Annotated in this window: 50 protein-coding genes and 4 tRNA genes (1 of these 54 cut by a window edge); 42 read left to right on the plus strand and 12 right to left on the minus strand. The window is 70.9% G+C overall.

The annotated features are described in order from the left end of the window. Nucleotides 1–588 precede the first annotated feature (588 nt). The 3 genes from ACFC96_RS20890 to ACFC96_RS20900 all read right to left on the minus strand — a co-directional run bounded on the left by ACFC96_RS20890 (nt 589) and on the right by ACFC96_RS20900 (nt 4,083). On the minus strand, nt 589–1,248 hold the full coding sequence (locus ACFC96_RS20890) for a response regulator transcription factor (protein WP_323186999.1): 660 nt from the start codon (nt 1,246–1,248) through the stop codon (nt 589–591). Between the two features lie 175 nt (nt 1,249–1,423). After that, entirely contained in the window at nt 1,424–2,773 is a 1,350-nt protein-coding gene (locus ACFC96_RS20895; protein WP_376613550.1) for a sensor histidine kinase, read from the minus strand. A 131-nt stretch (nt 2,774–2,904) separates the two neighbouring features. Further along, nucleotides 2,905–4,083 (minus strand): sensor histidine kinase, encoded by a 1,179-nt coding sequence (locus tag ACFC96_RS20900; RefSeq protein ID WP_376260243.1) that lies wholly within the window; start codon nt 4,081–4,083, stop codon nt 2,905–2,907. Nucleotides 4,084–4,263: 180 nt separating this feature from the next. On the opposite strand from ACFC96_RS20900, the gene ACFC96_RS20905 reads away from it, so the two are divergent. The 19 genes from ACFC96_RS20905 (at nt 4,264) to ACFC96_RS20995 (ending at nt 29,347) form a co-directional block, all read left to right on the plus strand. Next, entirely contained in the window at nt 4,264–4,641 is a 378-nt protein-coding gene (locus ACFC96_RS20905) for an NADH-quinone oxidoreductase subunit A (protein WP_376260288.1), read from the plus strand. Further along, nucleotides 4,632–5,261, plus strand: a complete 630-nt coding sequence (locus tag ACFC96_RS20910) for an NADH-quinone oxidoreductase subunit B (RefSeq protein WP_376260242.1) — start codon at nt 4,632–4,634, stop codon at nt 5,259–5,261. Before ACFC96_RS20905 ends, ACFC96_RS20910 begins: the two co-directional genes overlap by 10 nt. Then, on the plus strand, nt 5,258–6,604 hold the full coding sequence (locus ACFC96_RS20915; RefSeq protein ID WP_376613552.1) for an NADH-quinone oxidoreductase subunit C: 1,347 nt from the start codon (nt 5,258–5,260) through the stop codon (nt 6,602–6,604). The genes ACFC96_RS20910 and ACFC96_RS20915 overlap by 4 nt, the downstream gene beginning before the upstream one ends. Then, the gene (locus ACFC96_RS20920) at nt 6,601–7,572 is read left to right on the plus strand and encodes an NADH-quinone oxidoreductase subunit H (protein ID WP_376613554.1); all 972 of its coding nucleotides are present in this window, start codon (nt 6,601–6,603) and stop codon (nt 7,570–7,572) included. Before ACFC96_RS20915 ends, ACFC96_RS20920 begins: the two co-directional genes overlap by 4 nt. Further along, nucleotides 7,569–8,168, plus strand: coding sequence for a NuoI/complex I 23 kDa subunit family protein (locus ACFC96_RS20925; protein ID WP_376613556.1), 600 nt, complete (start codon nt 7,569–7,571; stop codon nt 8,166–8,168). The genes ACFC96_RS20920 and ACFC96_RS20925 overlap by 4 nt, the downstream gene beginning before the upstream one ends. Continuing rightward, nucleotides 8,165–8,806 (plus strand): NADH-quinone oxidoreductase subunit J, encoded by a 642-nt coding sequence (locus ACFC96_RS20930; protein WP_376613558.1) that lies wholly within the window; start codon nt 8,165–8,167, stop codon nt 8,804–8,806. Before ACFC96_RS20925 ends, ACFC96_RS20930 begins: the two co-directional genes overlap by 4 nt. Then, nucleotides 8,806–9,222, plus strand: a complete 417-nt coding sequence (gene nuoK / locus ACFC96_RS20935; RefSeq protein ID WP_376613560.1) for an NADH-quinone oxidoreductase subunit NuoK — start codon at nt 8,806–8,808, stop codon at nt 9,220–9,222. Before ACFC96_RS20930 ends, nuoK begins: the two co-directional genes overlap by 1 nt. Next, nucleotides 9,219–11,213 carry an NADH-quinone oxidoreductase subunit L gene (locus ACFC96_RS20940; RefSeq protein WP_376260233.1) on the plus strand — a complete coding sequence of 665 codons (1,995 nt, stop codon included), beginning with the start codon at nt 9,219–9,221 and terminating at the stop codon, nt 11,211–11,213. The genes nuoK and ACFC96_RS20940 overlap by 4 nt, the downstream gene beginning before the upstream one ends. Nucleotides 11,214–11,219: 6 nt before the next feature. Continuing rightward, a complete protein-coding gene (locus ACFC96_RS20945; RefSeq protein ID WP_376613562.1) occupies nt 11,220–12,836 on the plus strand; it encodes a NuoM family protein in 1,617 nt (538 codons plus the stop codon). Next, a complete protein-coding gene (locus ACFC96_RS20950) occupies nt 12,833–14,374 on the plus strand; it encodes an NADH-quinone oxidoreductase subunit N (protein ID WP_376260229.1) in 1,542 nt (513 codons plus the stop codon). The genes ACFC96_RS20945 and ACFC96_RS20950 overlap by 4 nt, the downstream gene beginning before the upstream one ends. Nucleotides 14,375–14,420: 46 nt before the next feature. Beyond that, complete coding sequence (locus tag ACFC96_RS20955; RefSeq protein ID WP_376260227.1) at nt 14,421–14,876, plus strand: MscL family protein; 456 nt, start codon at nt 14,421–14,423, stop codon at nt 14,874–14,876. A 174-nt stretch (nt 14,877–15,050) separates the two neighbouring features. Further along, entirely contained in the window at nt 15,051–15,914 is an 864-nt protein-coding gene (gene htpX, locus ACFC96_RS20960; RefSeq protein ID WP_266561267.1) for a zinc metalloprotease HtpX, read from the plus strand. After that, nucleotides 15,911–16,303: a YccF domain-containing protein gene (locus ACFC96_RS20965; RefSeq protein WP_376260225.1), complete on the plus strand. Its 393-nt coding sequence runs from the start codon at nt 15,911–15,913 to the stop codon at nt 16,301–16,303. Before htpX ends, ACFC96_RS20965 begins: the two co-directional genes overlap by 4 nt. A 282-nt stretch (nt 16,304–16,585) precedes the next feature. Then, complete coding sequence (locus tag ACFC96_RS20970; RefSeq protein ID WP_376613564.1) at nt 16,586–19,543, plus strand: AAA family ATPase; 2,958 nt, start codon at nt 16,586–16,588, stop codon at nt 19,541–19,543. Next, complete coding sequence (locus tag ACFC96_RS20975) at nt 19,521–20,807, plus strand: serine/threonine-protein kinase (RefSeq protein WP_376260221.1); 1,287 nt, start codon at nt 19,521–19,523, stop codon at nt 20,805–20,807. Before ACFC96_RS20970 ends, ACFC96_RS20975 begins: the two co-directional genes overlap by 23 nt. A 3-nt stretch (nt 20,808–20,810) precedes the next feature. After that, complete coding sequence (locus tag ACFC96_RS20980; RefSeq protein WP_376613566.1) at nt 20,811–25,574, plus strand: hypothetical protein; 4,764 nt, start codon at nt 20,811–20,813, stop codon at nt 25,572–25,574. Next, on the plus strand, nt 25,571–26,032 hold the full coding sequence (locus ACFC96_RS20985; RefSeq protein WP_376613567.1) for a hypothetical protein: 462 nt from the start codon (nt 25,571–25,573) through the stop codon (nt 26,030–26,032). The genes ACFC96_RS20980 and ACFC96_RS20985 overlap by 4 nt, the downstream gene beginning before the upstream one ends. Continuing rightward, complete coding sequence (locus ACFC96_RS20990; protein ID WP_376613569.1) at nt 26,016–26,684, plus strand: hypothetical protein; 669 nt, start codon at nt 26,016–26,018, stop codon at nt 26,682–26,684. Before ACFC96_RS20985 ends, ACFC96_RS20990 begins: the two co-directional genes overlap by 17 nt. 32 nt (nt 26,685–26,716) lie before the next feature. After that, nucleotides 26,717–29,347, plus strand: coding sequence for an Hsp70 family protein (locus ACFC96_RS20995; protein ID WP_376260214.1), 2,631 nt, complete (start codon nt 26,717–26,719; stop codon nt 29,345–29,347). A 366-nt stretch (nt 29,348–29,713) separates the two neighbouring features. Here ACFC96_RS20995 and ACFC96_RS21000 read toward each other — a convergent pair whose 3' ends face one another. From ACFC96_RS21000 to ACFC96_RS21010, 3 genes are all read right to left on the minus strand, one after another. Next, the gene (locus ACFC96_RS21000; RefSeq protein ID WP_376613571.1) at nt 29,714–31,828 is read right to left on the minus strand and encodes a CHAT domain-containing protein; all 2,115 of its coding nucleotides are present in this window, start codon (nt 31,826–31,828) and stop codon (nt 29,714–29,716) included. Then, nucleotides 31,825–32,250, minus strand: a complete 426-nt coding sequence (locus tag ACFC96_RS21005) for a hypothetical protein (RefSeq protein WP_376260210.1) — start codon at nt 32,248–32,250, stop codon at nt 31,825–31,827. Before ACFC96_RS21005 ends, ACFC96_RS21000 begins: the two co-directional genes overlap by 4 nt. A gap of 127 nt (nt 32,251–32,377) precedes the next feature. Further along, on the minus strand, nt 32,378–32,866 hold the full coding sequence (locus ACFC96_RS21010) for a YajQ family cyclic di-GMP-binding protein (RefSeq protein WP_116511131.1): 489 nt from the start codon (nt 32,864–32,866) through the stop codon (nt 32,378–32,380). A gap of 216 nt (nt 32,867–33,082) precedes the next feature. Between ACFC96_RS21010 and ACFC96_RS21015 the strand changes: the two genes are divergently transcribed. Beyond that, a tRNA-Tyr gene (locus ACFC96_RS21015) sits at nt 33,083–33,164 on the plus strand. Nucleotides 33,165–33,294: 130 nt separating this feature from the next. Here ACFC96_RS21015 and nadE read toward each other — a convergent pair. Beyond that, the gene (gene nadE / locus ACFC96_RS21020; protein ID WP_376260208.1) at nt 33,295–34,125 is read right to left on the minus strand and encodes an ammonia-dependent NAD(+) synthetase; all 831 of its coding nucleotides are present in this window, start codon (nt 34,123–34,125) and stop codon (nt 33,295–33,297) included. A gap of 126 nt (nt 34,126–34,251) precedes the next feature. Here nadE and ACFC96_RS21025 point away from each other — a divergent pair, with 126 nt between their 5' ends. Continuing rightward, a complete protein-coding gene (locus ACFC96_RS21025) occupies nt 34,252–34,476 on the plus strand; it encodes a hypothetical protein (RefSeq protein WP_116511124.1) in 225 nt (74 codons plus the stop codon). A 7-nt stretch (nt 34,477–34,483) separates the two neighbouring features. Here ACFC96_RS21025 and ACFC96_RS21030 read toward each other — a convergent pair whose 3' ends face one another. Next, on the minus strand, nt 34,484–35,140 hold the full coding sequence (locus ACFC96_RS21030; RefSeq protein WP_376260206.1) for an SDR family oxidoreductase: 657 nt from the start codon (nt 35,138–35,140) through the stop codon (nt 34,484–34,486). A gap of 76 nt (nt 35,141–35,216) precedes the next feature. On the opposite strand from ACFC96_RS21030, the gene ACFC96_RS21035 reads away from it, so the two are divergent. Next, nucleotides 35,217–36,299 (plus strand): hypothetical protein, encoded by a 1,083-nt coding sequence (locus tag ACFC96_RS21035; protein WP_376613573.1) that lies wholly within the window; start codon nt 35,217–35,219, stop codon nt 36,297–36,299. Between the two features lie 113 nt (nt 36,300–36,412). On the opposite strand, the gene ACFC96_RS21040 is transcribed toward ACFC96_RS21035, so the two are convergent. Beyond that, nucleotides 36,413–37,672 (minus strand): amidohydrolase family protein, encoded by a 1,260-nt coding sequence (locus ACFC96_RS21040; protein WP_376260202.1) that lies wholly within the window; start codon nt 37,670–37,672, stop codon nt 36,413–36,415. A gap of 284 nt (nt 37,673–37,956) precedes the next feature. Between ACFC96_RS21040 and ACFC96_RS21045 the strand changes: the two genes are divergently transcribed. The 9 genes from ACFC96_RS21045 to ACFC96_RS21085 all read left to right on the plus strand — a co-directional run bounded on the left by ACFC96_RS21045 (nt 37,957) and on the right by ACFC96_RS21085 (nt 43,335). Continuing rightward, nucleotides 37,957–38,029 (plus strand) — tRNA-Thr (locus ACFC96_RS21045). A gap of 45 nt (nt 38,030–38,074) precedes the next feature. Beyond that, a tRNA-Met gene (locus ACFC96_RS21050) sits at nt 38,075–38,147 on the plus strand. Nucleotides 38,148–38,234: 87 nt separating this feature from the next. Next, on the plus strand, nt 38,235–38,399 hold the full coding sequence (gene rpmG / locus ACFC96_RS21055) for a 50S ribosomal protein L33 (RefSeq protein WP_100594914.1): 165 nt from the start codon (nt 38,235–38,237) through the stop codon (nt 38,397–38,399). A gap of 127 nt (nt 38,400–38,526) precedes the next feature. Next, on the plus strand, nt 38,527–38,979 hold the full coding sequence (locus ACFC96_RS21060; RefSeq protein ID WP_376260200.1) for a MaoC family dehydratase N-terminal domain-containing protein: 453 nt from the start codon (nt 38,527–38,529) through the stop codon (nt 38,977–38,979). A 2-nt stretch (nt 38,980–38,981) separates the two neighbouring features. After that, nucleotides 38,982–39,410, plus strand: coding sequence for a MaoC family dehydratase (locus ACFC96_RS21065; RefSeq protein ID WP_376613575.1), 429 nt, complete (start codon nt 38,982–38,984; stop codon nt 39,408–39,410). Between the two features lie 171 nt (nt 39,411–39,581). After that, nucleotides 39,582–40,151, plus strand: a complete 570-nt coding sequence (locus ACFC96_RS21070) for a TetR/AcrR family transcriptional regulator (protein WP_376228307.1) — start codon at nt 39,582–39,584, stop codon at nt 40,149–40,151. A gap of 161 nt (nt 40,152–40,312) precedes the next feature. Next, nucleotides 40,313–41,758, plus strand: coding sequence for a DHA2 family efflux MFS transporter permease subunit (locus ACFC96_RS21075; protein ID WP_376613576.1), 1,446 nt, complete (start codon nt 40,313–40,315; stop codon nt 41,756–41,758). Between the two features lie 42 nt (nt 41,759–41,800). Then, the gene (locus ACFC96_RS21080; protein ID WP_376260196.1) at nt 41,801–42,181 is read left to right on the plus strand and encodes a DUF3291 domain-containing protein; all 381 of its coding nucleotides are present in this window, start codon (nt 41,801–41,803) and stop codon (nt 42,179–42,181) included. Nucleotides 42,182–42,279: 98 nt separating this feature from the next. Then, a complete protein-coding gene (locus ACFC96_RS21085) occupies nt 42,280–43,335 on the plus strand; it encodes a UDP-N-acetylmuramate dehydrogenase (RefSeq protein ID WP_376260194.1) in 1,056 nt (351 codons plus the stop codon). Nucleotides 43,336–43,361: 26 nt separating this feature from the next. Here ACFC96_RS21085 and ACFC96_RS21090 read toward each other — a convergent pair whose 3' ends face one another. Further along, a complete protein-coding gene (locus ACFC96_RS21090) occupies nt 43,362–43,994 on the minus strand; it encodes an NAD(P)-dependent oxidoreductase (protein WP_376613578.1) in 633 nt (210 codons plus the stop codon). A gap of 88 nt (nt 43,995–44,082) precedes the next feature. Between ACFC96_RS21090 and ACFC96_RS21095 the strand changes: the two genes are divergently transcribed. Both ACFC96_RS21095 and ACFC96_RS21100 read left to right on the plus strand, forming a co-directional pair. Continuing rightward, nucleotides 44,083–44,679 carry a TetR/AcrR family transcriptional regulator gene (locus ACFC96_RS21095; protein ID WP_376260190.1) on the plus strand — a complete coding sequence of 199 codons (597 nt, stop codon included), beginning with the start codon at nt 44,083–44,085 and terminating at the stop codon, nt 44,677–44,679. Between the two features lie 31 nt (nt 44,680–44,710). Continuing rightward, nucleotides 44,711–45,436 (plus strand): DsbA family protein, encoded by a 726-nt coding sequence (locus ACFC96_RS21100; protein WP_376613580.1) that lies wholly within the window; start codon nt 44,711–44,713, stop codon nt 45,434–45,436. 18 nt (nt 45,437–45,454) lie between these two features. On the opposite strand, the gene ACFC96_RS21105 is transcribed toward ACFC96_RS21100, so the two are convergent. Continuing rightward, complete coding sequence (locus ACFC96_RS21105; protein ID WP_116511102.1) at nt 45,455–46,483, minus strand: adenosine deaminase; 1,029 nt, start codon at nt 46,481–46,483, stop codon at nt 45,455–45,457. A 150-nt stretch (nt 46,484–46,633) separates the two neighbouring features. Further along, a complete protein-coding gene (locus tag ACFC96_RS21110; RefSeq protein ID WP_376260185.1) occupies nt 46,634–47,872 on the minus strand; it encodes a pyridoxal phosphate-dependent aminotransferase in 1,239 nt (412 codons plus the stop codon). Nucleotides 47,873–48,062: 190 nt separating this feature from the next. On the opposite strand from ACFC96_RS21110, the gene ACFC96_RS21115 reads away from it, so the two are divergent. The 9 genes from ACFC96_RS21115 to rpoB all read left to right on the plus strand — a co-directional run. Beyond that, nucleotides 48,063–48,135, plus strand: a tRNA-Trp gene (locus ACFC96_RS21115). Nucleotides 48,136–48,244: 109 nt separating this feature from the next. Beyond that, nucleotides 48,245–48,532 (plus strand): preprotein translocase subunit SecE, encoded by a 288-nt coding sequence (gene secE / locus ACFC96_RS21120; RefSeq protein ID WP_100594904.1) that lies wholly within the window; start codon nt 48,245–48,247, stop codon nt 48,530–48,532. A 77-nt stretch (nt 48,533–48,609) separates the two neighbouring features. Next, the gene (nusG, locus tag ACFC96_RS21125; protein WP_376260184.1) at nt 48,610–49,518 is read left to right on the plus strand and encodes a transcription termination/antitermination protein NusG; all 909 of its coding nucleotides are present in this window, start codon (nt 48,610–48,612) and stop codon (nt 49,516–49,518) included. 177 nt (nt 49,519–49,695) lie between these two features. Beyond that, nucleotides 49,696–50,130, plus strand: coding sequence for a 50S ribosomal protein L11 (gene rplK / locus ACFC96_RS21130; RefSeq protein ID WP_100594902.1), 435 nt, complete (start codon nt 49,696–49,698; stop codon nt 50,128–50,130). Nucleotides 50,131–50,212: 82 nt separating this feature from the next. Continuing rightward, complete coding sequence (gene rplA, locus ACFC96_RS21135) at nt 50,213–50,941, plus strand: 50S ribosomal protein L1 (protein WP_376260182.1); 729 nt, start codon at nt 50,213–50,215, stop codon at nt 50,939–50,941. Nucleotides 50,942–51,082: 141 nt separating this feature from the next. Then, nucleotides 51,083–51,802, plus strand: coding sequence for a hypothetical protein (locus tag ACFC96_RS21140; protein ID WP_376260180.1), 720 nt, complete (start codon nt 51,083–51,085; stop codon nt 51,800–51,802). A gap of 326 nt (nt 51,803–52,128) precedes the next feature. Beyond that, on the plus strand, nt 52,129–52,659 hold the full coding sequence (rplJ, locus tag ACFC96_RS21145; RefSeq protein WP_100594899.1) for a 50S ribosomal protein L10: 531 nt from the start codon (nt 52,129–52,131) through the stop codon (nt 52,657–52,659). Nucleotides 52,660–52,770: 111 nt separating this feature from the next. After that, nucleotides 52,771–53,154, plus strand: coding sequence for a 50S ribosomal protein L7/L12 (gene rplL / locus ACFC96_RS21150; RefSeq protein ID WP_116511090.1), 384 nt, complete (start codon nt 52,771–52,773; stop codon nt 53,152–53,154). Nucleotides 53,155–53,828: 674 nt separating this feature from the next. Continuing rightward, nucleotides 53,829–57,280 carry the 5' portion of a DNA-directed RNA polymerase subunit beta gene (gene rpoB, locus ACFC96_RS21155; protein WP_376260178.1) on the plus strand. 34 nt of this gene lie beyond the right edge of the window, so the window shows 3,452 of its 3,486 coding nt (coding positions 1–3,452); its start codon is at nt 53,829–53,831; the stop codon falls past the right edge of the window.

A 57,280-nucleotide genomic window follows, 5' to 3' on the forward strand; every position in this document is an offset into this window, starting at 1 on the left:
GTCTCCGAAGTGAACCGGTCACCCGTCAGCTGCATACCGTCGCCCGAGTCACCCGCAAACCGGATGATCACCCGCTCCAGACGCCGTACGTCCTTGTCGTTCGCGTGTCTGCGCTGCTCTGAGACCACTGCGTCATCGGCCTGCTCGGCCGGGCTACTGACCTGGCTGGTCACTGAACTGGACCTCCCTCGAGGCGGCTCTGCGGGAGTGGCCGGCCGACCGGCCTCTCCATGGCCCACCCTACGTCGGTAAGGGTCGCCTTCCCTGGATGGTTCGCATGGTGGACGCGACAATGAGACACCTCAATGACCTTGTTTGCCATGATTTACCCACCCCCATGACCCCATGTTCGAAGACGCGCCCACTCATCCTTTGGTGCTAGGACCGGTTCAGAGTCGACCCCGGAGCCGACCCCGGAGCCGACCCCGGAGCCGACCCCGGAGCCGACCCCGGAGCCGACCCCTGAGTCGACCTCGGGGTCGAGTCGGGGTCGCTCTGCAATCGACCCTGCGGCCGGCCCTGAAGTCGGCCGGAGTGTCCTGGAGTCCACCGACCGATTCCCGCCATATCTGACAGGGTGTCAGGTCGTTACGAGTTCAGGTAGGTGAGCACCGCAAGAACACGCCGGTGATCCCCGTCACTCGGGGACAGTCCCAGCTTCAGGAAGATGTTGCTGACGTGCTTCTCCACCGCGCCGTCGCTCACGACCAGTTGACGCGCGATCGCCGAGTTCGTCCGCCCCTCGGCCATCAGGCCGAGCACCTCGCGCTCACGCGGGGTCAGCCCCGCCAGCACGTCCTGCTTGCGGCTGCGCCCCAGGAGCTGGGCCACCACCTCGGGGTCGAGCGCCGTACCGCCCTGCGCCACTCGCACGACCGCGTCCACGAACTCGCGCACCTCGGCCACCCGGTCCTTGAGCAGATAGCCCACACCGCGGCTGGAACCGGCGAGCAGTTCGGTCGCGTACCGCTCCTCCACGTACTGCGAAAGGACCAGCACCCCGAGCCCCGGGTGCTGCTTGCGCAGCAGGACCGCGGCGCGCACGCCCTCGTCCGTGTGGGTCGGCGGCATCCGCACGTCGGCGACCACGACGTCCGGCAGCGCGTCCTGCGCGGCCAGGTCGGTGATGGTCTTGACCAGGGCGTCCCCGTCGCCCACGCCCGCCACCACGTCGTGCCCACGGTCGGTCAGCAACCGGGTCAGGCCCTCCCTGAGCAGCACTGAATCCTCGGCGATGACCACGCGCACTCTGTCCTCCACGTTTCTCGGCCCCCCACAGCCCGTCCCACCCGTTCGACAGTCATCAGCATCCCAGCATCCGGACGCTCCTGGGCCGTGGCGCCGGGATTGGCCGGGAAGAGGGAGGACGCGCGTGTGCGGTGCACCCCGCGAAGGGGTGCACCGCACACGCGGGAGCCGGTCCTCAGGCGCGCCGCCACGGCAGTTCCGCCGTGATCCGGGTCGGGCCCGCCGTCGGCGAGTCCACCAGGAGGATCCCGTCGACGGCGTCGAGCCGCTCGGCGAGCCCGGCGAGGCCGGAGCCGGTGGAGGCGTCGGCGCCGCCCACGCCGTTGTCCGTCACCTGGAGCATCAGCCGGTTCTCGACCCGCCACACGTCGACCGTGGCGCGGGTCGCCCGGCTGTGCTTGCTGACGTTCTGCAGGAGCTCGCCGACCGTGAAGTAGGCGATGCCCTCGATGGCCGGCGCGGGCCGCGCGGGCAGGTCGACCTCGACCTGCACCGGGACCGTGCAGCGGGAGGCCACGGAGGACAGGGCCGCGTCCAGGCCGCGGTCGGTCAGGATGGCCGGGTGGATGCCGCGGGCCAGATCGCGCAGCTCCTGGAGTGCCGTCTTCACCTCGCCGTGCGCCTCTTCCACCATGCGCGCCGCCTCCTGCGGGTCCTGCGTCAGCTTCTCCTTGGCGAGCCCCAGGTCCATCGCGAGGTTGACCAGGCGGGCCTGTGCGCCGTCGTGCAGGTCGCGCTCGATGCGCCGCAGGTCGGCGGCGGCCGTGTCGACGACGACGCCGCGGTCCGACTCCAGTTCCACGACGCGCGTGGCGAGCCGTGACGGGCTGAGCAGCCCGCTCACCAGCGCCCGGTCCACGGAGGCCAGCGCCCTGATGATCCACGGCGTCGCGAGCGTGATCAGCAGGCCGACCGCCGCGGTGACGGTGATCTCGAAGGGGTTGTCGAGGTAGACGTTGTGCGCGCCGTCGCCGTAGAGCTGGATCCCGCCCTGGCCGGCGTACATGGGCAGGACCCACTGCCACAGCGGATACGTGAGCAGGGACCAGCCCACCGTCCAGAAGACCAGCGCGACGTTGAAGGCGAAGACCGCCCACGGGAAGTGCACGACCGTGTACAGCAGGTTGCGCCAGGACTCGCCGCTCTTGAGGAGGGCGCCCACCCACGCCATCGGGCCGTGGGTGCGGGGACGCAGGGGGCCCGGCGTGCCGACGTCGACACCGAGGAGCGCGCGCGCCCTGCCCCGCTCCATCGCGGCGAACCCGCGCGCCCCGGCGAGGCCGGCGGCCAGCACCGGGATGCCGAGGAACGTGATCAGCAGGCCGGCGCCGAGCGACACCATCGTCACCGCGTACACGAACGTGATGACGCTGAGCGGGAGGCTCAGGAGCAGATAGCCGAGCTCGCGGAACGTACGGGCCTCGAACGGCGCGCGCAGCCCGGCCGGGAGACGGTGGCGCCGTTCCCCGGCCACCGCGTCGTCGCGGTAGCCGTATCCGTGTCCGTGCTGCGTGGGCGTGGTCATCGGTGGGGTCCGTCCGTTCTGCTCGTCCGCCTGGTACGTCCAGACTCCTCGCGGCGACGCCTCGCGGCCATGGAGCGGGTCGGCGTCTTGGACCGGGGGTTTTCCCTACCCCGCCGGCCGCAGCCGTGCGCTCACGCGGGTGTGCGGTCGCGCCAGGGCAGCTCCGCGGTCACCGTCGTCGGACCGCCCTCGGGCGAGTCCACGACGAACAGGCCGTCCACCGCGCCGAGCCGGTCCGCGAGGCCCGACATGCCCGTGCCCTTGTCGAGGCTCGCGCCGCCGCGCCCGTCGTCCCGCACCTGGATCAGCAACCGGTCCGCGGAGCGCCACACGTCCACCGACGCCGACCGCGCCCCGCTGTGCTTGCTGACGTTCTGCAGCAGCTCGGACACCGTGAAGTACGCGATGCCCTCGATCGCCGCGGCGGGCCGCTGAGGCAGGTCCGCCGTGACCTTCACCGGGACCGTGCAGCGCGAGGCCACGGAGGACAGGGCCGCGTCCAGGCCCCGGTCGGTCAGGACCGCCGGATGGATGCCACGGGCCAGATCGCGCAGCTCCTGAAGCGCCAGCTTCACCTCGCCGTGCGCCTCGTCGACCATGGCGGCAGCGGCGTCCGGGTCCTCGAGGAGTTTCTCCTTCGCGAGGCCGAGCCCCATCGCGAGGTTGACCAGGCGGGCCTGTGCGCCGTCGTGCAGGTCGCGCTCGATGCGCCGCAGGTCGGCGGCGGCCGTGTCGACGACGACGCCGCGGTCCGACTCCAGCTCGGCGATCCGCCGCTCCAGCTCGTCCGACGGTGACAGGAGTGCCCGCGCCATCGCCCGGTCCGCGTTGGCCAGGCCCCGCACGATGAACGGGAGGACCGGCCACAGCACGAAGAGCCCGGTCAGCGTGATGGCGAACGTGAGCACACCCCACGGCAGCCGTATGAACTCGTAGAGCACCGTCCGCCAGCCCACCGGGTCCTTCAGGCCGGACCACAGCCGGCCGAAGAAGCCCTCGTCGCGCCCGCGCGGCAGCGGGCTCGGCTCCTCGATGCGCAGCCCGAGCAGCGCGCGGGCCCGCCCCCGCTCCGCCTTCCCGAGCTGACGTGCGCCGAGCAGGCCGGCCGCGAGCACGGGCAGACCGATCACCGTCACGGCCAGGCCGACGCCGGTGGCCAGCATCGTCACGACATAGACGAAGCCGAGCACGGCGACCGGCAGATTGCTGAGGAGAAACGCGATCTCCTTCCAGGTGTGCCGGTCGAAGGCGAAGCGCGGGGCCGGCGGACGGTCCACGTCCGGCTCTGTGGTGACGATGCGAGCGGTCATACGCGACAGCGTGCCCGGCCGCGCGCCGGGGCGCCATGAGGCGGGCTGCCGGACCCGACGGGGGATAACCCCACCTCAACCCTGGACGCCTGCTTACCGTCTCTTTAACAGGCCCTAGACTCCCGTGCGTACAGATCGTCGAACACCACGGAGCGAGGGGCGGACGTGCCGGAACCGACCATGGTCGCCGCGGGCTACTTCCAGACGTACTCCGTCGTCGGCGTGCTCGCCGCCGTGGGCGTCCTGTTCGTGGCCGTCGCCTTCGGCGCGGGACGGCTGCTGCGGCCGGTCGTGCCGACCCCCGAGAAACTCCTGACGTACGAGTGCGGTGTCGACCCCGTCGGCGAAGGCTGGGCCCACACCCAGGTCCGCTACTACGTCTACGCGTTCCTCTACGTCATCTTCGCCGTCGACTCGATCTTCCTGTTCCCGTGGGCGACCGTCTTCGCCGATCCGCAGTTCGGCGCGGCGACGCTCGTGGAGATGTTCATCTTCCTCGGCTTCCTCGCCGTGGGCCTGCTGTACGCATACAAGAAGGGCGTCCTCACATGGACGTGACCCCCTCGGAGCCCGTGCTCCTGCCGGAGCCCGTCAGCCCGAAGAAGCTGGGTGTGCTGTCCCGCCTGGCCCCCGAGCCGATGAAGGTGGTCCTCAACTGGGGCCGCCGCTACTCGCTCTGGGTCTTCAACTTCGGCCTGGCCTGCTGCGCCATCGAGTTCATCGCGGCGTCCATGGCGCGGCACGACTTCATCCGCCTCGGCGTCATCCCCTTCGCGCCGGGCCCGCGCCAGGCCGACCTGATGGTCGTCTCCGGCACGGTCACGGACAAGATGGCCCCGGCCGTGAAGCGCCTGTACGAGCAGATGCCCGAGCCCAAGTACGTCATCTCGTTCGGCGCCTGCTCCAACTGCGGCGGCCCGTACTGGGACTCGTACTCGGTCACCAAGGGCGTGGACCAGATCATTCCGGTCGATGTGTACGTGCCCGGGTGCCCGCCCCGGCCGGAGGCGCTGCTCCAGGGCATCCTCAAGCTTCAGGAGAAGATCGCGCGCGAGTCGCTCGGCGAGCGCTACGGCGCCGACGCGGCGGCGGGACGGCCGTCGGCGGCCGCGCTCAGCAGCGGCCTCGTGAAGCCGCCGGTCCCGAAGGGCGACGACTCCGGGGAGGGCGAGCGGTGACCGGCTGGCTGCCCCGACCCGTCGAGGAGCTCTTCGGCCCGGAGGCCACGGCCGAGGAGTCGTACGAGGTCCTCACCGTCGACGTTTCCGCGGCCACGTGGATCGCCGCCCTCGAAACGGCCCGCACCACGCTGGGCTGCACCTACTTCGACTGGCTGAGCGCGGTCGACGAGCCCGACACCGGTTTCCGCGTCTGCGCGCACGTCGTGGCCCTGTCTCCCGTACGCCGGCTGCTCCTGCGCACCACCGTGCCGCACGACGCCCCCGTCCTGGCCACCGCGGTCGACGTGTACGCGGGCGCGGCCTGGCACGAGCGCGAGACGCACGAGATGTTCGGGGTCCGCTTCGAGGGCCACCCGCATCTGGTGCCGCTCCTCCTCCCCGAGGGCTTCGAGGGCCACCCCCTGCGCAAGGACTTCGTGCTCGCGGCTCGGGTCGTGAAGGCGTGGCCGGGGGCCAAGGAGCCGGGGGAGTCCGCGGCGGGTGCGGGGCACGGCGGGCCGAAGCGGCGTCAGATGCTGCCGCCGGGCGTTCCGGACCCGAACGAGTGGGGCCCGCTGAAGGGCCAGCTCCCGCCCGCCCCGGCCCGCCCGGCCCGTGGCGCGGGCCGCGCGGCGGGCGACCGTCCGGTGCGGCGCACGCGCACGGCGGGGGAAGGGTCGGCGAGTCAGGCCGCCCCGGCCGGCACGGATGCGGCGGCCGCCGCACCGCCGAGGCGCTCGCGCAGCGCGTCGCAGGGGTCGGCTTCGCAGACACCGGCGACTCCTGAGGCCCCGGCAACCGCGGAGAGTCCTGCGGCGCCTGAGAGTCCTGCGGCGCCTGGGAGTCCTGCGGCACCTCGGACTCCCGCGGCGCCGAAGCCGGACGCCGCGGGCAAGTCCGGTGCCACCGGCGACGCGCCCTGGCACCACGCCCGCCCGGCCTTCGACGAGCCGACGCCGGCCGCGCCGGAGCAGCCCACGCCGAAGCCGGCCGCGCCGGAGCAGCCCACGCCGAAGCCGGCCGCGTCGGAGCAGCCCACGCCTGAAACACCGCAAGCCCCGGACGCTTCCGAGGCCTCGGCCACTTCCGGGACGCCGGGTGCCCCGGCCGCTCCGGGTACCTCCGAAGCTCCGGGTGCCTCCGATGCCTCGGACGCGCCGGACACTTCGGGAGCCCCGGATGCCCCGGGCACTTCGGGAGCCTCGGACGCGCCGGATGCCTCCGAAGCCCCGGGTACCCCGGGCACTTCGGGAGCCCCGGATGCCCCCGGAGCCCCGGGCACTTCCGGAACCCCGGACGCCGCCGAAGGTCCGGACGCCACCCCCGAAGCCCCCGACACCCCCTCAGGAGGAACGGAGTGAACGACGTTCTCGACGTCGCTCTGCGGCTCATCGTCGTCTTCGTCGCCTTCCTCGTCCTGCCCCTGGTCGTCGGCCAGACCGAGCACAAGGTGATGGCGCACATGCAGGGCCGCCTCGGCCCCATGTACGCGGGCGGCTTCCACGGGTGGGCCCAGCTCGTCGCCGACGGCGTGAAGTTCGCGCAGAAGGAAGACGTCGTCCCCGCCGACGCGGACCGCCGCGTCTTCCAGCTCGCGCCCGCCGTCGCGCTCCTGCCGTACCTGCTCGTCCTGCTCGCCATCCCCATCGGCCCGAGCGAGGGCGCGGTCGGCCAGGTCGTCGACGCCGGCATCTTTTTCGTCCTCGCCGTCATGGGCGTCGGAGTGCTCGGCTCGCTCATGGCGGGCTGGGCGTCGGCCAACAAGTTCTCCCTCCTGGGCGGCCTGCGCACCGCCGCGCAGCTCCTCGCCTACGAACTGCCGATGCTGCTCGCCGCCGCCTCGGTCGCGATGGCCGCCGGCACCGTCTCGCTGCCCGGCATCATCGACGCGTTCGCGTGGTGGTGGGTGCCGTGGCAGATCGTCGGCGCCCTCGTCTTCTTCGTGGCGGGCCTCGCCGAACTCCAGCGCCCGCCCTTCGACATGCCGGTCGCCGACTCCGAGATCATCTTCGGCGCGTACACCGAGTACACGGGCCTGCGCTTCGCCCTGTTCCTGCTCGCCGAGTACGCCGGGATCGTCGTCCTGTGCGGCCTCACCACCGTCCTGTTCCTGGGCGGCTGGCACGGGCCGTGGGGCGCCGACGGCCTCGGCTGGGTCTGGACGCTGCTGAAGACCGCCGTCCTCGCGTTCATCGTGATCTGGCTGCGCGTCACCTACCCCCGTCTTCGTGAGGACCAGCTCCAGAAGCTCTCCTGGACCCTCCTCGTCCCGCTCGCACTCGCGCAGATCGCGCTCACCGGAATCGTGAAGGTGGCGATCAACCAGTGACCGAGTCACTCCCGCCCGCCCGGCCCCGCATCCCCGGCGCAGGGCTCGCCAAGGGCCTTGCCGTCACCCTCCGCACGATGACGCGTAAGACCGTCACCGCGCAGTACCCGGACGTCCAGCCCGAACTGCCGCCGCGCACCCGTGGCGTCATCGGACTGTTCGAGGAGAACTGCACGGTCTGCATGCTGTGCGCCCGCGAGTGCCCCGACTGGTGCATCTACATCGACTCCCACAAGGAGACGGTGCCGGCCGCCGTCGAGGGCGGCCGCGAGCGCAGCCGCAACGTCCTCGACCGCTTCGCCATCGACTTCGCCCTGTGCATGTACTGCGGTATCTGCATCGAGGTGTGTCCTTTCGACGCGCTTTTCTGGTCCCCGGAGTTCGAGTACGCGGAGACGGACATCCACGAACTCACCCACGAGCGCGACCGGCTCCGCGAGTGGATGTGGACGGTCCCGGCCCCTCCCGCGCTCGACCCGGCGGCCGAGGAACCCAAGGAACTCGCCGCCGCCCGCAAGGCCGCCGACAAGCTGGCCGCCGCCGCGGAGGAAGCCACCCCCGGCGAACCCGCACCCGGAGAGGAGGGACCCGCATGACCCCCGTCGCAGCGGCCGTCGACGCGGTCACACAGACCCACGGATTCCTCTCGCCGACCGGCGTCGAGATCGCGTTCCTCCTCGTCGGCCTGGTCACCTTCGGCGCCGCGGTCGTCACCGTCACCACCAGGCAGCTGGTGCACGCGGCCCTGTGGCTGGTCGTCGCCCTCGGCGGCCTCGCCGTCGAGTACCTGCTGCTCACCGCCGAGTTCATCGCCTGGGTGCAGGTCCTCATCTACGTGGGCTCCGTCGTCGTCCTCCTCCTGTTCGGACTGATGCTCACGAGGGCGCCCATCGGCCGCTCCCCGGACGCCGACTCGGGCAACCGGTGGGCCGCGCTGACGGTCGCCGTCGCCGCGGCCGCCGCCCTCGTCTGGGTCGTCGTGGACGCCTTCCGCGCCACCTGGGTCGACCTCGACGGCGCGCCCCAGGGCACCACCGCGGTGACCGGATCGATCCTCTTCCAGCACTGGGTGCTGCCCTTCGAGGCCCTCTCGGTGCTGCTGCTCGCGGCTCTCGTCGGCGCGATCGTCCTGTCCCGCAGGGCCACCGGGGCACAGGACACGGACACCGGGGCACAGGACACGGACACCGGGGCACAGGGCACGAACACCAAGGTCCGGGAGGGGAACCGCTGATGCACCTCGCCTACCCCGCCGTCCTTTCCTCGCTGCTCTTCTGCACGGGCCTGTACGGAGTGCTGGCCCGCCGCAACGCGATCCTGGTCCTGATGTCCGTCGAGCTGATGCTCAACGCCGTCAACCTCAACCTCGTCGCCTTCGACGTCTGGCTCAGCAAGGCGGCCCGCGACACGCTCCACTCCGGCCAGGCGCTGACCCTGTTCACCATCGCCATCGCCGCGGCCGAGATCGGCATCGGGCTCGCGATCGTGCTCGCCGTGTACCGCGGTCGCGGCACCTCCGACATCGACAAGCTCCGTGACACCGCCGAGTCCCCGGACGACGGCGGACCCGACGGCTCCACCCCCGACGGCTCCGCACCGGACGCCGGCGCCGAGGCCGTCCCGGACGAGAAGGCCGAGGCCACCGCGTGACCACCACGACCCTCGCCGTACTTGTCCCCCTTCTGCCGTTCCTCGCCGCCGCGGCGGGACTGCTCCTGGGCCGCACCGCGCCCGGCTTCGTACGGCCCCTCGCCGTGCTGCCGACCCTCGCGGCGCTCGCCCTCACCGTCCTCGTCGCCGTGCGCCAGGGCGGCGGCGGGAGCATCGACGCGGCCACCGAACTCACCCCGACGGGCTCGGTCCCCATCGAGCTCGCCCTGTACATCGACGGTTTCGCCGCGCTCGTCGCCGTCCTGGTCTGCGTCGTCGCGTCGTGCGTGCAGATCTACTCGACGGCCTACCTGCGCGACGACCCCCGCTACCCGTCGTACGCCGCGCTCGTCTCCCTCTTCACCTCCGCGATGCTTCTCGTCGTCTACTCGGGCGACCTGATGGTGCTGCTCGTCGGCTGGGAAGTCATGGGCATCTGCTCGTACTTCCTCGTCGGCCACTACTGGGAGACACCGCAGGCGCGCGCCGCGTCCCTCAAGGCGTTCCTGGTCACGAAGCTCGGCGACGTCCCCTTCCTGATCGGCCTGTTCGCGCTCGCCGTGGACGCCGGGTCCTTCCGCATCACGACGGTCCTCGGCGCCGTCGCGAGCGGCGGCCTCGACCACCCCACGCTGATCGCGCTGCTGCTCCTCGCGGGAGTGGCGGGCAAGTCCGCACAGTTCCCGCTGCACACCTGGCTGCCCGACGCGATGGCCGGCCCCACGCCGGTCTCCGCGCTGATCCACGCCGCGACGATGGTCGCCGCCGGTGTCTACTTCGTCGCCCGGCTCCTCCCCGTCTTCGCCGCCTCCGGCGCCGCCCTGGTCGTCCTCGCCGTCATGGCCGCCGTCACGATGACCGGCTCGGCGCTCGCCGCCCTCGCGCAGGACGACATCAAGCGTGTCCTCGCGTACTCGACGATCGGACAGCTCGGCTACATGACCGGTGCCCTCGCCGTCGGCGACCGCGGCGCCGCCGTCTTCCACCTCCTGTCGCACGGTGCCTTCAAGGCGCTGCTGTTCCTCGGGGCGGGTGTGGTCATCCACGCCGCCGGCACCAACTCGCTCGCCGCCATGTCCCGTATGAAGGGCCTGCGCGACCGCGTCCCCGACGCCTACTGGACGATGACCGTGGCGCTCCTCGCGCTCGCCGCGATCCCCCCGTTCAGCGGCTTCTTCTCCAAGGAGGCCGTCCTCGGCTCCGCCGAGCACGCGGCCACCGGCCACGCCGAGGCGATCCCGTCCTCGGCGGGCTGGATCGTCCTCGTGTCCGGCCTTCTCACCGCCCTGCTCACCGCCGCGTACGCCACGCGCCTTTGGCTCCTGGCCTTCCGGGGCCACGGCGCCGAGGCCCCCGACCACGGCAAGCAGCCCGTGGTGATGAACGCCGTCCTGTGGGTCCTGGCGATCCCCTCGCTCGCCTTCGGTCTCACCGTCGGCGTCGTACCCGACTGGTTCGACGGCCGTTCGCTGGCCCCGACCCTCACGACCTCCGTCCTCGGCACGGGCGTCGCCCTCGTCGGCGGGCTCGTCACCTACGCGGCCTGGCGCCACACCACGGCCCTCGCCGCGGGCGCCCCGCTCGGCGCCGTGGCCGCCCACCCCGAAGCGGACGGCGGCGTCGTGGAGGCCGAGGCCATCGCGACCCACGCGGCCGCGTACGGGGACGTCGCCTACGCCCCCGATCCGGCGGACCCGGGCCGTCTCCTGCTGGGCCCGCTGCACCGCCACGCGGCCACCGGCTTCCACCTGGACGCCGTCTACGCGGTCCTGTTCGTCCGCCCGGTCACGGCCGCGGCCTCACTGGTCCGCTTCCTCGACCGCGAGGTCGTCGAGACCTATGTGCGCGGCGCCGCCGCCGTACCCGACTGGCTGGGCCGGGCCGTCCGCCGTGCCCAGACCGGCAACGTGCAGACCTATCTCAGCGCCCTGCTCGCAGGGACCGTCGTCCTGGCGATCGCCGTCGTCCTCGTCGCCACCGCCGGAGCGTGAGCAGCCGTGATCGATATCAGCGAATCCGTGATGCAGTTCCTTCTCGCACTGATCGTCGTCGGCCCGCTCGTCGGCGCCGCCGCCGCTCTTCTCCCGGCCCCGCCCGGGCTGAAGGGGAAGTCCCCGGACCAGGCCGTGCTCCGCCACGGCGTGACCGTGACCGGCGTGATCCTCGTCGCCGCGATCGTCCTCGCGCTCGGCTTCGACCATGACCACCCGTCGAAGATGCAGGCCACGACCGACATCAGCTGGATCCCGGCACTCGACGTGCGCATCCACCTCGGCATCGACGGCATCTCGCTCCCCCTCCTGGTCCTGACCGCGCTGCTGACCTTCCTGTGCGCGCTGTACAGCTACTTCAAAATGCCGAAGGGCCCGTCCCCCAAGGCGTTCGTCGCGCTGATCCTCCTGCTCGAGTCCGGCACCCTCGCGACCTTCGCCGTGCTCGATCTGCTGCTCTTCTTCCTCGCCTTCGAGATGGTCCTCATCCCGATGTACTTCCTCATCGCCCGCTGGGGCGGTGAGCAACGGGCCGCGGCCGCCTGGAAGTTCATCCTCTTCACGCTCCTCGGCTCCGTCGTGATGCTGCTCGGCATCCTCCTCATCGGACTCAAGTCCGGCACCTTCGACATGGTGGCACTCGCCTCTGACAACGGCCGGGGCCTGAGCACGTCCGTGCAGGTCACCGCGGTTCTGGCGATCGGGATCGGGCTCGCGGTCAAGACGCCGATGTGGCCGCTCCACAGCTGGCTGCCCGACGCCCACACCGCCGCGCCCACCGTCGGCTCGGTCCTCCTCGCCGGCGTGCTGCTCAAGATGGGCACGTACGGATTCGTCCGGATCCTGCTGCCGATCACGCCCGACGGCATGCACACCTTCGCGCCGTACCTCGCCGCGTTCGCCGTCGTCGGGATCATCTACGGGTCCCTGGCCTGCCTCGCCCTCGCGCGGCCCGGCGCCAAGGGCGACCTCAAGCGCCTCATCGCGTACTCGTCCGTCGGGCACATGGGCTTCGTCCTGCTCGGCATCTCGACGATGTCGCCGACCGGCGTCAACGGCGCGCTCTTCGCGAACATCGCCCACGGCCTGATCACCGGCCTGCTGTTCTTCCTCGTCGGCGCCCTCAAGGACCGCACGGGCAGCACGGACCTCGACACGCTGTCGTCGCCCGACCGCCACCTGCCCAGGACCGGCTCCGCCGCGCCCCTCGGCGACGGCATGGCGCTCTACGGCAAGGCGCCCCGCCTCGGCGGGCTCCTCGCCTTCGCCGCCGTCGCCTCCCTCGGGCTGCCGGGCCTCGCCGGGTTCTGGGGCGAGATGCTCGCCCTGTTCGGCGCGTTCAAGCCGGCCGCGGACCTGAGCCGCCCCGCGTTCCTCACGTTCATGTCGATCGCCGCGTTCGGCACGCTGCTCACCGCCGCGTACATGCTCGCCGTCGTCCGCCGGGTCTGCATGGGCCCGCACGAGGCCGAGGCGCCGAAGCTCGCCGACGTCCGGGGCTACGAGTTCGCCGCCTGGACCCCGCTCGTCGCCCTCACCGTCGTCGGCGGGCTCTGGCCCGCGGCCCTGATCGGCCTCACCGACCCGGCCGTGCAGAAGCTCCTCGCAGGAGGCATCCAGTGACCGCCGCCGCCGCGCCGTCCGTGGCGTCCCTCGTCCAGTCCGTCGACTGGCTCGCGATCGCGCCGCCCACCATCACGGCGGTCGTCGCCCTCGTGGTGCTCGTCGCGGACCTGTTCCTCGGCGAGCGCGGGAAGGCGCTGCTGGGCTGGGTCTCCGTCGCGGGCCTGGCGGCCGCCGCGCTCGCGCTGCTGCCCCTTCTGGACGGCGACCGCTCGACCTTCTGCCTCAAGACGCTCAAGGGCGAGCAGGCCGCGTGCAGCTACACGGCCGACCACTTCACGCTCGTCATCCAGTTCCTCGTGCTGGCCGGCGCCCTGCTGACCGCGCTGCTGTCCATCACCGGCATCAAGGACGCGAAGAGCACAACCAAAGCGCTCCCCGAGGGAGAGTTCTGGTTCCTGCTCCTGTCCTCCGCCGCGGGAGCCGCGCTGCTGCCCGCGTCGCGCGACCTGGCCACCCTGGTCGTCGCCCTGGAAGTGGCGTCCCTGCCGGCGTTCGCCCTCGTCGGCATCAAGCGCGACGACCGGCGCTCCTCGGAAGCGGCCCTGAAGTTCTTCCTGTCCTCGGTCACGGCGACCGCGGTCACCCTTCTGGGCGTGAGCTTCGTCTACGCGACGACAGGCACCCTGCACCTCACGCGGATCGCCACCGCCCTGACGCACGTCGACGGGCAGTTCCACACCCTGGCCCAGGCGGGCGTCGCCCTCACCCTGGTCGGTTTCGCCTTCAAGACCGCCGCGGCCCCCTTCCACTTCTGGGTGCCCGACACCTACGTAGGGGCCCCGCTGCCGATCGCCGCCTACTTGTCGGTGATCGGCAAGGCGGTCGGCTTCTCCGGGATCATCCTCGTCACCGTCGTCGCCTTCCCGTCCTACGCCGACGTGTGGGGCCCGGCGCTGGCCGCGCTCGCCGCGCTCACCATGACCGTGGGCAACGTGGCGGCCCTGCGCCAGCAGGCCACGCGCGCGTACAGCGCGGTACGGCTGCTCGCCTGGTCCTCGGTGGGCCAGGCCGGCTACCTCCTCGTCCCGATCGCCGCGGCCGCCTACTCCAAGGACGCCGACAAGGCCATCGGCTCCACCGTCGCGTACGCCCTCATGTACGCCGCCGTGAACCTCGGCGCCTTCGCCGTGGCCGCCCTCGTGGCCCGTACGAAGCCCCTGAACCGCATCAGCGACTACCGAGGCCTGTACCGGTCCCGGCCCCTGGCCGCCCTGGTCCTCGGCTTCTTCCTGCTCTGCCTCGCGGGCCTGCCGCCGGGCATCATCGGCCTCTTCGCGAAGGTCACCGTCTTCTCGGCGGCCGTCGACGCGGGCCTCGGCTGGCTCGCCGTCGTCATGGCCGTCAACGTCGTGATCGCCCTCTACTACTACCTTCAGTGGACGGCGACCCTGTTCCGCTCCGCCGAGGGCGAGCGGGCGGTACAGCGGATTCCGGCGCCGCTCACCGCGGCGATCGGCCTCACCGCCGTCATCGGGGTCGTCCTGTCGGGTGCACCTCAAATGGTTCTCCGTTTTGCATCGACGGGCCTCTTCTAGGCACCCTCGTAGCGACCTCGACGTCGTAGACCAGGGAGACACAGCCGTGCTGAGCGGGTTCAAGGACTTCATCCTTCGCGGGAACATCGTGACCATGGCGATCGGCCTCGCCGTGGGTTCCGCCTTCACCGCGGTCGTCACGGGCTTCAGCACGGCGTTCATCGCCCCGCTCATCGGCCTCGCCACGCGCTCGACCGGTGACTTCAGCGAGGCGCACTTCAAGGTCGACGGCACGGACTTCCCGTACGGCAAGTTCGTCGCCGCGGCGATCGCCTTCGTGATCACGGCGGCGGTGCTCTACTTCCTCGTCGTCGTCCCGATGATGAAGTTCCAGGCCCGCCTCGACCGCGGCAAGCCGGTCGACATCAAGGCCGCCCTGCGCGACTGCCCGCGCTGTTTCAGCCAGATTCCCGCGATCGCCACCCGCTGCTCCCACTGCACCAGCGAGCTCAAGGCCGACCCCGAGGCCCTCGCGCTCGCCGGGCTCCCCGAGCAGCGCTGACCGCCCGGCCGGCGGGCGGCTCTCCACCCGTACGGCCCAGGGGTGTCCGTGCGCACAAGGGAACTCGTCCTCCTCGTCTGGCGTTGACCAGTGCAGGAGGGTCCACTGGATCGTGGAAGCACCCAGCACCAGTGAGCAGAGGGTTCCCCTGCCGCACCACATGGAGGGCGTACCGTGCACCGCCGGCACAACGGGCTGAAGACCGCCGTACTCCTCGGTGGGCTGTCGGCCCTCATCATCGTCATCGGCAGCTTCTTCGGTCGTACGGGGCTGATCGTGGGCCTCGGCATCGCCCTCGCGACGAACGCGTACGCGTACTGGAACAGCGACAAGCTGGCCCTGCGCGCGATGCGCGCGCGGCCCGTGAGTGAGTTCGAGGCCCCCGCGCTCTACCGGATGGTCCGCGAGCTGTCGACGCAGGCCCGCCAGCCCATGCCCCGCCTGTACATCTCGCCGACGGAAGCGCCCAACGCGTTCGCGACGGGCCGCAATCCGCGCAACGCCGCGGTGTGCTGCACCGAGGGCATCCTCCGGATCCTCGACGAGCGTGAGCTGCGCGGCGTCATCGGGCACGAGCTGAGCCATGTCTACAACCGCGACATCCTGATCTCGTCGGTCGCCGGCGCCCTCGCCTCGGTGATCATGTTCCTGGTCAACTTCGCCTGGCTGATCCCCGTCGGCCGTTCGAACGACGACGACGGCCCCGGTCTGCTCGGCATGCTGATGATCATGATCCTGGGCCCCATCGCGGCCACGGTCATCCAGCTCGCCATCAGCCGGTCCAGGGAGTACGAGGCGGACGCGTCGGGTGCCCAGCTCACCGGCGACCCGCTGGCCCTGGCGAGCGCCCTGCGCAAACTCGACGCGGGGACCAAGCAGTTGCCGCTCCCCCCGGAGCCGCGGATCGAGACCGCAAGCCACATGATGATTGCGAACCCTTTCCGTCCCGGGCAGGGCATGTCCAAGATGTTCTCCACGCATCCGCCGATGGCGGAGCGCATCGCCCGGCTAGAGCAGATGGCAGGTCGTCACCCGTGAAGACAATCCTCAACATCATTTGGCTAGTGCTGAGCGGCTTCTGGCTGTTCCTCGGCTACCTGCTCGCGGGTCTGATCCTGTGCATCACGATCATCGGAATCCCGTTCGGCATCGCGGCGTTCAGGATCGGCGTGTACGCGCTGTGGCCGTTCGGCTATACGACGATCGAGCGCCAGGACGCGGGCGCCCCGTCTTGCGTCGGGAACGTGCTGTGGCTGGTCCTGGCCGGCTGGTGGCTCGCTCTCGCCCACATCGTGACGGGCGTCGCGCAGTGCATCACGATCATCGGCATCCCCCTGGGCATCGCCAACTTCAAGCTGATCCCGGTCTCCCTGATGCCGCTCGGTCGCGAGATCGTCCGCACGGACCAGCCGTTCGTATCGCGGTAGACGCCGGCCCGGCGTCGTAGCGGGAGGGGATCAACTCGGCTTTACGGCCGAAGAGTTGTCCCCTCTTTTGCGTAGCCAGGGACCCCGCGTACTCCGTGTGGAAGCATGGCCGGTGCACGGGGGAGGTGGGCAGGCAGGCCCGAAACGTCGTGAAGCCGTGGCCTGCGCGCGAAGATGCAGCACGATTCCGCAAAGAGTCCGGGCAGTCCCGAGAGCGGCCCCGAAGACGGTCCCGAAGGTGACTCCGACGAGCATCCCTTAGGCGGCCCCGAAGGCCGCCCCGTGCGCCTCTTCACGGGCGGCTTCCTCGATCCGGACGCCCTCGGGGACGAGCGCACCGCCACCGTCCTGCTGTCCGCCGCGGAGCGCGCCACCGAGCGCTTGCGCCCCGGCGACGTCCTGTACGCGGCGCTCGACGCCCGCGACCCCGCGGTGCTCCCCGCGTTCGAGGGCGCGCTCGCCGAGGGTGCGGCCCCGCATCACCTCCTGGAGACGGTCGCCGTCTACGCCCCACCCGGGAACGGCTACGCGTTCGACGGCGCGCGCGACCACGTGAGCCCCGAGCTGGCCGCGGCCTTCGAGGAGTTCGAGTCCCGGTGCGCACGGGACGCGGTGGGCGCCGAGGTCCGCCTGGAGCTGCTGCTGGCCTGTCTGCTCGACGCCCCCTCCGCCGACGAGCGGGACTTTCTGACCCCGCTCCTCGATCTGCCCGTGGCAGCCGAGGCGCTGCGCAGGCAGGTCGGGGTCCACGCCGACGAGCCGCCCGAGCTGTACGACGACGCGTCGGGCCGGCTGCGCTCCGAGGAGTTCACGAACGACGCCTGGGCCGTCCTGGAGCTGGCCGCCCAGCGGGCCGCCGAGCTCGGCTACGACCGGCTGCTGCCGCCGCACTGTCTGATGGCTCTCCTGGCGGAGACGGAAGGGCCCGCCGAGCGCCTCTTCCGGCTGCAACTGCCGCTCCAGGTCGGTCTGGTGAAGGCCGTGGAGATCATCACCCAGGCGTTCCGGATCACCGAGCGGGGGAGCCGGACCGCCCCGCGCCTCGACCGCGAGGGGATCGGCGAGTCCCTGCGGGACCTGCTGCACGCGGCGCGCACGACGGCCGCCCGCTGGGACGCGGAGCAGATCGACACCCCGCACCTGCTCGCGGCCCTCCTGGACAGCCCGCCGCAGCGCCTCGCCTCCGTGCTGGCCGCCGAACCGCTGCGGCTCGACATCGAGCGGCTGCGCGAGAGCGTGCGCGACGTGCTCGGCGAGACCCGTTCGACGGCGCCCCGCGAGGTGCCTTTCCGGCTGCCCGCGTTCCTGCCGCCCTCCGAAGACCTCACCTGGCTCGCGCGGACCGGGGCCATCGGGCCGGCCGCCCACCTCGAGGGCTACTTCGAGCCGCTGTGCCGGGCCCTGCACCGTACGGAGAACAACCACGTACTGATCACGGGCCTGCCCGGGATCGGCACCACCACGCTGCTGCGCGAGCTCGCCCGGCGGGCCGCCACGGGCGAGATCCCGTTTCTGCGCCGCAAGCGGTTCCTGCGTGTCGACTGCAAGGACGTCGCGGCGGAAAGCAGCGGCGAACAGCTGACGGCCCTGATCGGCCAGGTCGCGGGCCGCACCGACCTGGTCGTCTGCGTCGACGGGCTGGGTCCCCTGCTGCGCGGCCGGCACGGCGCCGACCACCTGCTGGAGCTGCGCCGCGCGCTCAAGGAGCGCAGCATCCATCTCATCGGGGTGCTCGCCGAGCACGACTACGAGGATCTGGTCGCCGCCGACCACGTCCTCCAGGAGCTGACCTGCCGTATCGACATGGTGGAGCCGGAGCGGGAGGCGGCGCGGGCCATGGTGCGCCTCGCGGCGGACGCGCTGGAGACGGAGTTCAGCGGCATCCGGATCGAGCGCCACGCGGTGGCGAGGGCCGTGGTCCTCGCGGGTGACTTCGTCCGGCACCAGCGGCTGCCGCTGTCCGCCGTCAAGGTCCTGCGCCGCGCCTGCGAGGACCTCGACTACGCGCGCAGGCAGCACGGCGACGCACGCAGCGCCGTGACGCTCGACGAAGTGGCCGACGTGGTGTCCGAGCTGTCCGGGATGCCGCGCGAGCAGATCGCCGGCACGGGCGGTGAGCGGATCGACTACGCGACGGCGCTCGGCGCGGAGGTCGTCGGGCAGGACCAGGCGGTCCGGGTGGTCGCGGACGAGCTGCGGCGCATCAAGGCGGGTTTGGCCGCGGTCGGTTCGGGGCCGGCGTCGGTGCTGCTCTTCGCGGGCCTGACGGGCGTCGGCAAGACCGAGCTGGCCAAGCGGGTCGCCGGTCTCTACTCGGCGTCCAAGCGGCTGCAGACATATCCGATGGAGAACTTCACGGAGCCGCACAGCGTGTCCGGCATCCTCGGCTCGCCGCCGGGCTACGTGGGGCACGAGCGCGGCGGGCGGCTCATCAACGAGCTCAACAGCGACCCGTACTGCGTGTTCCTCCTCGACGAGGCGGAGAAGGCGCACCCCGAGGTGCTGCGGCCCTTCCTCAACCTCTTCGACGAGGGCTGGATCACCGACCAGCGGGGCGTCAAGGCGCACGGCGACCGCGCCATCTTCATTCTCACCACGAACGCCGGGCACGAGATCATCTCGCGCCTCGGCGAAGGCAGTTCGGACGAGGAGATCTCCGCAGCCGTACGCGCCAAGCTCGCGTCCGAGCGCAGCCGGGACGGCACGCCCGTCTTCACCCCCGAGTTCCTGGCCCGCGTCCGCCGCGTCATCGTCTTCCGCCCGCTCGGCGGTGACGCGATGACCGCCATCGGCCGCAAGGTGCTGGAGCGGCAGGCGGCCTTCTGGCGCGAGAAGCGGGAGAAGGAGCTGACCGTCCCCGAGGAGCTGGTGCAGTACGCGGGCGCGCTCGGCCACCGCCTCAACTCCGAGGCGGGCGGGCGCGAGGGCGGCCGCATCATGGCCAAGGTGCTCTCCGACCTGGTCGAGAACCCCGTTCTCGCGGCGGCCGAGGAGCGGGTGGAGGAGTTCCAGGCCTGCGACCGGATCGTCGTCGACTTCGTGCCTCCACCGCCGCCGGGCGTGCGTGACGCCCTGTTCTCCGGCCGGGACGACACCGGAAGCGGTTCCCGTACGCGGGTGCGCTTCCTGTCGCCGGAACCGGCGGGCGGGGTGGAACTGTCCTCTGTGGAGGGCGGGTTGACCAAGTCCGGCGGGAGCGGAGAGGGGGAAGCCCACGATGAACCAGGCCGCACCGGATGAGTCCGACCTGCGCGGGCTCGAGGGCCGGGTGGTCGACGGCCGCTACGCACTGAGCGGCTGGATCGGAGGCGGCGGCTTCGGGGCGGTCTTCCGCGCCGACCAGTACATCCTCGGCCATCCGGTGCGCAGTGTGGCCCTCAAGCTCTCCCGGCGCTCGGGCCTGACCGAGGAGAACGCCGCGGAGCTGTTCCAGGACGTCCTGCTGCTCGCCGAGGCGATGGACACCATGGCGGACGCCGAGGCCCGCCGCCACCTCGTGCACGTGTACGACGGCGGCCTCGCCCAGGGACTCGGTGGCCGCGCCTTCCTCGCCATGGAGTACGTGCCCGGGGCCACCCTCGCCGGCCAGTTCGCCGAGATGGGGCGTGTCCCGGCGCCCCTGCTGGTCAAGTGGGCGCGGCAGATCTGCGTGGCCCTGCGCGGACTGCACCGGCTGGACCCGCCGCTGCTGCACCGCGACCTCAAGCCCGACAACGTCCTTCTGGGCAGCGACAACTGGGTCCGCCTCATCGACTTCGGCCTGGCCGCCCGGATGCTGGAGCTCGGCCACGTCCCGGGCACGGTCGGCACCCTCCAGTACATGGCGCCGGAGACCGCGGCCGGCTCCAGCGTCCCCGAGTCCGACCTGTACTCGCTCGGGCTCCTGATGTACGAGGGCCTGACCGGCCGCCACGCCTACGCGCATCTGACACCGCCGCCCGCGCTGCCCGAGTCGGCGCACGGCGACTGGCTCCAGGAGCAGAAGCGGGGCGCGACGCCCGTACGCCCCTCGGTCCACAACAACCTCGTCCCGCCCGCCCTGGACGCTCTCGTGATGCGCCTGCTCGAACTGCGGCCCGCGCAGCGTTTCCGCAGCGCGGAGGAGGTGATCGCCGCCCTGGACGTGGTCCTGGAGAAGCCGGTCGTGCGGCAGCCGGGCGAGGCCGAGCTGGCGGAAGGGCGGCGGCTGAGGACGTCCGGGCAGGGCCCGGCCGCCGCGACCGTCCTGCGCAGGGGCCTCGAACGCCACCACGTCCCCGACCCGTTACGCCTGGGCCTGCTCACCGAACTGGGGCAGGTCCACGAGTCCGCGGGCGATCACCTGGCCGCCGCCCACTCCTGGGCCGACGCCTGTGAACTCGTCCGCGGGCGCGCCCTGATGCCGTCCGGCGCCGACCGCGCCAGGCTCGCCCGCCGCGCGGAGGAGGCGTTCCGCAAGGCCGGCAACCGTTTCCAGGCGGAGCGGTTCGGGCGTCTCGCCCGCGCCGAGCGGGACCGGGGGTGACGCGTGGAGCCCCAGCGGTCCCTGAGGAACGGTCTGTCCCGGCGCGGCCGACTGGAGAACGCCTGGGCGAGCGCGGTCGACGACGACGATCCGCGCGCCGGCCTCGTGAGCCTGCGCGCGGTCCTCGCGGGCATCGAGGAGTACCAGGACCGCGCCGCCGACCTGTGGCCCTCCTTCCAGCAGTCCTTCCTCGGCCCCCGCTTCCTGCCCCTCGTCGAGGCCGCCGACCTGGACCGGCTCGCCCAGGTCGGCGAGCGCTTGGCGGCACAGGGGCGCATCGGGCTCCACCAGAGCTGGGTCCCGCTCGCCGACGCCGCCGTGGCCCGGTCCGGACCGGGTGACCGGGACTTCGCGGTGTCCCTGTACACACGGCTCTACCGCAGCGCGTTCGTCCACGAGGAGTCCCGTTCCATCGCCGCCACCGCCCTGGCCAGGCTCGGCGCCGACCAGGACGACCAACTGGCCGTCTACGTGGACATCTTCCGGCGGTACGCGACCGTGCCGCCGGAAGTGCACCAGATGGCGGGGAGCCTCCTCGGAGCCGGATTCGCCGACGAGACGGGCCGCGTGGAGCGGGCCTTCGCGTTCGCCGCACAACTGTCCGCGGCGGGCCTGCGCCTCGCCGGCCTCGACCGCACGCTCGGCCTCGGCGCCCTGCTGCTGCACCGCGAAACGGCGGACGCGGCCGACCACTTCACCCGCGCCTGCGGCGCCGACCCCACCGACGGCGAGGCCCTGCGCGGTCTCATCGCCGCCCGCCTGCACAGCGGCGCGTACGCCGAGGCCCTCGCCGCCGTGCGCGGACGGGAAGCCGTCCTCACCCCGCGTGGCGCCGAACTGACCGACCTGTGCCGCATGCTGGAGTGGCTCGAACTGGACCCCGCCCGCGACGGCCCCCCGGGCCCCGCCACCCCGGCCCCGCTGACGGCCGTACGGCTCGCCTCGATCGGCGACGGCGGCGACAGTCGGCCCTGGAGCCGCTACGCCCAGGGCCGCGCCCAGCTCCTCGAAGGCAACGCCGACCTGGCCGCCAAGAACCTCGTCGTGGTCGCCGACGCGTTCCCGGACCGGTCCGACCTCGGCTATCACGCGGCCTGGGCCCAGCTGCTGTGCGGTGAACACGAGGCGGCGGGACGGCGCTGCCGCGCGCTGCTCGCCGACGGCGACGCGCGCGCCTGGCCGCTCGGCTGCCTCCTGGCGGACGCCGATCCCGGCCACCGCGCCACCGACGAGGAACGTACGGTCATGAAGGGCGCGGCACACGCCTTCACGGCGGTCGTCACGGCCCGGCTGAGACTCGCCGAGGGGCAGGAGCCCGGCGTCGACCTGGCCTGGGACCCGCTCGGCGCCGAGGGCGCCACGGTCCCGGAACTCCTGGAGGCCCTGCGCACGCTCCTCGGCGTCGAGGTCGCCGGCGGCCACCGGAACGCGGTCGGCCACCTCACCGAGCTCTCGCTCTTCGGCCGTCTGCCTCTGCCCGAACAGCTGTTGTGGCGCGCCCTGTCGGCCCTCCCGGAAGATCGCGACCGGGCCCACTCCCTGCTCGAACAGGCCCGCGACCAGGGCCACGACCGCGCCACCCTCGTCCTCGCCGTGACCGCACTGAACGCCGGACACCCCGACCGGGCGGCGGATCTGCTCGACGGCGTACGCGGCCCCAAGGCCGAACTCGTCCGTGCCCGCGCCGAACTGGCCCTCGGCCGCACGGCCGACGCCGGGCGGCGCCTCGACCGCCTGCCGACGCCCCGGGCCCGCTACGAAAGCGGTGTACTGGCGCTGCGCGAGGCCACGGCGCTGTGGGCCGGCGGGGAGGCCGACCGGGCCGTGCAGCGTGCCGGGTGGGCGGCGGCGCGGCTCATCGACGCGCGCGTCACGGGGCCAGGCGCCCTCCCGCCCGTCCCCGCCGACGCCGGACGCCTCGCCCGCGCGGCCCGCCTCCTCGCCGAACGCGCGGCACGGCCCGCCGACGGCACGGGCGCCGCACCATGGCGCGTCGTCCGCCATCACCCCCGCACGGCCTGGCTGCTCGGCCTTGGCCAGCTGCTGGTGGCGCCGCGCGGGGCGGAGCCCGTACTGGTGGAGGCGCTGGTGGGGTGGGCGGGGGAGGCCGATGGGCCGACCGCCGCCGACGCGGGCGACGCCCGTGCCGTGGAGGTGCTCGCCATGGCTCTGGGACGGGCCTGTCTGCTGGGCGAAGACCAGGCTGTGCAGGGCGAGTTGACCGAGGCGCTCGCCGCTCTCGCGGAGGCCTGGCCGCTGCCGGTGGTGGCGCGCGAGGCCCGTCGCGCCGCCTCGCCGGCCGGGCCGCACGCCGAGACGGCCAAGGACGCGGATACGGAGGCCGCGGCCGAGGTCAGGGACGACCCGCTGCTGGCCCTGCCCCTCGCGGCGGCCGCGCTCCAGGCCGGCGACAAGGCTCGTGCGGTACGGCTGCTACGGGCCGTGGGCGACGTACAGGACGAGGGTGCCGAAGGCCCGGAGGGCGACGTAAAGAACGGTGGCGCCGAGGGCTCGGAGGACGATGTGGAGGATGGTGGCGCGGAAGGCACCGACGGTGTGGGCGGCACCGAAGGGGCCCATCGCGCCGCCGCGCAGGTCGTCGCCTTTCTCGCCCAGGCCCTCGACGGCAAGCCGCCCGCCGAGCTGCCGTCCGTCGGTGGTGACCCCGCCCTGCACGCCCCGCTCCTCGTCGTCCAGGCGGCCGGTCATCTTCCGGCCCAGCGCGCGAAGGCCGCCGAGGCGCTCACCCTGGCCCTGCGCGATCACGACCTGACCGGCCTGGCCGACGTGGCCGCGACCCTGCCCACGCTCTGCGCCAGGGTGGCCCGCGCCAGGCGGCGCGACGGCCGCGCCCAGGCTCTGGCGGAGGTCGTGCGCCGTCTGGCGGACCGCCTCGCCGAAGGCTCACCGCAAGCCGACGGTGGCGTACCTCTCGATGCCGTCACCCTCGCCCGGTGCGCCGCCGCCGTCGGGGACCACGAAGTCGCCGACAGGCTGTGGCGGCGCGCCCTGAACGCCGATGCCGACGCGGACAGGCTCGCCGCCGAGTACGGGACATACCTGTGTCACCTGGCGGTGGCCGCCAAGGCGGACGGGGACCCGGCACGGGCCCTGGAACTCCTGGGCCGGGCCGCCGGTCATCTCCCCGGGGAGCACCCGGCCCACCGGCGCCGCGACGACCTGGAGCGCAACGACCGCTCCGACGCCCTCCTCAGCCACCTCTTCCCGGACGCGGTCCAGACCTGGGAACGCCCCGGCAGGATCCCGGCCGTGGAAGCCGCGATGGCCGAGCACCCGGTGTGGCAGGCGCTCGCGGCGGACCGAGCGGGCGCTGTGGAGAGGGAGGTGACCCGCTTCTTCGCGCGCAGGGCCGCCCGTGACGACATCCCCGTACTGCACTCGATGGCCGTGGTCTACCGCGAAGAGGCCCTGGCGAAGCTGACCCGCACGGGAGCCGCCGACGAGGACCTGGTCACCGCGACCGTCCTGTGGGTCCTGCTGTTGTGCCACCCGGGATTCTGGGAGGCGTTCGCCGGCCGCCCGGGGGCCGACGGCGCGGGAGTCCCCGGCGCCGACGCGGCGAGCGGTCCCGACGCCGCCTATCTGCGCACCTCCCTGACCGAGGAGCTCCTGACGCTGCATCGCAGCCACGGCGCACGGGCCCTCGCCGAGCACCGCGAGGACCAGGCCCGTCTCCATCTGAACTGCCTGACCGCCCTGCGTCAGGGTGCAGATGTCACCCGCACCCTGCTGGCGGAGGGGCCGCTGGCCGGAGCGCTGCCGGGCGTCGACGAGGACCTCTTCGCCGCCGTCTCGGACCGCGCGGGCGCCCTGCTCGACGACTGGGCCACCGACCTGGTGCGCGCGGCCGAGAAGCGCGTCGACGACCCCGAGCGGGTCCGCGCGCTGCCGGACGGCATCGACAAGGACTACGAAGAGGGCATCGACAGCCTGGCGAACGCCGTCGACCACGGCTTCGCACCCAGGAACGTCCTGTGCACCGTCGTCGCCTGGCACAACGAGTGGCAGAACTGCCTCTACCAGGTGGGCGACCGGGACCACATGCGCACCGTCGTGACCAAGGCCGTGCGGTACGCGGAACTGCTCGCCCAGGGCGCCGTGAAGGGACGCCCGCACCTGCGCGAGAACCAACTGCTCGCCGCCCACTACGTGGACCGCGGACTCCTCGACCGGGACACCGGCAAGGCCGTCGTGTACTTCGAGCTGGCCATGGAGTGGAACCCGGCCGACACCAACGCCCCGCAACTCCTGGAGCAGTACCGCCAGGACGCCCTGTTCAGCACCGCCCTGGAACATATCAAGGCGCGCCGCTACCCGAAGGCCCTCGCCGAACTCGACCGCGTCCCGAGGACGGACGCGACCAGGAAGACCCTCGACCGGCTCCGCACCAGCACCCTGATCAACCACGGCTACGTCCTGCTGGACGCCGAACGGCTCGACGAGGCGGAGCGCTCCGTGCGCGACGCCGAGCGCGTCGCGGCCGCCGGCGACGATCCCAAGATGCGCGAGGAGGCCGCCAAGGCGCTGCGCGCGGTGGCCACCGGGATGAACAACCGCGCGGTGGCCATGAGCAACGCCGCGCTCGGCAACCTGGAACGTTCCGTCCGCATCGGCCCGAACGCCGTGGAGGGCGAACTGCGGGCGGCCGTCGCCCTGTTGCGGCGGGCGGAGCGGATCGCCCCGGAAGCCGCCACCCGGGACAACATCACCCGTATCGAAGACCTCCTGCGAAGGCTGCGCCCATGACGACACTGCCGTCGGCGAACCGTCGGCCCAACCCCTTCCACGTACTCGGACTCCCCGTCGACGCCACCGAGGCGCACATCGTGGAACGCGCCGAGGAAGGCATCCAGACCGCGTCCACCGCCCAGGACCGCGACCTCTACGACTGGGCGATGCGGGAACTGATCCGCAACCCGCGGGCCCGGCTGCGGTACGAGGTGACCGAGCCGCCGGGCACCGACTACCGAGACCGCCGGTGGGACGCGTTCGCCCGCACCCACCGCACCTACCCGGCGGACCTCGGGGGCCAGAACCTGCAGTCCGAGGACTTCGACCTGCCGGAGGCGCTGCGCCGCACCGTCCGCGCCCTGGCGACGGCGCCCGTCGAGGGCGCGGACGACGCCCTGCGTACGGCCCCTGCGGCAGCCCGTGCCCAGGACGAGGAACCGGAACTGGAGGTGCGCGATGTCCTCTTCGGATGAGCCCGACGCCGTGCGGCCCGGCTGGGAGAACTTCGCCGAGCGACCCGTCCCCGAGGTCCACGGCGCGACCACCGCGCCGGAGGCCGAGCTGGCCGGCGTACTGCAGCGCCGCCACGAGGAGCTGGCCGCCGCCCGCGGCGCCTCCGCCTCTGCCGCGACGCGCGTGCACGCCACGCTCTTCGAACTGGCCATGCTCATCGGCACGTTGGAGCAGCAGGTCAACAGGGCGGGGGAGGCGCGCGAGGCCGTGGACGAAAAGCTCCGGCACCGTGAGCTGAAGAACGTGAAGGACCGGATGCTCGACGTGCTGCGCGGCGCCGGCGTGGAGGTGCGCGACCCGAAGGGCCTCGCCGCCGACGAGGTCCTGGACTGGGCGGACCCGGTGCACTGGCTGCAGAGCCCGGAGTTCGACGCCGAGGTCGTGGCCGAGACGAACGAGTACGCGGTGTTCCACGACGGCGCCGTGGTGCGCTTCGCCCAGGTCGTCATGGGAGCCCCCGCCCCTGCCCTCGCCCCCGTCCCCACCCACGCGCCCGCGTCCCAACCCGAGCCCGAGCCCGAGGCACCCCCCGAGCCGGATCCCCGGGTGAGGAAGCCCGAGCCCGACGCCGAGACGCCGCCGGGACAGACACCTGCACCCACGGACACCTGAACGAGCAGGCCAAGAAGGAGCGGTCACCCCACATGAGCCAGCAGATCGTCAGCAAGGCCGTAGGCATCGACCTCGGCACGACCAACAGCGCCGTTGCCGTGATGAACCCCTCCGACAGCGACATCGTGATCCACCGCGATCCGGTCTCGAAGTCGTACACGACGCCCAGCTGCGTCTGGCGCAGCCCGGCCGGCGGTGAACTGGTCGTGGGCCGCAAGGCGTTCGCCCGCAAAGGCAGCACCCCGGAGCCGGTCACCTCGGTGAAACGCCTGATGGGCAGCCGTACGACCGTCGACCTGGCCGGCGAGGAGTACACCCCGGCGCAGGTCTCGGCGGCGATCCTGGCCGAGATGAAGCGCCGGATCGAGACGGACGTGGCGGCGTTCGACAGCCCGGACGTCCGGTGGATCGTCGACCGGGCCGTGGTGACCGTCCCGGCCTACTTCGACCAGCCGCAGATCGACGCGACCCGCAAGGCCGCCGAGCAGGCCGGGCTCGAAGTCCTCGGCCTGCTCCACGAGCCGACCGCCGCCGCCAGCCACTACTGCTGGCGCACCACCACCCGTAACGGCACCTTCCTCGTGTACGACCTCGGCGGCGGCACCTTCGACGTCAGCGTCCTGCGCTGCACGGAGGGCACCTTCGAGGTGCTCGGCATCAGCGGCAACAACCGCCTGGGCGGCGACGACATCGACGAGGCCTTCGCCCGCCACCTCCAGAAGATGCTCCAGGCGGACGGCTACGCCCTCGACCTCGACCCCGAGAACAACCCCGAGGACCGGCTCCGCTTCAGTCAGCTGAAGATCCTCGCGGAGGGCGCGAAGAAGGCGCTCACGGACCAGCCCGACTACATGCTCCGCGACACCGGGCGCCTCACCGACCAGGACAAGCGGCCGGTCGTCATCGACGCGCTCCTGGAACGGCCCGAACTGGACGCCATCGCCCGCCCGTTGATCGAGCGGACCTTCGCCTACTGTGACGAGGCCCTGCGGCGCGCCGGGGAGCGGGCCGGCATCACCCTCGCCGACGTCGACCACATCATCCTGGCGGGCGGCTCGACCCATATGCCGCTGGTCAGGGAGATGGTGACGCAGGAACTCTGCGCGCACCCCGAGCCCGGCTCCGCCCGCCAGGTGCGCGCGGCCTGCGAGGCGCCGGTCGTCGAGCACGCCGACACGGCCGTCGCGCTGGGCGCCGCGGTGCGCGCGGCGGCCGTCGGCGGCCTCGCCGTCTACGACGAGGCCCGCACCGTGCGCGTCTCGTTCCACGGCTTCGCCGCCACGGGCTCCGAGGCCACCCATGTCGGCGGCACCGTCCAGGCGCTCGCCGACGGCCTCGACCTCTCCGGCGGCCGTGTCCACCTCACCACCACCGGCTTCGAGGACGAGGCGGACCTCTCCGACGAGGGCGCCTTCGCCTTCACCCAGGTCCCGGTGCAGCCGGACGCGGAGAGCCTGCTCACCTTCGAGGTGTACGACGCCGAGGGCGACGTGGTCGCCACGGCCGGCCGCGCCCTCGCCCACAGCGCGCGGCCCGGCGGGGGCGGGGGAGGAGCGGCCATCACGGCCAAGTCGGTCCTCCTGGAGGTGGACCTGGGCGACGGGCGCACCGGCCGCCGCGAACTGATCCCCGCGATGCAGCAGCTGCCCTTCGAGGCCGACTTCGACTTCGGGCACCCCGGCCGGGAGCAGGTCGAGCTGCGGCTGTTCCAGCAGGCCGTGCCGATCCAGGTGATCAAGGTCGTGGTCCCCTCGTCGACGCCGCGGGGGACGGCGATCCGGATGAACGTGGCCATGCAGGAGGACGCGTCCATCACTGTCCGCGGCTCGATCGGTGAGGACACCACCTTCGACGCCCTGCTCGAAGTGCCGGTGGACCCGCCGATGCCCGACGCGTCGGTGGTCGAGGAGCTCTACCACCGCTTCGAGGAGAACGTCGGCTATCTCGCCACGGGTCCGCAGACCGTGGTCCGCGCCAAGTGGACCAAGGCCCGCCGCGCCTTCGAGGAGGCCCGCGACCGGGGCGACGTGGCGGCTGCGGTGCACGAGTTCCGCGAGCTGGAGGAGATCGTGGCCGTCCTGGGCGAGGCCGACCAGGAACTCCAGCCGCCCAAGCGGGAGTTCGATGCCCTGGTCGACGACTGCCTGCGGCTGCACGCCCATCTCTGCGAGTCGGGGCCCGCGGGCGACAAGCCGTTCGACGGCCCCGAGGTGATCCGCGCGATCGAGGCCCAGCGCGCCGAGGGCGAACGCGCCCACGCCGCCGGTGACCAGCGCAGGTACGGCGAGGCGATCGCCCAGCTGCAGGGCCACTTCACCTACCTGAGGGGGCTGCTGCGCTCTTCCTCGGACGGGGGCCAGCTCTCCGCGCAGGAGCGCGCCGAGGGCCTGCTGCGCTTCGGGTTCCAGCGGGCGGAGGAACTGAGCCGGGTCGCCGTGGCCACCGGCAGGACCTCGGAGGAACGCGACCTGGCCGACGTCAGGAGCAGGCTGGAGCAGCTCGTCCCCCTCCTCGCCACGAACCCGGAGCAGGTGGGCCAGGACGCGGGCAAGCTGGTCGCACGACTGCGCCAGCTCGGCCAGATCCTGCTCACCGAACGGGCCGAGGCCGTCGGCATCCCGGTCGACAACCCCGGGAACCGGTCCGCAGGGGGGACCTGGTGACGCCGGACCCGGGCCGGCTGGCCTGCCCCCTGCCGCGCTGCCGGGCCGTCAACAGCGCGACGGCGGAGACCTGCCGGTCCTGCGCCACTCCGCTGCGCGCGTGGGCGCGTCTGAGGGCCCATCCGGCGAAGCTCTTCAACGCGGGTCTCGAGGCGGCCAGAACCGGCCGCACGGCCACCGCACGCGACCACTTCGCCGCCGTCGTCCACTGGTGCCCCGGCGACGCCGAGGCCCGCAGCGCCCTCGCGCTGGCCTGCCTGCTCCTGGACGATCCGGATCAGGCCCGCGACCACTGGCACCAGGTCCTCACCCGCCGCCCGAACGACGCGACGGCGCTGAAGGGCCTGGCCCACCTGGCCTCCCGGGTCACGCAGAGTCCGGATCCCGCGCAGGCTTCGACGCCCCCGCAGAATCCGCGGAATCCGCAGAATCCGAAGCCGCTGAAACCTCCGGAGAAGAAGCGGCCGAAGCCTCCGGAGAAGGAGCCTCCGGAGACGGAGCCGTCGGGGGAGAAGCCTGCAACGACTGAATGACCAGCTCCGGCGCCACCCCCAGGCGCCGCAGCATCGTCCGCGCCGTGGAGTCCTCGTCGGTGAGCATCGCTATCAGCAGCGTCTGCTCGTCGACGGGTTCCCGCGCCCCCCGGCAGGCCTCCTGCACCTTGGACAACGTCCGCGAGGAGAACTCCCTCGGCTTGGGATTCCCGAGCCCGGCCAGCTTCCGGAACGCGGCCACGCCGTCCTCGCCCTGCGCGGCGAGCGCCCCGCGCAGCGCCTCGCTCCCGACGACCCCGAACGCGCGCAGCATCATGTACGTGCTGATCTTCTTGCGCTGCACCGAGGCGAGCAGCCGCGCGCACTGCACGGCGGCGGCCGCGCGCGGGTCGAGCACCCCGATGTCCACACGCTCGTCGTCGCTCTGCGCGGGCGCGTCCGAGTACGGCAGCAGCAGCCGCTCGGGTGCGACCCCGATGAGCTGCAGCAGTTCGGCGCAGCTCCCGCCGCCCGTCGCGAGGAACGCCAGGGAGATGTCGTCGACGCCGATGTCCCGCCCGGCCTCCTGAGCCCGTGCCTCGGCCCCGTCGAGGACCCTGGTCACGGTGCCGGACAGCCCGATCCGCGGCCGGTGCCCGTTCACCGCGGTGAGCGACGCGCTGCTCGCCCCGGCCTGGGTGCCGCTCCCGGCCGGTGTCTGCCCCTGGATCTCGCGCAGCACCTTGGCCAGCAGATCCATGCGCTGAGCCCCGATCCGGGCGGCGGCCCGGTCCCGTACCTCCTCGTCCTCCAGCAGGGCCATCAGCAGGTCGACGGAGGTGACCAGACCGCGTGCGGCGGCGAACTCTCTCGTCCTGCGCAGGAGTTCGGCGGCCTCCGCGGTGAACTCGGGCCGCTCCGGAGCCGGCGGCGGCGGGGCGGGTTCGGCCGCGGTGGAGATCCGCACCTCGGGATCCCCGTAGAGCACGAACGACGCCCAGGCCCGGTCCGCCCGCTGCTCCAGATCGGCCCGTGCCTGCCGCATCGCGGCCCCGGCCGTGATCTGCTCCTGGAGCTGGCCGTAGAAGGCCTCGGCGAAGCGCAGCGCGCTCGCGTCCCCGACCGGCGTCCGGGTACCGACGACGGTCTTGGCCCCCATGACCATGAAGGACATGCAGGCGCTCATGGTGAGCGAGGCCTCGGCGAGCGCGCGCGAGGCCGGTTCGAGCGCGGGGTCGGCGGACGCGCAGCCGTTGATGAAGACGACGGGGGGCGCCCCGAGCCCGGCCAGGGGCTGGAGGGCGTCCAGGTCGATCAGCTTCCGGTTGTGCACCATGAGCCCGGCGGCCCCGGAGACCCCGGACACATGCCCCGAGTAGTGGAAGAGGTCGTAGGGCTCCTCGTCCTCGGCCAGCTCCTGGATCACCCGGACCAGGGTCGCGTCCCGGCCGATGAGGACGGTGCAGGCGACGCCGCGCCCCTGAAGCCAGGCACTGATCCGCTCGGTCTCCTCGCGGGCCGACGGCAGATCCCCCAGGGTGTCCCCGACGATCAGCGCCCGCCGCACCTGTGTGCACTCGCGCCCGCCCACGACCGGTCGGCTGACGACGGACCGCCGGCCGAGCTCGTGCACGAGGCCGAGGAAGTTCTCCCCGTCGTGCAGCAGTTCCCAGGGCACCAGGGACTCGTTCGTGCTGACCAGGAGCGATCCCGTCGACTCCTTCAGCTGACGCACCATCTCACCCGAACCGGCACGCGGAAAGAGCGAGTTGAAGAGGAGTCTCCCCTTCTGTCTGAGCACTCGGCCCAGCGTCGGATCGTCGTCCCGGGCGTCCTTGAGCGCCTCGTCGATGTCCTTGCACAGGTCTTTGACCAGGTCCTGGCTGACATCGACGGCGTGCTCCTGCTCCAGCGGCCCCACCACGGACCCGCCACCCGACTTCAGCCCGTACGCGTACTGGGTACGCCCCGGACCGTGCGCCGAGGTGCGTACGTCGAGGGTGGTCATCGTCCGTCCTGCCGATGCAGGTCCAGAAAGCGCGCGATGGCATCGCTCTGCGCGCGGTCCGACGGATACGTGATCTCGAGACGCTGGTCACCGATGGTGATGACGACGGACGGGACCACGTCGTCCGCGCCGGCCGGGACGGGCTGCCGCGCCGCCGCCTCCCGGCGCCCGGCGAGCCAGCCGCGTACGGCCTCGACGATCGACACCACGTCCACCGCCCCGCCGACGAGCAGCGTGCAGACCTGGACCAGCTCGGCGACCCGCTGGTCGGAGGAGGGCGCGGTGAGTCGTACCTGGTCGACGCTGGCGGCCCCCGCGGCCGTCAGCGCCTCGTGGAGGGCGGCCAGTTCGGGTCCCGGATCCGGCCCGTGCAACGCCAGTTCGAGGGTGGAACCTGGGCCGACCGTGGGTTCTGCCGCCACAACAACCTCCAGTGCCCTGTGGGCAGCGGGAATCTGGTCCCACCAGCCTCGCACCGGGAGCGGCGGCAGACCATCACGTCAGGGCAATTGCCTCTGCTTCAGCGACAGTTGCAGTCACCCGTCGTCCCTACCGGTAGTTCACGAACTGCAGCGCGAAGTCGAAGTCCTGGCCCTTCAGCAGCGCCTGCACGGCCTGGAGGTCGTCGCGGCTCTTCGAGCTGACCCGCAGCTCCTCGCCCTGCACCTGCGCCTTGACGCCCTTGGGGCCCTCGTCGCGGATGATCTTGGCGACCTTCTTGGCGTTGTCCTGCGAGATGCCCTCCTCGATGGAGGCGAAGATCTTGTACTCCTTGCCGGAGAGCTGGGGCTCTCCCGCGTCCAGCGCCTTCAGTGAGATCCCGCGCTTGACCAGCTTGGTCTGGAAGACGTCGAGGATCGCGTTGACGCGGTCCTCGGAGTTCGCCTCCATCAGGATCTTCTCGCCGGACCACGAGATCGAGGCGCCGACGTTCTTGAAGTCGTACCGCTGCGAGATCTCCTTGGCGGCCTGGTTGAGGGCGTTGTCGACCTCCTGCCGCTCGACCTTCGAGACGATGTCGAAACTGGAGTCGGCCATGTCCTGTGGCTCCTTGTATCGGGTGGTGAAACGGCTTGCGTCGGAATGCGTAACCCACGGCCCTCGGTCCCCGGGCCGCATCCGCAAAGCCTAGCCACCAGCCCGCCCCAGGGTGCCGATCAATCGGGTGGCGAAGCACCCCCGTCCATCAGGTATCGTTTACGTCGTTGCCACGGAGCACCGCCCCAAAGCGGAGATCCAAAGCAGCAAACCCATGGCGGTGTGCCCGAGCGGCCAAAGGGAGCAGACTGTAAATCTGCCGGCTCAGCCTTCCCAGGTTCGAATCCTGGCGCCGCCACATGGTGGAGAACCCCCTCCGAACTGCGGAAACGCAGTTCGGAGGGGGTTCTTTGTATTCCGGGGTCCCTGCGCGCAGGTACGAGACCGCCTCGGACGGGCGGTCTCGTACCTGCGCCCCCAGGCAGGCCCTAGGGCGCGACGGGGAGTTGGCGCTTGTGGTCGGTGAGGCGGTAGCGGTGGACGATCGTCTCGAAGGCCTGCCCGTCCACCGGCTTGCCCTCCAGGAAGTCGTCGATGTCGTCGTACGTGACCCCGAGCGCGTCCTCGTCGGCCTTGCCCGGGTCGAGGGTCTCCAGGTCGGCCGTCGGGACCTTCCACACCAGCTCGGCGGGCGCACCCAGCGCGTCCGCGACGGCGCGCACCCGGCGCTTGGTCAGGCCGGTGAGCGGGACGAGGTCGGCGGCGCCGTCGCCGAACTTGGTGAAGAAGCCGGAGACCGCCTCGGCGGCGTGGTCCGTGCCGACGACCAGTCCGTTGTGCGCGCCGGCCACCGCGTACTGGGCGATCATGCGCTGCCGGGCCTTGATGTTGCCGTGCACGAAGTCCTGGTGAGCCTCGTCGCGGAAGCCCACGCCCGCGGCCAGTGAGGCCTCGAGCGCGGCGTCGCTGGCGGGCTTGATGTCCACGGTCAGGACGTGGTCGGCCCGGATGACGGAGAGCGCGAGCTGGGCGTCGTGCTCGTCGGCCTGGACCCCGTAGGGCAGCCGCATCGCGTAGAACCGCGCGTCGTGTCCGGCGGCCCGGGCCCGCTCGACGGCGAGCTGGCACAGCCGGCCGGCCGTGGTGGAGTCCACACCGCCGCTGATGCCGAGCACGAGGGAGCGCAGCCCGGTGGAGGTCAGCCGTTCGGTGAGGAAGGCCACCCGGCGTTCGATCTCACGCTCGGCCTCGAAGGTCTCGGCGACCTGGAGCTCCCTGGCGATCTCCTGCTGCAGGCCGTTAGACGCCGACTCGCTCACGTCTGCTCCTTGCTCCGGTTCATGAGGTGTTGTCGCATCCACCCTACTGGGGGTGTCCGGCGCCTCGGAGGGAGCGGGATCTGTGCGGACGGGGCGTGGGCGAGGCCCGTGGCGCAGACTGATCACATGTCCGTACCGTCGGCGTCTCGCCGCAGAAACTGCCCCGAGTGCCGCCGCGACATCGCCGTCGTGGCCGGCCGCTTCGCCCGCCACGACCCGCCCGGGGCCCGCAGCGCGGGTGAGCTCGTGTCCTGCCCCGGCTCCCGCAGGCCCGCGCAGCTCGGAGCCGCGCAGCCGTCCCTCGACGGCTACGTGGTCCCGGTCGTGCCCGGCCAGCTCCCGCTCTTCTGAACCGCGCTCAGTTTCCCGCGATCGCCTTGACCGCCACCGTCACCGGCGCCGACCCGGAGACCAGCTCCAGCGTCAGCCCCGCGGTGGCGGGCGTCTCCAGCAGCTCCGCGAGCACCGCCGCCACGTCGTCCCGCGGCACCGGACCCCGCCCGGTGGACGCCTCCAGGCGTACGAGTCCGGTGCCGGCGTCGTTCGTGAGCATCCCGGGACGCAGGATCGTCCAGTCGAGACCGGTCCGGGCCCGTACGGACGCGTCCGCCTCGCCCTTCGCCCGCAGATACGCGTCGAAGATCTCGTCCCCCTGATGGGCCGGGTCCGCGCCCATCGCCGACACCATGACGTACCGCCGTACCCCGGCCCGCTCCGCGGCGTCCGCGAACAGCACGGCCGCGGCGCGGTCCACCGTGTCCTTGCGCCCGGCCGTGCTGCCGGGCCCCGCGCCGGCCGCGAACACCACCGCGTCCGCGCCCTCCAGAAGCCCGGTGACCTCCTCCACGGACGCCGATTCCAGGTCGCACACAAGGGGCTCGGCCCCGGCGTCCCGCAGGTTGTCCGCCTGCTCGGCACGGCGGATGATGCCCGCGACCTCGTCTCCGCGTGCGGCGAGCAGACGCTCGAGCCGCAGCGCGATCTGACCATGACCCCCAGCGATGACAATGCGCATGCTTCCGACCGTACGCCGGGCCGCCCCTGTTCGCCGCGCAACCTTGTCCGCGCCTCGCGGGTCTCCTCAGCGACCCGTGCCGCCGACGGCCGCCGGGTCTCTCATCGGACCTCTGCGGGAGTCAGACATCAGCGCCATACGCACCACCACCCTCACCGCGGCCGGCTGCGCCGCACTGCTGCTCGCGACCACCTCGGCCTGCGGCACCGTCGAGAACCTGACGGCAGGTCAGAAGATCGATCGTGCCGCCGACAGGCTCGGCGAACAGAAGTCGCTCTCCTTCGAGTTGGGCCTCGACGCGAAGCCGGACGCGCTCATGAAGCTGGCCGGTGGCCAGGGCGACGAGGCCATGCCGCCGGCGATCGCCAAGACCTTCGCCGGCGCCCACGTCACCTTCTCCGTACGGTCGAAGAAGCCGCTGTCCGCGTCGGGCGAGAAGGACTTCGTGGGGATGGGCATGAAGGTGTCGGTCCCGGGCGGCACCCTGGCCGAGTACCGGCTCGCCGGAGACTTCGTCTACTTCCGCCTCGACATGCAGAAGACGTCGGAGCTCATGGGCTTCCCCGTCCCCTCGCCGAAGGACCTGCCGAAGGGCGAGGAGGGGGTCGCGAAGGCCCTCGAAGGCGAGTGGGTCAAGGTGGACCTCTCCGACGTCAGGAAGAACGCCTCGGGCAAGGGGGCGAGCGACTCCGAGGGCTCCGGTGGGCTCGACGAGAAGACTCGGCGGAAGGTCCTCAAGGCCCTGCGCGGCGTCATCGCCGACGACGTCACCCTCCGCAGCGCCGGCACCGAGGACGGCACGGAGCGCATCGTCGCCAAGGCGTCCTTCCGCGAGCTCCTGACGGACCTCTTCGACAAGCTCGGCCCCCTGAAGGACGAGCTGCCGCCCGGCGCCGGATTCCCCACCGCCAAGGACCTCAAGGACGCCCCGGCCAAAAAGGTCGCCGTCGACTTCTCGATCACCAACGGCACGCTGTCGAAGATCTCCTTCGACCTCGCGGCCCTCGCCGACGGCAAGAAGGGCGGGAAGGTCCCGCTGGTGCTCGAGTTCGGCAAGGCCGGAGACATCAGTGCACCGTCCGGCGCGACCGAGATCCCGCTCGGCGAGCTCGCCGACGGCAACCCGTTCCTGTCGGGTGCCGCCATGGGCGGCTTCTGACGGTTCGCCAGTTCGTCAATGCCGCGCGTGGGGGCGGCAGATGGGCCGATCGGAGCTGAAGGGGCAGAAGGGCCGGCAGGAAGCCGAAGGGTCCCGCCTGCGGGCGGGCCTCTTCAGCCCCGCCCGCCGCCCCCGCCCTCCGACGGCTTCCCCGCCCGCCCCTGCCGCGGCAGGTCGAGCGCCGCCGAGTCGCAGTACTCGCGCACCGCGCTGGTGCGCGCCACCACCCGCCCCCAATGCACCACGATCCGGCTGTACGCCAGGGAGAGGGCGCCCGCGAGTTCGTCGCCGCGTACGGCGATGAGTTCCGCGGGAAAGCCCGCCTCCACCCGCACCTCGGGCAGCCCGAGCGCGGCCCGCGCCGCTCCGCTGACGCAGTCGTACGCCTCCTCGGGGCGCAGCCCGTAGCGCGAGGCCAGCAGGTACGCGGCCTCCAGGGGATCGCCGCGGCCCACCGGGTTCGCCACGTCCCGCAGCGCCCCGCTGCCCGCGGCGACCCGCACCCCGGCCGCCCGCAGGAGCCGTACGGGAGCCGTGCCGCGCCGGTCGACGCCCGCGCAGCCGCCCTGCGGCAGGCAGACCACCGTGACGCCCGCGGCGGCGAGCTGGTCGGCGGTGCGCGCGGCGACTTCGCGCGGCAGCCGCCCGAGCCCGCCGCACGGCCCGATCGTGACGCCGGGACGCAGCCCTCCGGTCATCGTCGCGATCCGCCCGAGCCGGGCCGGATCGCCGCCGTCCGTATGCAGATCCACCGCGCAGCCGTGCTCCGCCGCGACCTCGAGGACCGCCTCCACGTAGCCGGTCGGGTCGGGGTCGAGATCCGGGCAACCGCCCACCACGCACGCGCCCATCTTCACCGCGTCCCGCAGCATCGCCAGGCCGTCGGCCCCCGCGAGGCCCGTCAGGAGCCGGGGCATCGCCACGGTCCGCAGATCGGTCAGGCCGCGCAGCGACCGCCGCGCCTGGAGCACCGCCTCCATCGGGCCGAGGCCCTGCACATCCCCGATCCGCACATGCGCGCGCTGCGCGGTGGCCCCGTGCCCGAGCTGGAGCAGCGCGGCCTCGGTGGCCCGCCGCTGCACCTCCGGCCCGTCGTACGACACCGGCCCCTCGGCCTCCGCGGACAGCGCCGTGTCGCCATGGGTGTGGGGTTCGGCGGGGGCGGGGAGCAGGACGTAGCCATAGAGGTCCACGCGCTTGGCGCGGGCGGTGAGGCTGCCGGCCGTGCCGACGGCCTCGATGAGCCCGTTGTCGAGCCGCACGTCCACGGTCCGGCCGTCGGTGAGCTTCGCGCCGCACAGGAGGAGGGCGGAGGTCTCGGCGGTGGAGTCGTTGCCGGGGGAGTGGGGGTGCTGCGGCTGGCTGTCGGGCATCGCGCTCCTGAGGTTCGGGGGCGGCGGCCGCGTGGGCGGGGCCGCCCCGGACCGGGGCGGGCCGGAAGGGCGTACAAGATCACGCAGCGCGGGTCGAGCCTAGAGCTGCGGCGGGCCCGCTTCGCGGAGGAGCGCAATAGTCGTACCGCTGTGGTGCGCGGTGCCGATGAGGTGGCCGTGAGCGGCTGTTGCGGCTCCGGAAGGGCCGGCACCCTGCCCCTGGGCGGTGGCCGCGAAACGGATTTGGGCGATCGGCGGGCGAGCGTGTAATGTCTTCATCGCTCGCCCCAATAGCTCAGTCGGTAGAGCGTCTCCATGGTAAGGAGAAGGTCTACGGTTCGATTCCGTATTGGGGCTCTGGTGTGAAGTTCCCTCACCTTCGGGTGAGGGGCATCGCATCAAAGCGGTGTAGCTCAGTCGGTAGAGCAAGCGGCTCATAATCGCTGTGTCACCGGTTCAAGTCCGGTCACCGCTACACACAGTAGCCGATTGTGGGGTCGGTCCTCCGGTCGGCTACTATTCATGCGTTCATCCGTCAACCGTCCGTCCAAGGAGCACTCACGTGGCTGCCACCGACGTCCGCCCGAAGATCACGCTGGCCTGCGTGGAGTGCAAGGAGCGGAACTACATCACCAAGAAGAACCGGCGTAACGACCCGGACCGTCTTGAGATGAAGAAGCACTGCCCGCGCTGCAACCAGCACACGGCGCACCGCGAAACGCGCTGACTCAGGCTCGTACATGAGGCCGTCCCCTTACCGAGGGGGCGGCCTCATGTCGTTCTCACGTGTGTGCGGCCGGCCGTAAGATCCGGCAACATCCGGCAACAGCGCAAATCCAGGAGGTGCCGAGTCCATGGCGCTCGACCAGTCCTTCGTGGGACGGTCCTACCCGCCCACCGACCCCTATGAGGTCGGCCGGGAGAAGATCCGTGAATTCGCGGAGGCGGTGCGGGACACCAATCCCGTCTACGTCGATCCGGAGGCGGCCAAGGCGCTCGGCCACTCCGATGTGATCGCTCCGCCGACTTTCGTGTTCGCCATCACGTTCAAGGCCGCGGGCCAGGTGATCGAGGACCCGCAGCTGGGCCTCGACTACAGCCGCGTCGTGCACGGCGACCAGAAGTTCGCGTACACGCGCCCGGTGCGCGCCGGTGACCGGCTCACCGTGACCTCGACGATCGAGGCGATCAAGTCCCTCGCGGGCAACGACATCCTGGACATCCGCGGCGAGGTCCACGACGAGGCCGGCGAGCACGTCGTGACCGCCTACACGAAGCTCGTGTCGCGCGCGGCCGAGGGGGCGTGACCATGACGACGACCATTCAGTACGCGGACGTGGAGATCGGCACGGAACTGCCGGCCCAGACATTCCCCGTGACCCGCGCGACGCTCGTGCAGTACGCGGGCGCCTCCGGGGACTTCAACCCGATCCACTGGAACGAGAAGTTCGCGGTCGAGGTCGGGCTCCCGGACGTCATCGCCCACGGCATGTTCACCATGGCCGAGGCGATCCGCGTCGTGACCGACTGGGTCGGTGACCCGGCCGCTGTCGTGGAGTACGGCGTGCGCTTCACCAAGCCCGTCGTCGTCCCGAACGACGACAAGGGCGCGACGATCGAGGTCAGCGGCAAGGTCGCCGCCAAGCTCGACGACGGCCGCGTCCGCGTCGACCTCGTGGCGACGAGCGCGGGCCAGAAGGTGCTCGGCATGTCGCGGGCGGTTGTGCAGCTGGCGTGACGGCCGCTCCGTAGGAACCTGAGTAAGGGGCACCCTCCATTGCGGGGTGCCCCTTACTTATGGGCGGTCACTCGACTTGTGGGCGGTCACTCGCAGGTGGGACTTGTACGTCTTCGTGGCAGCCGCGAAGGACGCTTGACATAGGTAGTGATTGGCCACTAACTTTTCCCCATGGTCAGGATGAGCGCAGACGAGCGGCGTGAGAGCGTCATCCGCGCGGCGATGAGCGAGTTCGCCAGGGGTGGGTACTACGGCACCTCCACCGAGGCGATCGCCAAGCGGGTGGGTGTCTCGCAGCCGTATCTGTTCCGGCTCTTCCCGGGGAAGAAGGCCATCTTCCTCGCGGCGGCGACCCGTTGCGTACAGGACGCGACGCGGCTCTTCGCCGAGGCCGCCGAAGGTCTGGAGGGCGAAGAGGCCCTGCATGCCATGGCGAACGCGTACACCGACGTCATCGCCAAGGATCCCGAGCGGCTCATGATGCAGATGCAGGTGTACGTCGCGGTCGCCGCCGCTGAGGCGGCCGGTGACCACGAGTTCGGCGAGGCGGTCCGGGCCGAGTGGATGAAGCTCTGGGATGCGGCGCATCTGCCCCTGGGGGCGGACGTGGACGCGACGACCACCTTCATGGCCTACGGAATGCTGATCAACGTCCTGGTCTCCATGGGGTTCCCTCCGGAGCACCGGATCTGGGAAGGGCTGTACCCCTCGGCACGCGCCGGCGGGAGCCTGGGGCACTAGGACCTGTCGTCAAATTTCCGTCTGCCCGGCGGCGTCGACAGGCCCTAGTGGTGGTCGGCGGCTGAGCAAGGGGAACCAGGGACGGGTGTCCGGGGGTTCTTGGCCTCTCCCTGTCCGCAAAAGTTAGTCATCAATAACTAACCTACGTTCCGGGGGGAACGATGTCACAGCAGACAGCACGCCGTGGGGGAGCCGTCTGGGCTCTCGTCATCACCAGCGTCGCCGGATTCATGGCGGCCCTCGACAACCTCGTCGTCACCACCGCTCTGCCCTCCATCCGCAACGACCTCGGCGGAGCGCTCGACGACCTGGAGTGGACGGTCAGCGCCTACACGCTCACCTTCGCCGTGCTGCTGATGTTCGGCGCGGCACTCGGTGACCGGTTCGGCCGCCGGCGGCTCTTCCTCGCCGGCCTCACCGTCTTCACCGGCGCGTCCGCCGCCGCGGCCATGGCGCCCGGCATCGACTCGCTGATCGCGGCCCGCGCGGTCCAGGGTGTCGGCGCCGCGATCATGATGCCGCTGACGCTCACCCTGCTGACCGCGGCCGTCCCGGCGGCGAAGCGCGGGACGGCGTACGGGATCTGGGGCGCCGTCAACGGGCTCGCGGTCGCGAGCGGGCCGCTGATCGGCGGCAGCCTCACCGAGCACGTCTCCTGGCACTGGATCTTCTGGCTGAACGTCCCGCTCGGTCTCGCCCTGCTCCCGCTCGCCCGGCTGCGCCTGAACGAGTCGTACGGCACCGGCGCCCGGCTCGACCTGGTCGGCACCCTGCTCGCCAGCAGCGGCCTCTTCGGCATCGTGTACGCCCTGGTCCGCGCGCCCCGCGACGGCTGGACCAGCGGGCTCGTCCTGCTGGGGCTGTTCGCCGGCGGCGCCCTGCTCGTCGCCTTCGCCCTGCACGGCACCCGCGCCAGGAACGCGATGCTTCCGATGCGCCTCTTCCGCTCCCGCGCCTTCGCCGGGATCAACGCGGCCAGCCTGCTGATGTTCCTCGGGATGTTCGGCTCGATCTTCCTGCTCAGCCAGTACATGCAGGGTGTCCTCGGCTACTCGCCCACCGAGGCGGGCCTGCGGATGCTGCCCTGGACCGGCATGCCGATGCTCGTCTCGCCGATCGCGGGGTACCTCTCCGACCGGATCGGTGGCCGCCTGGCCGTCGCCACGGGCCTCTTCCTCCAGGCCGCGGGACTCGCCTACTACGCCTGGGTGATCGCCGTCGACGCCTCGTACTCCGCCCAGCTGCCCGCCCTGATCATCAACGGGATCGGGATGTCGCTCTACTTCGCCCCCGCCTCCAACCTGGTCATGTCCAGCGTCCGTCCGCAGGAGCAGGGCATCGCGTCCGGCACGAACAACGCGCTGCGCGAGGTGGGCGGAGCGCTCGGTATCGCCGTGATGTCGTCGATCTTCGCCGCTCAGGGCGGCTACGAGCCCGCACAGAACTTCGTGGACGGCATCCGGCCCGCGCTGTGGGTGGGTGCGGCCACGGTGGCCGTCGCGGGAACCGCGGCCTTGTTCATCCCCTCCCGCCGGCGCGTGGCCGAGGGGCCCGGGAGCGAGCCCGAGCCCGAGTCCGCCCCGGTCCTGGAGACCGCCTCGCACTGAGAAAGCCCCGCATCGAACCGGCACTCCCCGAAGGAGCCCGTCATGCCCACGCTGCCCTGGACCGTCCCGAACACCCCGCCGACCGGCGTCGAGGCCCACGTCATGGCCTCCCGCTTCGAGACCCGCACCCTGTGGGGAGCGCTCCGCTTCTTCGCGAAGACCCCCTCTGTCTGGCGCCAGGTGAGCAAGGCACCCGGCGCGTACGGGGCCTCCGTGAAGGCGGCGCCCCTGCGGCGGACCTTCTGGACCCTGTCCGCCTGGGAGTCGCCCGACGCGCTGAAGCGCTTCGCGGCCTCGGCGCCCCACGGCCCCACGGCCGGCGGTCTGCGCGCACAGATGAAGGACGCGAAGTTCGTGCGCTGGCAGACCACCACGGACGAGCTGCCGCTCGACTGGGCGGAGGCGCTGCGGCGCCTGTCGTGATCCGAGCGCCGCGCGGGACCACGGACAAGCAGGACGCCGAGCAGGTGCGAGAACGGCCCCGCCACGACCGGTGGGGCCGTTCTCGTACTCTTGAGCGCGTGCAGGAACTCCACGACGCCCCCCTCGCCCCCCTGACCACCTTCCGTCTCGGCGGCCCCGCGACACGGCTGCTGACGGCGACGACCGACGACGAGGTGATCTCCGCCGTCGGTGAGGCCGACGCGGCGGGCACGCCGCTGCTGATCGTCGGCGGCGGCAGCAACCTGGTCATCGGTGACAAGGGCTTCGCGGGCACGGCCCTGCGGATCGCCACGAAGGGCTTCTCGCTCGATGGTACGAGCCTTGAGCTCGCGGCCGGCGAGGTGTGGACCGACGCGGTCGCCCGCACCGTCGAGGCCGGCCTCGCGGGCATCGAGTGCCTCGCCGGAATTCCCGGCTCCGCCGGCGCCACGCCGATCCAGAACGTGGGCGCGTACGGCCAGGAGGTCTCGTCGACGATCACCGAAGTGGTCGCGTACGACCGGAAGGCCGGCGAGACGGTCACGATTCCGAACGAGGAGTGCGCGTTCTCGTACCGGCACAGCCGTTTCAAGGCCGATCCCGACCGCTTCGTGGTGCTGCGCGTGCGGTTCGGGCTCGAGGACGCGGGCGGCATGAGTGCCCCCGTCAAGTACCCCGAGACGGCCCGCACCCTCGGTGTCGAGGCGGGCGACCGGGTCCCCGCGGCCCTCGCCCGCGAGACCGTCCTGAAGCTGCGCGCGGGCAAGGGCATGGTGCTCGACCCCGAGGACCACGACACCTGGTCGGCCGGGTCGTTCTTCACCAACCCGATCCTCACCGAGGAGGAGTTCGCCGCCTTCCACGCGCGCGTGGCGGACCGTCTCGGCCCCGACACCGCCCCGCCCGCCTTCCCGGCCGGTGAGGCCCGTGTGAAGACCTCGGCCGCCTGGCTCATCGACAAGGCGGGCTTCACCAAGGGCTACGGCAGCGGGCCCGCCCGTATCTCCACCAAGCACACGCTCGCCCTCACCAACCGCGGCGAGGCGACCACCGACGACCTCCTCGCGCTCGCCCGCGAGGTCGTGGCCGGCGTCCACGACGCCTTCGGCGTGACGCTGGTCAACGAGCCGGTCACGGTGGGCGTGTCCCTCTGACCCGCCCCGGCCCGACCGGTGACGCGCTAGTAGGCGACCCCCACGCCCTGCTTCACCGTCGCGGCGTCGTCGATCATCGCCAGCATCGCGTGGGCCACGTCGGCCCGCGAGATGCTCCGGCCGCTGCGCGGGTTCCCGCCGACCACGGTGCGGTACGTGCCCGTGAGCGGCTTGTTCGTGAGCTTCGGCGGGCGTACGGAGGTCCAGTCCGTGGCGCTGGCCGCGAGCTCGGCCTCCATGGCGCGCAGATCGTCGTAGACGGGCTTGAGCAGCGAGTTGATGACGCCGAGCATGGCGCGGTCGAGGAGCGGTGAGCGCTCGGGTTCGGGGCCGACCGGCGCCGCGCTCACGACGAGCAGACGCCGTACGCCCTCGGCCTCCACCGCGCCCAGAACCGAACGGGTCAGCTCGGCCGCGATGCCCGCGTCGGCGCGCCTGCGGGCGCCGAGCCCGGACAGGGCCGCGTCGCGCCCGGCGACCGCGGAGCGCAGCGCCTCGGGGTCGCGCACATCCGCCCGGAACACCTCCAGGCCCGTGCCCGTCTCCGTGAACCGCGCGGGGTCACGGACCACCGCGGTGACCTGATGGCCCGATGCCAGTGCCTGCCGGACGACCTCCCGGCCGATACCGCCGGTCGCTCCGAAAACAGTGATCCTCATGGCGCACCCTCCCAGGGTGGGTAAGTGTTCACTCACCCTCTAGAGTGAGTGGATACTCACCTGCTCGTCAAGCTCGGTTGGAGCCCGCATGCATCAGAAGCCGGCCCGGGTCCGCATCGTCGACGCCGCCCATGAACTCATGCTGAGCATCGGCCTCGCCCGCGCCACCACCAAGGAGATCGCCAAGGCGGCGGACTGTTCAGAAGCGGCGCTCTACAAGTACTTCGCGAACAAGGAAGAGCTGTTCGTGACCGTTCTCAGTGAGCGGCTGCCCAAGCTCGGACCGCTCCTGAGCGAACTGTCCAAGGAGCCGGGCGAGAAGAGCGTCGAGGAGAACCTCACGGAGATCGCCCGCGAGGCCGCCCTCTTCTACGAGCAGACCTTCCCGATGGCCGCCTCCCTGTACGCGGAACCCCAGCTCAAGCGGCGTCACGAGGAGGTGCTGCGGGAGATGGGCGCGGGCCCTCACCGCCCGATCCAGGGTCTGGACGCCTACCTCAGATCCGAGCAGGACGCGGGCCGCATCAGCCGCGACGCCGACACCTACGCCGCCGCGTCCCTCCTCCTCGGAGCCTGCGCCCAGCGGGCGTTCGCGTACGACATGGCCCCCGACCGCACGCCCCCGCAGTCGCTGGACGAGTTCGCCGCGGGCCTCGCCCGCACCCTGCTCACAGGGATCGCATAGAGTCCCCATTCTTTCCGGGGAGGGCAAGATCATGATGCGTGGAAGAGGGCGCCGGGCCGCCAGGTCGGTGCTGGTGGCGGCGCTGGGGGGCGTGCTCGCCGTGGGGTGCGGCCGCGGATCGGCCGGCGGGGACGCGACCGACGCCAAGAAGCCCGAACGGTACGCGAGTTCCGGGCAACTGCCCGAACACCTCGCGGCCGACGGCACGACGGTCGTCGTCGGGTCGTCGAAGGCGGACACCGTCGTACGGCTCTACGAGGACCTGCGCTGTCCCGTCTGCCGTGAGTTCGAGGAGGACGGCGGCGCGGGCGCGCTGCGGAAGATGACCCTCGCCGGCGAGGTCAGGACCGAGTTCACCCTGGCGTCGTTCCTCGACGACCGGCTGGGCGGCATGGGCTCGAAGAAGGCGGCCAACGCGCTGCGGGCCGCGCTGGAACAGGGGAAGTTCGTCGAGTACCACGACCTCCTCTTCCGTGAGCAGCCCGAAGAGTCCGTCGACGGCTACACCGACGCGTTCCTGCTCCGTATGGCCTCACGCGTGAAGGGCCTGCGCGGCGCCGAGTTCGACGCGGCGGTGAAGGGCATGAAGTACCGCTCCTTCGTCACCGCCTCCGAGAAGGCCTACGAGGCCGACAAGGCGCCCGGCACCCCGTCCTTCGCGGTGAACGGCACCCTCATCAGGGAGGACCGGCGGAACCTCATGTTCGACCCCAGGTACGTTCCGCTGGCGGTCAGGACGTCGACCCTGCCGCAGTGACGGACGCGCCGGACCTGATCAGGGGGCGGCGGTCAGCCAGTCGTCGACCCCTGACAGCAGCTTCGCCTTGATGTCCTGCGGCGCCGCCGAGCCGCGCACCGACTGCCGTGCCAGCTCGGCCAGTTCGGCGTCGTCGAAGTCGTGGTGCCGGCGCGCGATCTCGTACTGGGCTGCCAGGCGCGAGCCGAACAGGAGCGGGTCGTCGGCGCCGAGCGCCATCGGCACCCCGGCCTCGAACAAAGTGCGCAGGGGTACGTCCTCGGGCTTCTCGTAGACGCCGAGCGCGACATTGGAGGCGGGGCAGACCTCGCAGGTCACGCCCCGGTCCGCGAGCCGCTTCAGGAGCCGCGGGTCCTCGGCGGCCCGCACCCCGTGCCCGATCCGCGCCGCCTCCAGGTCGTCGAGGCAGTCGCGTACGGATGCGGGCCCGGTCAGCTCGCCGCCGTGCGGCGCGGCGAGCAGGCCGCCCTCCCTGGCGATGGCGAACGCGCGGTCGAAGTCCCGCGCCATGCCCCGCCGTTCGTCGTTGGAGAGCCCGAAGCCGACGATGCCGCGGTCCGCGTACCGCACGGCAAGGCGGGCCAGCGTGCGGGCGTCCAGCGGATGCTTCATACGGTTGGCGGCCACCAGGACCCGCATGCCGAGCCCCGTGTCGCGCGAGGCGGTCTCGACGGCGTCCAGGATGACTTCCAGGGCCGGGATCAGTCCCCCGAGCCGTGGCGCGTACGACGTCGGGTCGACCTGGATCTCCAGCCACCCCGACCCGTCCGCGAGATCCTCCAGCGCGGCCTCGCGCACCAGCCGCTGAATGTCCTCGGGCTCACGCAGACAGGACCGGGCGGCGTCGTACAGCCGCTGGAAACGGAACCAGCCGCGCTCGTCGGTGGCCCGCAGTTTCGGCGGCTCGGCCCCGGTCAGGGCGTCGGGCAGCCTGACGCCGTACTTGTCGGCGAGTTCGAGCAGGGTCGTGGGCCGCATCGACCCGGTGAAGTGCAGATGAAGATGGGCCTTGGGCAGCTGCCTCACATCACGTGGTACACGCTCCATTCAAGGATCTTGCCGCACACACCCGCCGTACGGGAAGCGGCTTTCCCCCTTCGTGGCCTTGTCCGAACGAAAAACCGAACCAGGCATCCGGACGAAATAACGGGCCGCCCCCGGGAAACCCCGGAGGCGGCCCGCATCACGCGGAACGCGTCAGTCGCGCGCCTCGGCGAGCAGCTTCTGGATCCGCGAGACACCCTCGACCAGGTCCTCGTCACCCAGGGCGTACGACAGACGCAGGTAGCCCGGCGTGCCGAAGGCCTCACCCGGGACGACCGCGACCTCGGCCTCCTCGAGGATCAGCGCGGCCAGCTCGACGGAGGTCTGCGGGCGCTTGCCGCGGATCTCCTTGCCGAGCAGCTCCTTCACCGACGGGTACGCGTAGAAGGCGCCCTCGGGCTCGGGGCAGAACAGGCCGTCGATCTCGTTCAGCATGCGCACGATGGTCTTGCGGCGGCGGTCGAAGGCCTCGCGCATCTTCGCGACGGCCGTCAGGTCGCCGGACACGGCGGCGAGCGCGGCGACCTGCGCGACGTTCGACACGTTGGACGTGGCGTGCGACTGCAGGTTGGTCGCGGCCTTCACGACGTCCTTCGGGCCGACGATCCACCCGACACGCCAGCCGGTCATCGCGTACGTCTTGGCGACGCCGTTCACGACGATGCACTTGTCGCGCAGCTCGGGCAGGAGCGCCGGCAGGGACGTGAACTTGGCGTCCCCGTAGACCAGGTGCTCGTAGATCTCGTCCGTGAGAACCCACAGGCCGTGCTCGACGGCCCAGCGGCCGATCGCCTCGGCGTCGGCCTCGCTGTAGACCGCGCCCGTCGGGTTGGACGGCGACACGAACAGGACGACCTTGGTGCGCTCGGTGCGCGCCGCCTCCAGCTGCTCCACGGAGACGCGGTACCCGGTCGTCTCGTCGGCCACGACCTCGACCGGGACACCACCGGCGAGACGGATCGACTCGGGGTACGTCGTCCAGTACGGCGCCGGGACGATGACCTCGTCGCCCGGGTCGAGGATCGCGGCGAAGGCCTCGTAGATGGCCTGCTTGCCGCCGTTGGTCACCAGGACCTGCGAGGCGTCGACCTCGTAGCCGGAGTCGCGCAGCGTCTTCGCGGCGATCGCGGACTTCAGCTCGGGCAGACCGCCGGCGGGCGTGTACCGGTGGTACTTCGGGTTCTTGCAGGCCTCGACGGCCGCTTCGACGATGTAGTCCGGGGTCGGGAAGTCGGGCTCGCCCGCGCCGAAACCGATGACCGGACGCCCGGCGGCCTTGAGGGCCTTGGCCTTGGCGTCGACGGCGAGGGTCGCGGACTCGGAGATCGCGCCGATACGGGCGGAGACCCGGCGCTCGGTGGGCGAAGAGGAAGGAGTAGCAGCAGCGCTCATAACCCCATCGTTCCAGACCGGAAACCCGGCCGGCACACGGGTTTCACGGACGATCAACGACTGGCCCGCTTCTTTCTGTTCGACGGAGGGCCGCGGAACACGTACACTCACTGCTCGTTGGCCTTCACCGGCCGCTCTCTTCCGGCGCACACCGTGCAGTGGGAAGGATGCGGTACGTTGGGGCAGACAAAGGGTCGTAGCTCAATTGGTAGAGCACTGGTCTCCAAAACCAGCGGTTGGGGGTTCAAGTCCCTCCGGCCCTGCTACACACTCCTTCGCCAGGACGTGTGCGCATGTACGTACTGCAAATGCACCGCCGTGCGGCTCAACCGGGCGCGGCACGGCCACGACCCGGAATTCAGGTGAGGACGCGTGACGGACGCCGTGGGCTCCATCGACATGCCTGATGCCCAGGATGAGGCGCCGGAGTCCCAGAAGAAGCCCCGTAAGGGTGGCAAGCGCGGAAAGAAGGGCCCCTTCGGCCGTCTCGCGCTCTTCTACCGCCAGATCGTCGCGGAGCTCCGCAAGGTTGTCTGGCCGACTCGCAACCAGCTCACCACGTACACCAGTGTGGTGATCGTGTTCGTCGTCATCATGATCGGTCTGGTGACCGTGATTGACTATGGCTTCAACCACGCCGTCAAGTACATCTTCGGCTGAGCCGAGAGCGAAGGGCGCCGTACCCGGCGCCCCTTTCGCGTGTTCCACCCCTATGTATCCAGGAAGAAGCAGCCACAGTGTCTGACCCGAACCTGAACGAGGCGATCGAGCCCGTCGAGTCCGCTGAGGACGAGCTCGACATTGTCGAGGCGGCGGACGCCGAGAACGCCGAGGACACGGTCCAGGCCGAGGCTGCCGACGAGGCAGCCACTGAGGCTGACGAGCACGCCGAGGACGAGGTCGAAGCCGCCGAGGAGTCCCTCGAGCGCGACGCCGAGGACGACGCCGCCGAGCTGTCCGACGAGGACGCCCCCGAGGCCGAGGCCGACGACGAGTCCGTCGAGGAAGCCGCTGAGGAGTCCGAGCCGGTCGACCCGATCGTCGCCCTGCGCGAGGAACTGCGCACGCTGCCCGGCGAGTGGTACGTCATCCACACGTACGCCGGTTACGAGAACCGCGTGAAGACCAACCTCGAGCAGCGCGCCGTCTCGCTGAACGTCGAGGACTTCATCTTCCAGGCCGAGGTGCCGCAGGAAGAGGTCGCGCAGATCAAGAACGGCGAGCGCAAGACCATCCGTCAGAACAAGCTCCCCGGCTACGTGCTGGTGCGCATGGACCTGACGAACGAGTCCTGGGGCGTCGTTCGCAACACCCCCGGCGTCACCGGCTTCGTGGGCAACGCCTACGACCCGTACCCGCTGACCCTCGACGAGATCGTCAAGATGCTCGCCCCGGAGGCCGAGGAGAAGGCCGCCCGCGAGGCCGCCGAGGCCGAGGGCAAGCCGGCTCCGTCCCGCAAGGTCGAGGTCCAGGTCCTGGACTTCGAGGTCGGCGACTCGGTCACCGTCACCGACGGCCCGTTCGCGACGCTGCAGGCGACGATCAACGAGATCAACGCCGACTCGAAGAAGGTCAAGGGTCTCGTCGAGATCTTCGGCCGCGAGACTCCGGTCGAGCTCAGCTTCGACCAGATCCAGAAGAACTAGCCCCTTCCGGCACCTTCTGGAACAAGCACTTCCGAACAGGTCAGACGGGCTCTCAAAGCCGGTCTGACCTGCTCGGTTTTTAGCTGCACACAGATACCCGTTATCGTTGTGCGGTATGCCTCCATCCGGATGACCGGGTGGTCGGCTGAAAACTCTCACTAGGACCCGGAGAGAGCAATGCCTCCCAAGAAGAAGAAGGTCACGGGGCTTATCAAGCTCCAGATCCAGGCCGGTGCCGCCAACCCGGCCCCGCCGGTCGGTCCCGCGCTGGGCCAGCACGGCGTCAACATCATGGAGTTCTGCAAGGCCTACAACGCCGCGACCGAGTCGCAGCGTGGCTGGGTCATCCCGGTGGAGATCACGGTCTACGAAGACCGCTCCTTCACCTTCATCACCAAGACGCCCCCGGCCGCCAAGATGATCCTCAAGGCCGCGGGCATCGAGAAGGGCTCCGGCGAGCCTCACAAGACCAAGGTCGCGAAGATCACCGACGCGCAGGTCCGCGAGATCGCCACCACCAAGATGGCCGACCTGAACGCCAACGACCTGGACGCCGCCGCGAAGATCATCGCCGGTACCGCGCGTTCCATGGGCGTCACGGTCGAGGGCTGACCCTCACCCCGTTTGACCTTTCAGTGGTAGGGCCAGCGCTGGTCCGCACCACGAACTCCATACCTGAAATCCAGGAGTAGAAGTGAAGCGCAGCAAGACTCTCCGCGCTGCGGACGCGAAGATCGACCGGGACAAGCTCTACGCCCCGCTCGAGGCCGTCCGTCTCGCCAAGGAGACCTCCGCGACGAAGTTCGACGGCACCGTCGAGGTCGCCTTCCGTCTGGGTGTCGACCCGCGCAAGGCCGACCAGATGGTCCGTGGCACCGTGAACCTCCCGCACGGCACCGGCAAGACCGCCCGGGTCCTGGTCTTCGCGACCGGTGACCGTGCTGCGGCCGCGGAAGCCGCGGGCGCCGACATCGTCGGCTCCGACGAGCTCATCGACGAGATCTCCAAGGGCAACCGCCTGAACGAGTTCGACGCCGTCGTCGCCACCCCGGACCTCATGGGCAAGGTCGGCCGCCTCGGCCGCGTGCTCGGTCCCCGTGGCCTCATGCCGAACCCGAAGACCGGCACCGTGACCCCGGACGTGGCCAAGGCCGTGAACGAGATCAAGGGTGGCAAGATCGAGTTCCGCGTCGACAAGCACTCGAACCTCCACTTCATCATCGGCAAGGTGTCCTTCGACGACACCAAGCTGGTGGAGAACTACGGCGCGGCCCTGGACGAGATCCTTCGTCTGAAGCCGTCCGCCGCCAAGGGTCGCTACATCAAGAAGGCCGCCATCGCCACCACGATGGGCCCCGGCGTTCCCGTCGACCCGAACCGCACCCGCAACCTCCTCACCGAGGAGGACCCGGCTGCGGTCTGAGCCTGACAGCTCAGCCAAGTCGGCTCGGGCCCCGCACCTTTCGAGGTGCGGGGCCCGTTCCCGTTTTTTCCGCCAACCCCTCCGGGCGCGGGTGCGCTCCGCTAGCGTGCGGGGTCGGCCTGGGGCGCGACGGGGGAGCGTATGAACGACAGGGCATGGATGCGGCACGCGATGGTCTGCCTGGCGATGGCCGGCCTGGTGTCCTGTGGCACGCACGAGGCGCCCGAGCGGGACGAGAGGGTCACCGGGGCGCTGAAGGCCGCACGCTCCGAGGTCGCCGCCGCCGGGTCCGCGAGGATCGAGGCGACGAGCAGTACGGGCACCAGCCTCTCCTCGCGCAGCGTGGGCGTCCTGGGCTGGTCGGACGGGCTGCGGGGCACTCTGAGGGTCACCACGACCGGCGGCTCGACGGCCTCGACGACTCGGCTCATGGGCGGCTCCCCGTCCCAGTCCCGCTTCCTGCCGGACGCGTTCTACACGCGCATGACCGACAGGTTCGCCGCGCTGTCGGACGGCAAGCACTGGGTCAGATATCCGTACGACTCTGGGGCCGACCTCTCGCCGGCGGCCTCTCTGAAGCTGTTGCTGTCCTCGGGGAACGCGCGCGAGGTGGGCCCGGAGACCGTGCGCGGCGTCCGCGCGACGCACTACACGGGCTCGGCCCACGGGCAGCGCGTCGACGTGTGGATCGACCGCCGCCACCTCCTGGTCAAGCGCGTCCAGCGGGCCGACACGGCCTCCGGCGCCTTCTCGGGGACGGTGCATTACGCCGACTACGGAGCCCGCGCCTCGGCCGAGCGCCCGCCGGCCCGGGACACGGTCGACTTCAAGGACGTCGTCGATCGAGAGCCGGCCGGCTGAGTACGGGCTCCGTCCGCCGCGGATGATGAAGGGCGTGACCAGCAGTCGAGCGCCCCGGCGGGTGCCGACAAGAGCGGATTTGCCTGAGGCGGACCCCGTCACGTAGTCTCCTCGAGAAGCCAAAGACCGCTGGTCGTTGCCGTGCCCTCGCAAGGGGAACCGGTGACCGAAGGATCTGCTGAAAGCGGACGACCTGCGCAGGTGACTGTGGAAAGTTCCCGGATTCGTTTCGGTCGAGCTCAGCCCCGTGCGCCTGCGCCGGGGCGTTTTGTTTTGTACAGCCCCTTCTGAGCGGTCCTCATCACCCGGAAGGAGGCCGACGCTCTATGCCGACGCCCGACAAGGCTGCCGCGGTAGCCGAGCTCACGGACAAGTTCCGCAGCTCGAACGCCGCCGTGCTGACCGAGTACCGGGGTCTCACCGTGGCCCAGCTCAAGCAGCTGCGCCGTTCCCTCGGTGAGAACTCCGAGTACGCCGTGGTGAAGAACACGCTGACCAAGATCGCGGCCAACGAGGCCGGGATCAACACGCTGGACGACCTGTTCACGGGTCCGACGGCGGTTGCCTTCGTCACCGGTGACCCGGTGGAGTCGGCGAAGGGTCTTCGTGACTTCGCCAAGGACAACCCCAACCTCATCATCAAGGGCGGTGTCCTTGACGGTAAGGCGCTGTCCGCCGATGAGATCAAGAAGCTCGCGGACCTCGAGTCCCGCGAGGTTCTGCTCGCCAAGCTGGCGGGCGCCATGAAGGGCAAGCAGACTCAGGCTGCTCAGGTCTTCCAGGCGCTCCCGTCGAAGTTCGTCCGCACTGCGGAGGCGCTTCGCGTCAAGCGCGACGAGCAGGGCGGTGCCGAGTAACTCGGCTCGCGCATTGACCGTCGCCCACTAGGGAGACGGTCGCAGCGGGCCGAACGTACGCCCGCCTACATGTAACTACGGCACCTGCCGAATTAGTGGAAGGACGCCATCATGGCGAAGCTGTCCCAGGACGACCTGCTCGCGCAGTTCGAAGAGATGACCCTCATCGAGCTCTCCGAGTTCGTGAAGGCCTTCGAGGAGAAGTTCGACGTCACCGCCGCCGCGGCCGTCGCCGTCGCCGGCCCGGCCGGCCCGGGTGCCGCCGCTGAGGCCGTCGAGGAGCAGGACGAGTTCGACGTCATCCTCACCGGCGCCGGCGAGAAGAAGATCCAGGTCATCAAGGTCGTGCGCGAGCTCACCTCCCTGGGCCTCAAGGAGGCCAAGGACCTCGTCGACGGCACCCCGAAGCCGGTCCTCGAGAAGGTCGCCAAGGAGGCCGCTGAGAAGGCTGCCGAGTCCCTCAAGGCCGCCGGCGCCTCCGTCGAGGTCAAGTGACCTCGGGAGTCTGCTGACTCCTTGCGGAGCGGCTCTCGCGTAGGGCTGTAACGCGAACGTACTGAAGGGCGATCACCCAACTGGGTGGTCGCCCTTCAGGCTTTTCCGGCGGCCGCTCGGTGTTCCAGTTCGGCTGCCTTGCGCTGACGGTCCCGGCGAGTATGGTGATCTTCGTTGTGCCTGGAGCCGGTGCCTGGAGCGGGTGCCGGCAGGTGCCTGCTGGTGAGTGCGGGGGTCGGGGCGGCCCTGTTCGTACAGGAGGGGGCCTTGACGAACCGCACGCAGCGCGCAATTCTCAGGACGCGTCGTCACATCGATCCGGATCCGAGGCATGGATCGACGACGAAGAGGGCAGTAAGGATGTGCGCGCCACGAGTGACGTGGTGACGTGTTGCAGGTGTTGAGAACAACGAGGGTCTGACGAGGGTCGTTGAGGACAACGAGGGTCTCAAAAAACCCGCACTGGACATCAGTGAGCCAAGTGGCTACACTGACCCTTTGCGCTGCCTGTTAGCTGCTCCCTGCCCGTCACCAGGGGCATGCCCTCGCTCCAGCACCGTGGACCGAAGCCGTCCTGACCAGGCCTTACCGGCCGATTCGGGAAGCTTCTGCCTCCGTGCCAGCTTGGGACCGGTACGCGCGTAGTGAGTCCGAGCCCTCGGAAGGACCCCCTCTTGGCCGCCTCGCGCACTGCCTCGACCGCGAATACGAACAACGGCGCCAGCACCGCCCCGCTGCGCATTTCCTTTGCAAAGATCAAGGAGCCCCTCGAGGTTCCGAACCTTCTTGCGCTGCAGACCGAAAGCTTCGACTGGCTGCTCGGTAACGACGCGTGGAAGGCTCGTGTCGAGGCGGCTCTGGAAAGCGGACAGGACGTCCCCAGGAAGTCCGGTCTGGAGGAGATCTTCGAGGAGATCTCCCCGATCGAGGACTTCTCAGGGTCGATGTCCCTGACGTTCCGCGACCACCGTTTCGAGCCGCCGAAGAACTCGATCGACGAGTGCAAGGAGCGCGACTTCACGTTCGGCGCCCCGCTCTTCGTCACCGCCGAGTTCACCAACAACGAGACCGGCGAGATCAAGTCCCAGACGGTCTTCATGGGCGACTTCCCGCTCATGACCAACAAGGGCACCTTCGTCATCAACGGCACCGAGCGTGTCGTTGTGTCGCAGCTCGTCCGCTCGCCGGGCGTCTACTTCGACTCCTCGATCGACAAGACGTCCGACAAGGACATCTTCTCGGCCAAGGTCATCCCGTCCCGGGGCGCCTGGCTCGAGATGGAGATCGACAAGCGCGACATGGTCGGTGTGCGCATCGACCGCAAGCGCAAGCAGTCCGTCACCGTTCTCCTGAAGGCTCTCGGTTGGACGACCGAGCAGATCCTCGAGGAGTTCGGCGAGTACGAGTCCATGCGCGCCACCCTGGAGAAGGACCACACCCAGGGCCAGGACGACGCGCTCCTCGACATCTACCGCAAGCTGCGTCCGGGCGAGCCGCCGACCCGTGAGGCCGCGCAGACGCTGCTCGAGAACCTCTACTTCAACCCGAAGCGCTACGACCTCGCGAAGGTCGGCCGCTACAAGGTCAACAAGAAGCTGGGCGGCGAAGCCCCGCTGGACGCCGGCGTCCTGACCGTCGAGGACATCATCTCGTCGATCAAGTACCTGGTGAAGCTGCACGCCGGTGAGACCGAGACCGTCGGCGACAGCGGTGCCACGATCGTCGTCGAGACCGACGACATCGACCACTTCGGCAACCGTCGTCTGCGCAACGTCGGCGAGCTCATCCAGAACCAGGTCCGCACGGGTCTGGCTCGTATGGAGCGCGTCGTCCGCGAGCGCATGACGACTCAGGACGTCGAGGCGATCACGCCGCAGACCCTGATCAACATCCGGCCGGTCGTCGCCTCCATCAAGGAGTTCTTCGGCACCAGCCAGCTGTCGCAGTTCATGGACCAGAACAACCCGCTGTCGGGTCTCACCCACAAGCGCCGTCTGTCGGCTCTTGGCCCGGGTGGTCTCTCCCGTGAGCGGGCCGGCTTCGAGGTCCGTGACGTGCACCCGTCTCACTACGGCCGCATGTGCCCGATCGAGACGCCTGAAGGCCCGAACATCGGTCTGATCGGTTCGCTGGCTTCCTACGGTCGCGTCAACGCGTTCGGCTTCGTCGAGACGCCGTACCGCAAGGTCGTCGAGGGCGTCGTCACCGACGAGGTCGACTACCTGACCGCGGACGAGGAAGACCGCTTCGTGATCGCCCAGGCCAACGCCGGCCTCGGCGAGGACATGCGGTTCACCGAGAACCGCGTCCTGGTCCGCCGCCGTGGCGGCGAGATCGACTACATCCCGGGCGACGACGTCGACTACATGGACGTCTCGCCGCGCCAGATGGTGTCGGTCGCGACCGCGATGATCCCGTTCCTCGAGCACGACGACGCCAACCGTGCTCTCATGGGCGCGAACATGATGCGTCAGGCCGTGCCGCTGATTAAGTCCGAGGCGCCGCTCGTCGGCACGGGCATGGAGTACCGCTGCGCCACTGACGCGGGCGACGTGCTCAAGGCGGAGAAGGACGGTGTGGTCCAGGAGGTTTCCGCGGACTACATCACCACCGCCAACGACGACGGCACGTACACCACGTACCGCCTCGCGAAGTTCTCGCGCTCCAACCAGGGCACCTCCGTCAACCAGAAGGTTGTCGTCGACGAGGGTGCCCGCGTGATCGAGGGCCAGGTCCTGGCCGACGGTCCCGCGACCGAGAACGGCGAGATGGCGCTCGGCAAGAACCTGCTCGTGGCGTTCATGCCGTGGGAGGGTCACAACTACGAGGACGCGATCATCCTGTCGCAGCGCCTCGTGCAGGACGACGTCCTCTCCTCGATCCACATCGAGGAGCACGAGGTCGACGCCCGTGACACCAAGCTCGGCCCGGAGGAGATCACCCGGGACATCCCGAACGTCTCCGAGGAGGTCCTCGCCGACCTCGACGAGCGCGGCATCATCCGTATCGGTGCCGAGGTCGTCGCCGGCGACATCCTCGTCGGCAAGGTCACGCCCAAGGGTGAGACCGAGCTGACGCCCGAGGAGCGCCTGCTCCGCGCGATCTTCGGTGAGAAGGCGCGCGAGGTGCGCGACACCTCGCTGAAGGTGCCGCACGGTGAGATCGGCAAGGTCATCGGCGTCCGCGTCTTCGACCGTGAAGAGGGCGACGAGCTGCCGCCGGGCGTGAACCAGCTGGTTCGTGTCTACGTGGCGCAGAAGCGTAAGATCACGGACGGTGACAAGCTCGCCGGCCGCCACGGCAACAAGGGTGTTATCTCGAAGATCCTTCCGATCGAGGACATGCCGTTCCTCGAGGACGGAACTCCGGTCGACATCATCCTCAACCCGCTGGGTGTCCCGTCCCGAATGAACCCGGGACAGGTCCTGGAGATCCACCTCGGCTGGCTGGCCAGCCGCGGATGGGACGTCTCCGGTCTCGCGGACGACTGGGCCCAGCGCCTGCAGGCCATCGGCGCCGACCAGGTCGCCCCTGGCACCAACGTCGCGACCCCGGTCTTCGACGGTGCCCGTGAGGACGAGATCTCCGGTCTCTTCGAGGCCACGATCCCGAACCGCGACGGTGACCGTCTGGTCCAGCCGTCCGGCAAGGCCAAGCTGTTCGACGGCCGCTCCGGTGAGCCGTTCCCGGACCCGATCTCGGTCGGGTACATGTACATCCTCAAGCTGCACCACCTGGTCGACGACAAGCTCCACGCCCGTTCGACCGGTCCGTACTCCATGATCACCCAGCAGCCGCTGGGTGGTAAGGCCCAGTTCGGTGGTCAGCGATTCGGTGAGATGGAGGTGTGGGCGCTTGAGGCTTACGGTGCCGCGTACGCCCTCCAGGAGCTCCTGACGATCAAGTCCGACGACGTGACCGGCCGCGTGAAGGTCTACGAGGCCATCGTCAAGGGCGAGAACATTCCCGAGCCGGGCATTCCCGAGTCCTTCAAGGTGCTCATCAAGGAAATGCAGTCGCTCTGCCTCAACGTGGAGGTGCTGTCCTCGGACGGCATGTCCATCGAGATGCGCGACACCGACGAGGACGTCTTCCGCGCGGCGGAGGAGCTCGGTATCGACCTGTC

Source organism: Streptomyces sp. NPDC055955 (assembly GCF_042270245.1).
Lineage (GTDB): Bacteria > Actinomycetota > Actinomycetes > Streptomycetales > Streptomycetaceae > Streptomyces.

Excerpts from the sequence above, each read along its gene's own strand:
- ACFC96_RS21075 (WP_376613576.1), top strand. The coding sequence starts at position 40,313 with ATGTCACAGCAGACAGCACGCCGTGGGGGAGCCGTCTGGGCTCTCGTC.
- ACFC96_RS21070 (WP_376228307.1), top strand. The coding sequence starts at position 39,582 with ATGGTCAGGATGAGCGCAGACGAGCGGCGTGAGAGCGTCATCCGCGCG.
- rplK (WP_100594902.1), top strand. The coding sequence starts at position 49,696 with ATGCCTCCCAAGAAGAAGAAGGTCACGGGGCTTATCAAGCTCCAGATC.
- ACFC96_RS21100 (WP_376613580.1), top strand. The coding sequence starts at position 44,711 with ATGATGCGTGGAAGAGGGCGCCGGGCCGCCAGGTCGGTGCTGGTGGCG.
- nuoK (WP_376613560.1), top strand. The coding sequence starts at position 8,806 with ATGCACCTCGCCTACCCCGCCGTCCTTTCCTCGCTGCTCTTCTGCACG.
- ACFC96_RS21040 (WP_376260202.1), bottom strand. The coding sequence starts at position 37,672 with ATGCCCGACAGCCAGCCGCAGCACCCCCACTCCCCCGGCAACGACTCC.
- ACFC96_RS21025 (WP_116511124.1), top strand. The coding sequence starts at position 34,252 with ATGTCCGTACCGTCGGCGTCTCGCCGCAGAAACTGCCCCGAGTGCCGC.
- ACFC96_RS21060 (WP_376260200.1), top strand. The coding sequence starts at position 38,527 with ATGGCGCTCGACCAGTCCTTCGTGGGACGGTCCTACCCGCCCACCGAC.
- ACFC96_RS21105 (WP_116511102.1), bottom strand. The coding sequence starts at position 46,483 with ATGGAGCGTGTACCACGTGATGTGAGGCAGCTGCCCAAGGCCCATCTT.
- ACFC96_RS20985 (WP_376613567.1), top strand. The coding sequence starts at position 25,571 with ATGACGACACTGCCGTCGGCGAACCGTCGGCCCAACCCCTTCCACGTA.
- ACFC96_RS21090 (WP_376613578.1), bottom strand. The coding sequence starts at position 43,994 with ATGAGGATCACTGTTTTCGGAGCGACCGGCGGTATCGGCCGGGAGGTC.
- ACFC96_RS21000 (WP_376613571.1), bottom strand. The coding sequence starts at position 31,828 with ATGACCACCCTCGACGTACGCACCTCGGCGCACGGTCCGGGGCGTACC.
- ACFC96_RS21065 (WP_376613575.1), top strand. The coding sequence starts at position 38,982 with ATGACGACGACCATTCAGTACGCGGACGTGGAGATCGGCACGGAACTG.
- ACFC96_RS20995 (WP_376260214.1), top strand. The coding sequence starts at position 26,717 with ATGAGCCAGCAGATCGTCAGCAAGGCCGTAGGCATCGACCTCGGCACG.
- ACFC96_RS20900 (WP_376260243.1), bottom strand. The coding sequence starts at position 4,083 with ATGACCGCTCGCATCGTCACCACAGAGCCGGACGTGGACCGTCCGCCG.
- ACFC96_RS20895 (WP_376613550.1), bottom strand. The coding sequence starts at position 2,773 with ATGACCACGCCCACGCAGCACGGACACGGATACGGCTACCGCGACGAC.
- rplJ (WP_100594899.1), top strand. The coding sequence starts at position 52,129 with ATGCCGACGCCCGACAAGGCTGCCGCGGTAGCCGAGCTCACGGACAAG.
- ACFC96_RS20990 (WP_376613569.1), top strand. The coding sequence starts at position 26,016 with ATGTCCTCTTCGGATGAGCCCGACGCCGTGCGGCCCGGCTGGGAGAAC.
- ACFC96_RS21080 (WP_376260196.1), top strand. The coding sequence starts at position 41,801 with ATGCCCACGCTGCCCTGGACCGTCCCGAACACCCCGCCGACCGGCGTC.
- ACFC96_RS20975 (WP_376260221.1), top strand. The coding sequence starts at position 19,521 with ATGAACCAGGCCGCACCGGATGAGTCCGACCTGCGCGGGCTCGAGGGC.
- ACFC96_RS21110 (WP_376260185.1), bottom strand. The coding sequence starts at position 47,872 with ATGAGCGCTGCTGCTACTCCTTCCTCTTCGCCCACCGAGCGCCGGGTC.
- ACFC96_RS20910 (WP_376260242.1), top strand. The coding sequence starts at position 4,632 with ATGGACGTGACCCCCTCGGAGCCCGTGCTCCTGCCGGAGCCCGTCAGC.
- ACFC96_RS21030 (WP_376260206.1), bottom strand. The coding sequence starts at position 35,140 with ATGCGCATTGTCATCGCTGGGGGTCATGGTCAGATCGCGCTGCGGCTC.
- ACFC96_RS20930 (WP_376613558.1), top strand. The coding sequence starts at position 8,165 with ATGACCCCCGTCGCAGCGGCCGTCGACGCGGTCACACAGACCCACGGA.
- rplL (WP_116511090.1), top strand. The coding sequence starts at position 52,771 with ATGGCGAAGCTGTCCCAGGACGACCTGCTCGCGCAGTTCGAAGAGATG.
- ACFC96_RS21010 (WP_116511131.1), bottom strand. The coding sequence starts at position 32,866 with ATGGCCGACTCCAGTTTCGACATCGTCTCGAAGGTCGAGCGGCAGGAG.
- ACFC96_RS20905 (WP_376260288.1), top strand. The coding sequence starts at position 4,264 with ATGGTCGCCGCGGGCTACTTCCAGACGTACTCCGTCGTCGGCGTGCTC.
- ACFC96_RS21095 (WP_376260190.1), top strand. The coding sequence starts at position 44,083 with ATGCATCAGAAGCCGGCCCGGGTCCGCATCGTCGACGCCGCCCATGAA.
- ACFC96_RS21140 (WP_376260180.1), top strand. The coding sequence starts at position 51,083 with ATGAACGACAGGGCATGGATGCGGCACGCGATGGTCTGCCTGGCGATG.